This is a genomic window from Lacihabitans sp. LS3-19 (genome assembly GCF_024343575.1).
In the GTDB taxonomy this organism is placed as follows: Bacteria; Bacteroidota; Bacteroidia; order Cytophagales; family Spirosomataceae; genus Leadbetterella.
In genome coordinates this window covers 57672-104533 of sequence record NZ_RJUA01000012.1, presented here as the reverse complement: position 1 = coordinate 104533, position 46862 = coordinate 57672, and the positions used below count along the sequence as shown (strand labels likewise).

General features: G+C 34.3%; 42 protein-coding genes and 1 pseudogene (1 of these 43 only partly in view). 24 read left to right on the top strand and 19 right to left on the bottom strand.

All coding sequences use genetic code 11. From position 1 onward, the window contains the following. Positions 1–597: pseudogene (locus EGI22_RS10885) on the top strand (DDE transposase); the annotation flags it as partial. A 235-nt stretch (positions 598–832) separates the two neighbouring features. On the opposite strand, the gene EGI22_RS10880 reads toward EGI22_RS10885, so the two are convergent. After that, positions 833–2140: a hypothetical protein gene (locus EGI22_RS10880; RefSeq protein WP_255068381.1), complete on the bottom strand. Its 1308-nt coding sequence runs from the start codon at positions 2138–2140 to the stop codon at positions 833–835. Positions 2141–2580: 440 nt separating this feature from the next. On the opposite strand from EGI22_RS10880, the gene EGI22_RS10875 reads away from it, so the two are divergent. Both EGI22_RS10875 and EGI22_RS10870 read left to right on the top strand, forming a co-directional pair. Beyond that, entirely contained in the window at positions 2581–3186 is a 606-nt protein-coding gene (locus EGI22_RS10875; protein ID WP_255068380.1) for an RNA polymerase sigma factor, read from the top strand. Further along, a complete protein-coding gene (locus EGI22_RS10870) occupies positions 3155–3391 on the top strand; it encodes a hypothetical protein (RefSeq protein WP_255068379.1) in 237 nt (78 codons plus the stop codon). The genes EGI22_RS10875 and EGI22_RS10870 overlap by 32 nt, the downstream gene beginning before the upstream one ends. Positions 3392–3407: 16 nt before the next feature. Here EGI22_RS10870 and EGI22_RS10865 read toward each other — a convergent pair whose 3' ends face one another. Then, entirely contained in the window at positions 3408–5102 is a 1695-nt protein-coding gene (locus EGI22_RS10865; RefSeq protein WP_255068378.1) for a capsule assembly Wzi family protein, read from the bottom strand. Between the two features lie 127 nt (positions 5103–5229). Here EGI22_RS10865 and EGI22_RS10860 point away from each other — a divergent pair, with 127 nt between their 5' ends. Together EGI22_RS10860 and EGI22_RS10855 are read left to right on the top strand one after the other, a co-directional pair. Continuing rightward, a complete protein-coding gene (locus tag EGI22_RS10860; RefSeq protein WP_255068377.1) occupies positions 5230–6453 on the top strand; it encodes a 4-hydroxy-3-methylbut-2-enyl diphosphate reductase in 1224 nt (407 codons plus the stop codon). A gap of 102 nt (positions 6454–6555) precedes the next feature. After that, positions 6556–6750 carry a hypothetical protein gene (locus EGI22_RS10855; RefSeq protein ID WP_255068376.1) on the top strand — a complete coding sequence of 65 codons (195 nt, stop codon included), beginning with the start codon at positions 6556–6558 and terminating at the stop codon, positions 6748–6750. 46 nt (positions 6751–6796) lie between these two features. Here the strand turns inward: EGI22_RS10855 and EGI22_RS10850 are convergent, their stop codons facing one another. The 3 genes from EGI22_RS10850 to EGI22_RS10840 all read right to left on the bottom strand — a co-directional run bounded on the left by EGI22_RS10850 (position 6797) and on the right by EGI22_RS10840 (position 9970). Then, positions 6797–8134, bottom strand: a complete 1338-nt coding sequence (locus tag EGI22_RS10850) for a dihydroorotase (RefSeq protein WP_255068375.1) — start codon at positions 8132–8134, stop codon at positions 6797–6799. Between the two features lie 9 nt (positions 8135–8143). Further along, positions 8144–9265, bottom strand: a complete 1122-nt coding sequence (locus tag EGI22_RS10845; protein WP_255068374.1) for a tol-pal system YbgF family protein — start codon at positions 9263–9265, stop codon at positions 8144–8146. Positions 9266–9328: 63 nt separating this feature from the next. Continuing rightward, complete coding sequence (locus tag EGI22_RS10840) at positions 9329–9970, bottom strand: hypothetical protein (RefSeq protein WP_255068373.1); 642 nt, start codon at positions 9968–9970, stop codon at positions 9329–9331. Positions 9971–10105: 135 nt separating this feature from the next. On the opposite strand from EGI22_RS10840, the gene EGI22_RS10835 reads away from it, so the two are divergent. From EGI22_RS10835 to EGI22_RS10820, 4 genes are read left to right on the top strand one after another with little or no spacing between them, the layout of a single operon-like run. Then, positions 10106–10573 (top strand): nucleoside triphosphate pyrophosphohydrolase family protein, encoded by a 468-nt coding sequence (locus EGI22_RS10835; protein WP_255068372.1) that lies wholly within the window; start codon positions 10106–10108, stop codon positions 10571–10573. Continuing rightward, positions 10573–11820, top strand: a complete 1248-nt coding sequence (pepT, locus tag EGI22_RS10830) for a peptidase T (RefSeq protein WP_255068371.1) — start codon at positions 10573–10575, stop codon at positions 11818–11820. Before EGI22_RS10835 ends, pepT begins: the two co-directional genes overlap by 1 nt. Next, positions 11817–12482 (top strand): YggS family pyridoxal phosphate-dependent enzyme, encoded by a 666-nt coding sequence (locus EGI22_RS10825; RefSeq protein WP_255068370.1) that lies wholly within the window; start codon positions 11817–11819, stop codon positions 12480–12482. Before pepT ends, EGI22_RS10825 begins: the two co-directional genes overlap by 4 nt. 22 nt (positions 12483–12504) lie before the next feature. After that, positions 12505–12879, top strand: a complete 375-nt coding sequence (locus EGI22_RS10820) for a DUF423 domain-containing protein (RefSeq protein WP_255068368.1) — start codon at positions 12505–12507, stop codon at positions 12877–12879. Between the two features lies 1 nt (position 12880). On the opposite strand, the gene EGI22_RS10815 is transcribed toward EGI22_RS10820, so the two are convergent. Continuing rightward, on the bottom strand, positions 12881–14707 hold the full coding sequence (locus EGI22_RS10815; RefSeq protein ID WP_255068367.1) for an ABC transporter ATP-binding protein: 1827 nt from the start codon (positions 14705–14707) through the stop codon (positions 12881–12883). Between the two features lie 109 nt (positions 14708–14816). Here EGI22_RS10815 and EGI22_RS10810 point away from each other — a divergent pair, with 109 nt between their 5' ends. The 3 genes from EGI22_RS10810 to EGI22_RS10800 are packed head-to-tail and all read left to right on the top strand — an operon-like array spanning position 14817 to position 19035. Then, positions 14817–15827 (top strand): hypothetical protein, encoded by a 1011-nt coding sequence (locus tag EGI22_RS10810; protein WP_255068366.1) that lies wholly within the window; start codon positions 14817–14819, stop codon positions 15825–15827. Further along, entirely contained in the window at positions 15766–18135 is a 2370-nt protein-coding gene (locus EGI22_RS10805) for a hypothetical protein (RefSeq protein WP_255068365.1), read from the top strand. The genes EGI22_RS10810 and EGI22_RS10805 overlap by 62 nt, the downstream gene beginning before the upstream one ends. A 3-nt stretch (positions 18136–18138) precedes the next feature. Next, positions 18139–19035 carry a DMT family transporter gene (locus EGI22_RS10800; protein ID WP_255068363.1) on the top strand — a complete coding sequence of 299 codons (897 nt, stop codon included), beginning with the start codon at positions 18139–18141 and terminating at the stop codon, positions 19033–19035. 128 nt (positions 19036–19163) lie between these two features. On the opposite strand, the gene EGI22_RS10795 is transcribed toward EGI22_RS10800, so the two are convergent. Continuing rightward, on the bottom strand, positions 19164–19433 hold the full coding sequence (locus tag EGI22_RS10795; protein ID WP_255068362.1) for a hypothetical protein: 270 nt from the start codon (positions 19431–19433) through the stop codon (positions 19164–19166). An 87-nt stretch (positions 19434–19520) separates the two neighbouring features. Here EGI22_RS10795 and EGI22_RS10790 point away from each other — a divergent pair, with 87 nt between their 5' ends. The 4 genes from EGI22_RS10790 (at position 19521) to purU (ending at position 23235) form a co-directional block, all read left to right on the top strand. Further along, a complete protein-coding gene (locus tag EGI22_RS10790; RefSeq protein WP_255068361.1) occupies positions 19521–20270 on the top strand; it encodes a tetratricopeptide repeat protein in 750 nt (249 codons plus the stop codon). Positions 20271–20497: 227 nt separating this feature from the next. Beyond that, on the top strand, positions 20498–21814 hold the full coding sequence (der, locus tag EGI22_RS10785) for a ribosome biogenesis GTPase Der (protein WP_255068359.1): 1317 nt from the start codon (positions 20498–20500) through the stop codon (positions 21812–21814). Positions 21815–21890: 76 nt separating this feature from the next. Continuing rightward, complete coding sequence (locus EGI22_RS10780) at positions 21891–22256, top strand: four helix bundle protein (protein ID WP_255068358.1); 366 nt, start codon at positions 21891–21893, stop codon at positions 22254–22256. A gap of 139 nt (positions 22257–22395) precedes the next feature. Beyond that, entirely contained in the window at positions 22396–23235 is an 840-nt protein-coding gene (purU, locus tag EGI22_RS10775) for a formyltetrahydrofolate deformylase (protein ID WP_255068357.1), read from the top strand. Here purU and EGI22_RS10770 read toward each other — a convergent pair. Then, positions 23232–23849, bottom strand: coding sequence for a hypothetical protein (locus tag EGI22_RS10770; protein WP_255068356.1), 618 nt, complete (start codon positions 23847–23849; stop codon positions 23232–23234). The genes purU and EGI22_RS10770 overlap by 4 nt on opposite strands. Before the next feature lie 346 nt (positions 23850–24195). Here EGI22_RS10770 and EGI22_RS10765 point away from each other — a divergent pair, with 346 nt between their 5' ends. The 5 genes from EGI22_RS10765 (at position 24196) to EGI22_RS10745 (ending at position 28159) form a co-directional block, all read left to right on the top strand. Then, positions 24196–24756, top strand: a complete 561-nt coding sequence (locus EGI22_RS10765) for a fasciclin domain-containing protein (RefSeq protein WP_255068355.1) — start codon at positions 24196–24198, stop codon at positions 24754–24756. A 165-nt stretch (positions 24757–24921) separates the two neighbouring features. Next, positions 24922–25455, top strand: coding sequence for an RNA polymerase sigma factor (locus EGI22_RS10760; RefSeq protein WP_255068353.1), 534 nt, complete (start codon positions 24922–24924; stop codon positions 25453–25455). Beyond that, positions 25452–26240, top strand: coding sequence for an anti-sigma factor (locus tag EGI22_RS10755; RefSeq protein ID WP_255068352.1), 789 nt, complete (start codon positions 25452–25454; stop codon positions 26238–26240). Before EGI22_RS10760 ends, EGI22_RS10755 begins: the two co-directional genes overlap by 4 nt. 159 nt (positions 26241–26399) lie before the next feature. Further along, positions 26400–27098: a hypothetical protein gene (locus EGI22_RS10750; RefSeq protein WP_255068351.1), complete on the top strand. Its 699-nt coding sequence runs from the start codon at positions 26400–26402 to the stop codon at positions 27096–27098. An 80-nt stretch (positions 27099–27178) separates the two neighbouring features. After that, positions 27179–28159, top strand: coding sequence for a zinc-binding dehydrogenase (locus EGI22_RS10745; RefSeq protein WP_255068349.1), 981 nt, complete (start codon positions 27179–27181; stop codon positions 28157–28159). On the opposite strand, the gene EGI22_RS10740 is transcribed toward EGI22_RS10745, so the two are convergent. Together EGI22_RS10740 and EGI22_RS10735 are read right to left on the bottom strand one after the other, a co-directional pair. After that, positions 28151–29530, bottom strand: a complete 1380-nt coding sequence (locus tag EGI22_RS10740) for a prenyltransferase/squalene oxidase repeat-containing protein (RefSeq protein ID WP_255068348.1) — start codon at positions 29528–29530, stop codon at positions 28151–28153. The genes EGI22_RS10745 and EGI22_RS10740 overlap by 9 nt on opposite strands. Before the next feature lie 5 nt (positions 29531–29535). Next, on the bottom strand, positions 29536–31020 hold the full coding sequence (locus tag EGI22_RS10735; RefSeq protein WP_255068347.1) for a GH3 auxin-responsive promoter family protein: 1485 nt from the start codon (positions 31018–31020) through the stop codon (positions 29536–29538). A 296-nt stretch (positions 31021–31316) separates the two neighbouring features. Between EGI22_RS10735 and pckA the strand changes: the two genes are divergently transcribed. Beyond that, entirely contained in the window at positions 31317–32903 is a 1587-nt protein-coding gene (pckA, locus tag EGI22_RS10730; protein ID WP_255068346.1) for a phosphoenolpyruvate carboxykinase (ATP), read from the top strand. A gap of 46 nt (positions 32904–32949) precedes the next feature. On the opposite strand, the gene EGI22_RS10725 is transcribed toward pckA, so the two are convergent. The 4 genes from EGI22_RS10725 to EGI22_RS10710 form a co-directional block, all read right to left on the bottom strand. After that, positions 32950–34347 carry a S9 family peptidase gene (locus tag EGI22_RS10725; RefSeq protein WP_255068345.1) on the bottom strand — a complete coding sequence of 466 codons (1398 nt, stop codon included), beginning with the start codon at positions 34345–34347 and terminating at the stop codon, positions 32950–32952. Between the two features lie 81 nt (positions 34348–34428). Beyond that, positions 34429–35040, bottom strand: a complete 612-nt coding sequence (locus EGI22_RS10720; RefSeq protein WP_255068344.1) for a hypothetical protein — start codon at positions 35038–35040, stop codon at positions 34429–34431. A gap of 1 nt (position 35041) precedes the next feature. Beyond that, a complete protein-coding gene (locus EGI22_RS10715) occupies positions 35042–35311 on the bottom strand; it encodes a DUF2089 family protein (protein ID WP_255068343.1) in 270 nt (89 codons plus the stop codon). A gap of 419 nt (positions 35312–35730) precedes the next feature. Beyond that, positions 35731–37092 carry a M20/M25/M40 family metallo-hydrolase gene (locus EGI22_RS10710; protein ID WP_255068342.1) on the bottom strand — a complete coding sequence of 454 codons (1362 nt, stop codon included), beginning with the start codon at positions 37090–37092 and terminating at the stop codon, positions 35731–35733. A gap of 194 nt (positions 37093–37286) precedes the next feature. Between EGI22_RS10710 and EGI22_RS10705 the strand changes: the two genes are divergently transcribed. Beyond that, positions 37287–38738, top strand: a complete 1452-nt coding sequence (locus EGI22_RS10705; RefSeq protein WP_255068341.1) for a M17 family metallopeptidase — start codon at positions 37287–37289, stop codon at positions 38736–38738. 78 nt (positions 38739–38816) lie between these two features. Here the strand turns inward: EGI22_RS10705 and EGI22_RS10700 are convergent, their stop codons facing one another. The 4 genes from EGI22_RS10700 to EGI22_RS10685 all read right to left on the bottom strand — a co-directional run bounded on the left by EGI22_RS10700 (position 38817) and on the right by EGI22_RS10685 (position 45211). After that, complete coding sequence (locus EGI22_RS10700) at positions 38817–40511, bottom strand: RagB/SusD family nutrient uptake outer membrane protein (RefSeq protein WP_255068340.1); 1695 nt, start codon at positions 40509–40511, stop codon at positions 38817–38819. Positions 40512–40523: 12 nt separating this feature from the next. Next, on the bottom strand, positions 40524–43505 hold the full coding sequence (locus tag EGI22_RS10695; protein WP_255068339.1) for a TonB-dependent receptor: 2982 nt from the start codon (positions 43503–43505) through the stop codon (positions 40524–40526). Positions 43506–43855: 350 nt separating this feature from the next. Then, positions 43856–44425, bottom strand: a complete 570-nt coding sequence (locus EGI22_RS10690; RefSeq protein ID WP_255068338.1) for a DUF975 family protein — start codon at positions 44423–44425, stop codon at positions 43856–43858. Between the two features lie 30 nt (positions 44426–44455). Then, a complete protein-coding gene (locus tag EGI22_RS10685) occupies positions 44456–45211 on the bottom strand; it encodes a DUF1080 domain-containing protein (RefSeq protein WP_255068336.1) in 756 nt (251 codons plus the stop codon). 82 nt (positions 45212–45293) lie between these two features. Between EGI22_RS10685 and EGI22_RS10680 the strand changes: the two genes are divergently transcribed. Continuing rightward, positions 45294–46025, top strand: a complete 732-nt coding sequence (locus EGI22_RS10680; RefSeq protein WP_255068335.1) for a phosphatidylinositol-specific phospholipase C/glycerophosphodiester phosphodiesterase family protein — start codon at positions 45294–45296, stop codon at positions 46023–46025. Positions 46026–46033: 8 nt separating this feature from the next. Here EGI22_RS10680 and EGI22_RS10675 read toward each other — a convergent pair whose 3' ends face one another. Next, positions 46034–46862: the 3' portion of a site-2 protease family protein gene (locus tag EGI22_RS10675; RefSeq protein WP_255068334.1), read on the bottom strand. It continues 281 nt past the right edge of the window; only the last 829 of its 1110 coding nucleotides appear in the window; the start codon falls outside the window, past its right edge; its stop codon occupies positions 46034–46036.

Sequence of the window (46862 nt, the reverse complement as noted above, 5' to 3'; positions counted from 1 at the left end):
AAATTTAAAACCATCCGAAAAGTATATCTACAACAAAGCTATCTTGTTGAAAATAAAACTACTAGCGTGAAAGATAGAATAGTGAGTCTTTCACAACCACACATAAGGCCGATCGTAAGAGGAAAAGAAAACAAACCCGTTGAGTTCGGTATAAAAGCTCACATAATGCAAGTTGGAGGGCTAAACATCATTGAACACCACAGTTTCAATGCCTTCAACGAGACTACCAGACTAAAGCATGCTTACTATAAACATCGATTGATGATTGGAACTTGTACACATTTAGCAGCAGATGGGATTTATCCAACAAATAGCAATAGGCGGTTTTGTACCACTAAAAAACTGCAAACCAATTTTGTTGCAAAGGGTAAAAAAGTAACAGATAAAAATATCAAAAAAGTTAAAACCATCCTTTCTATAGAAAGAGGAACACGCCTAGAAGGCTCATTTGGCACGGAAAAAGAAAACTATGGCCTAAGGAAAATCAAAGCAAAAACACCAGAAACACAAATCGTGTGGATGTTCTTCGGAATCTTTACTGCAAATGTCGTCCGACTATCAAAACGGCAACAAAAACAAGTCAAAAAAGTAGCTTGAAAAACTTTTAAGAGAAATATCACGGGATAAGACTGCCCAAACTCATCTAAAAAACAAGAATTGCTAACAAAAAAATGAAAATGTAAATTTTTCAAGAATTCTCATAGCCAAAAATCAAAAAATCCAGACTCGTGAAAGACTGGATTCTTGAAAAACAGAATTTTTTTAGCAATTATCAAGGACGCCCAAATTCAATTAGGTATTTAAAACAAATGACTTTTTAGTGGTCAATTTATTATCTTAAATACATAGGAAATCTCGTAAATCTTAAGCCAATTGTAAAATCTAATCTATTTAGATTGATTGGTGTTGCCAAATTTACACTTTCAATACCATTGTTAAGTTTTGTTATTTGGCCATAATTGTAGCCACCTTCAAGACTCAAGATTATATCTCTGCCGAATATATCATTTCCTAAAAGAAAGTCTAGTCCAAGTGTGGCAGCAGCTCCATAAGCCTGTCCTGAGAAATTGTATTTTGCCAAATTAGTTAGACCTTTATCAGAATACAAATGCATGCCAGGGCTTAATGTAATTATAGCAAAAGTCTTATAGTCAATGTTTTTTCGATATAAAAACGTAGGGCCTACAAACTTGTGGGATACTTTGTTTGAGAGTTGACCACCAGTTATCATTTCTTGTGTAAATAGATTTGGGTAGTCTAAACTCGTGCTTGAATTTTGAGCTTGGTAATTTGTGTATGTAGCACCAATTCCAACATTATCCTTAAAGAAATAGGCTGCATCAACACCAAACATCCACCCTCGGAGCAATTTTTCTTTGTAAAGGCCATAAGGAGAAGTATCCGTATTAGATGAGATTATATTTCCCAAACCACCTTTTACACCTACTCTGTATTTTAAATAATTTTTAAATTCGGATACCGGTTCTGGGTCTGCTAAAGGAGAGACTTCTTCTTTTTTTGCTTCTTTTCTAGCAACTTCCACATTTTGTTTCTCCTCTTGCGGATCAATTTTTTGAGCTTCTTCCTCTACTTTTTCTGCATTTGTTGTGGTATTTAATGGTTTCTCAGGATTGGTCTTTTCTGATACTTCATTTTTTGTCTTTGAAGAAAGCTCAGTTTTTGAACTCTTTTCATCTGTGTTTTTACCAATTACTTGTGAATTGTCTTCCTCTTTCACTTGCTCTTTTACAGCAACAATATCTACTTTTTCAGTTTCTGTCTTCTTAGATTTTTTGGTGTCTTTTTTTGGAACATCATTTTCATTGGAAGGAGCTAAAGGTGTTGCTCTATTTGAAGGACTAGCTTTAGTTTTCTCAATTATTTTATCATTTTTCAAAATATCTGAGCTGTAATAGCCATACTTGAAAGAAGAAACGAGATTCTTGAAAATTTCATTTCTCAAAATCTTATTTTTTGGCCCTAAATAAGCATACTTAAATCTTGTTGGAGTCTCATCTAAGATTTTACATCTTATTTCTTCGCCAGCTTGTGTGATTATTAAATCCTTTTGTGAATAGGATTTGATTCCTATAAACACAAAAATCATCATAATAATAATCCTAAATAAAATTTTCTTCATCTTCTCATTAGGTAAAAATATCTAAACGTAAATTGTTTAGACATGCAAAATTAATCAAAATCAATCATCAAAAAGTATATGTTTAGTACCTTTTAATAATTATTAGATTATTTTAAATATGCAAAAACCATACCGATAATATTTTACTTTGTTAATATTTTAGGAATAACGATTCAAGTAAGACTATAGTTGATTTTTTTAATAAAAGATGCTGTTTTCTTTGTTTTGGAATAGTTTTTGTAGTTAAAACCTTCAAACGATTGGTTCGGTTTATTGTTGTAAATAGAAATATTAACTTACCGTTAACTAATATTTTTAGCAGAAAATTTGACTTTTAAAATTTAATTGTTTTATATTTCGGAAAAATAATTCTTCAATTTAAAAACTCTTGATGTACAATATGGTATAAAACTCTACGTTAACTAATCTGAAAATACATAATGGAAAAAATCCTAGTTAACGAAAGTGAGCTTATATCAGCGTACATACGTGGAGACGAAAAGGCATTCGCCACGCTTGTTAATAGATACAAGTCCAAAGTTTACACTACTATTTACCTTGTTGTGAAAGACAGTTACGTCGCGGAAGACTTAACACAGGACACTTTTATCAAAGCCATAAAAACTTTGAAAGAAGGCAGGTACAACGAAGAAGGCAAGTTTTTGCCATGGATACTTCGGATTGCCCACAACCTGGCCATTGATTATTTTCGAAGAGCGAAACGCTATCCAAGTGTAGTTTTTGAAGATGGTAGTAGTGTGTTCAACTCTCTCAATTTTGCAGAAGATTCCATTGAGTCCGCTCAAATCAAAAAGGAGTCTTACGAGCATCTGAGGAGTATGATCAAGAAGTTGCCGCAGCAACAACGCGAAGTATTGGTAATGAGGCACTATGAAGACCTCAGTTTCCAAGAGATAGCTGAAGCTACGGGTGTGAGTATCAATACTGCATTGGGACGTATGCGTTATGCTCTTATCAATCTAAGAAAATTGATGAGTAAAACAAAATATGCCTATGACACAAACCTGTACATCAACGCAGAATGAGATTATCCGTTATATCTATAACGAGACTTCAAGTTCTGAAAATGTTTTAATTGAGACCTCTTTAGTTTATGACAACGAACTTTTGGATTTCTATCTAGATTGCTTAGAGCTAAAAGAAGAAATGAACCAAATCCAGCTTAGTCCAAAGGAGTCAAGTATTCAAAACATTATGAATTTTTCAAAAAACTTTAGACCTGCGATTTAATCGCAGGTTTTTTTGTTTAAAACAATAATTGCTTTCTCGTTATATTCCATCTAATACCAGTAGAATAGATGTTTTCGGAAGCATTTGTTTGATAGGAGTCTTTGCGGTGTTGATATATAAACTCAATAAACAAATTGTGCTTTACCATAAATGAGGCAGAAAATTCTGAATTTTTGATATGATTCTTGAAACCTTGACCTATGTAGTTGTCATAGTCTGAAGGTCTATCAAATTTGTTATTTAGTTTAGTGTTTCCACCGTAATTTGTACTATCTATATCTTCACCTTTTATGGCATTCATAAAAGTATAATTTAGAAATACCTTAGCATGAGGTTGGTATTTAACCGAAACTAAATATTCTTTGAAATTAGCACCCAATGGATGAGCAATTGGTAAGTTATAGTTTACCATATTGGTAGAGGTCGTAAAGTGTGAATACATATATGGCCTTGCCCTATTAAACTCCACTTGAAGGTCAAGATTCTTGATTTTTAAGGCATCAAAATATTTCATTCCTAACTGCCAAGCATATTTTTTGGACCACCATCCATTTTTTTTGAATTCCTTAGAATTGTATTCGTCTAAATAATATTGACCATAAAGAGAGGCTGTTTTAAGAACATTGAGCTTAAAATCTGCTCCTACCATCGCATTGTCTGAACTTCCCAAATATCCTTCAATAAATCTGTAGAAAATGACTGGATTCAGATAATTCAATTCAAAACCAGTTTTCCTATTTCCATACATTACACTTTCATAAAGACCTATATTCAGCGTTTTTGTAATGTTAAAATTCAAATGATGAAATGCGAAATATTTAGGTGCATTTGTGATTTGACTAAATGGAGGGTTTATTATCTGAAGATCAGTCATCTGTGCTAATATGCTCATATATTGCATTCTGCCTAGGTGAAGGTCCGCTTTGAGCTGCATATAAGGTGCACTGAAATCGCTCAAAATCATAGATCTTATGCCATAGCCAACAAAGTTTTTATCATGGCCAAATGCTAGCGTAAGGTTTTTTATGGGTTTAAACGTAAAATATCCAATTGCCTGAAAATAATCAGCTTGTAATAGACTAAGGTCGTCATCTTTATATTTTACGAAAGACTGATATGGGTAACCCTCATATGTATCATAATAATTTACTAAAAAATTTGGACTTGAATTTTGGTTATCAGTTACCATTGTATAAAATCCCAACTTTTTATTTATTTGACCTCGAATCTCTACACCTCTAGTATTGATAAATGAAGATTTAGATGGTAATGAACCATAAGCACCATTTTTTCCAATCGAGACATTTAGAATTGGGGAAGCATGAATATCGAAGTCTTTATTTTTTGCAAAGTACATATCTGATTTGTTTTGATACAGGTACTTTAAAATTGGTTTTTGACTTAGATTACTGATGATTCTGTTAGAGTCAATATATTCCCAATTGTCAATGTGAATATATTCTAAATTTTGTTTGTCTATTTTCGAAAACTTCAAATAAGTTGATGTGTCAATTTGACTTATGTATTCTCCAATTTGTTGTCTGCTATAAGGTTTAAGATTGGTATGGTAGCTATTTGCGATATTGCCTGTTTTAACTTCTATGCGTTCTAGAAACGCATCAGATATTTGATTTATGGAGCTATTGGCACTTTGAGAAAAGCCGAAACTTACTTTTAAAAAAAATAATAAAAGTAATTGTTTGTGTTTCATAAATCTTATTAGGTGATGCATAAAGATGCGAAAATAATTAATATTTGGCACTTATAAGTAGATTAATTGATAATTTTGGAACAAAGGATAGTTACATTAAGTTTTCAAACTAAAGAACACGATTCGAATGAAGACATTTGATATACCTTTGATTTACAAAAGTTCTATAATTTCTGGGATCAAAGAAAAAAGAAGAGTAAAAGATAAGTTAAAGAAGGATTTTAGTCCAACAGTATTAGATTTTGACAATATAAAGGTGCTATTGTCAAGACATTTTGGGTTTTGTTATGGAGTAGAAAATGCAGTAGAGATAGCATATAGAGTTCTAAATGAAAACGAAGGAAAGAATATCTACTTGTTAAGCGAAATGATACATAACCCTGAAGTTAATGCAGATTTACTCTCAAGGGGAGTTAGCTTCTTAATGGATACCAAGGGAAATAATCTTATAGATTTTGAGAGATTATTGCCTGAGGATATTGTCATAGTTCCAGCTTTTGGAACAACTATCGAAATCCAAAATAAGTTGCTCGAGCGAGGAATTAATACCTATAAATACGATACCACTTGTCCATTTGTAGAGAAAGTTTGGAATCGTGCGGGTCAGATTGGAGAACGAGGATATTCTGTAATAGTACATGGAAAACCAGATCACGAGGAAACTCGAGCTACGTTTTCACATAGTCAAGAAAAAACACCAACCATTGTAATAAAAGATATGAAAGAAGCCATAAAGCTGGCTGCTTACCTTAGAATGGAAAAATCTTCTGAAGAGTTTTTTAATGAGTTTGCTGGTAGATATTCAGAGGGTTTTGATCCTGTAAAAGACTTGGTTCGATTTGGTGTAGTTAACCAGACAACCATGCTAGCTATAGAAACCCAGGATATTGCTAATTTTTTAAAAGAGGAAGTTATAAAGTATAGAAAGCTAACAGAGAATGAAGTGCCGGCATATTTTGCAAGTACCCGTGATACATTATGCTATGCTACTAATGACAATCAAGATGCGACTTATGCATTAATTAAAGAAAAGGCAGATTTGGCAATTGTAATTGGAGGTTATAATAGCTCGAATACTACACATTTGGTAGAACTATTAGAAACTGCAATGCCGACTTATTTTATTAAAAACGAAGAAGGCTTAATTTCCAAAAAAATGATAAAGCATTTTGATATTCATAATAAAAAAGAAATTTCATCTGAAAATTTTATGGGTAATAAAAATAAACCAACAATTGTACTTACCTGTGGAGCATCTTGTCCAGATGCTATTGTTGAAGGAGTATTGGTAAAACTTTTATCATTTTTTAAAGAACATGAGAAATTAGAGGGAGTTTTTAGCCATATTTAATGTTGATGTAGTTATTAAATTATCTTAAAAAATATTTGTAAAATTCAATATTTCCTACTATATTAACGTTGTTATAAGACCAAAAACATATTACCCATGAAGATGCTTGAGTATATAAAGATGATCTTAGATAAAGTTAGTTTTGATAAAAAATTATTTGAGAAAGAACTAAAAAAAGGATTAAAAGAATTATTGCCAATTGAGATTAAAGAATTGAAAAATTGGTGTTATGAAAAATTCGGAAAAATTTATCAGAGCATTTTAAATAAGGTTTTCAGAAGAGTAAGTTTTACTTAAATGTTTTAAAGAAAAATGTCGCTTATCATAAGCGACATTTTTTGTTTTATCTGTTAAACAAAAGCCTTTGACCTGATTTTTGTTTTGCAAAAATTCCATTGTCAAATAATAATTGTCCAGAAATGAAAGTTTTTTCTATTTTTGCACCAAAGGTTATACCTTCAAAAGGCGACCAGCCAGCTTTATAAAGTATATTTTCTTTTGAAACGGTATTTGGAGCGTTTAAATTTACCAAAACCAAGTCAGCCCAATAACCCTCTCTGATATATCCTCGTTTTTCTATTTTGAAACACTCAGCCGGAGCATGACACATTTTTTCAACGATTTTTTCTAAACTTATTTTACCTTTAGCATTGAAATCTAACATAACTTGTAAGCTGCTTTGAATAAGTGGTAAACCTGACGGTGCATTCCAGTAATCCTTTGATTTTTCTTCGATTGTATGAGGTGCATGATCTGTTGCAATTATGTCGAGTTTGTCATTTAGTAAGCCCTCCATTAAATTTTCTCTATGATTATGTTTTATTGCAGGATTACATTTGATTTTATTGCCAAATGTTTTGTAATCCTCGGCGTCAAAATAAAGATGATGAACACAAACCTCAGAAGTGATTTTTTTGTCTTTTAAAGGCATTGTATTGTCAAACAATTCTAATTCCTTACTGGTAGAGATATGCAATATATGAAGCCTAGTGTTATGTTTTTTGGCTAATCCAGTAGCCATACTTGATGACAAATAGCAAGCATCTTCATTTCTTATCAAAGCATGAATATCATAAGGTAGTTCTTCGTTTTGATATTTGTTTTTATAAAATTCTAGATTGTGTTTTACTGTAGCCTCATCTTCACAATGTGTAGCTATAAGTCCAGGGAAGTTTGAAAAAATATTTTCTAGGGTAGTTTCATTGTCTACAAGCATATTTCCAGTAGAACTTCCCATAAAGAGTTTCAAACCACATACTTTTTTGAGGTCAGTTTTCATCGTCTCTTCATAGTTGTCGTTTGAGCCACCCATAAAAAACGAATAGTTTGTCCAACTTGTATTAGCTGCTATTTGGTATTTGTCCTCTAACAATTCTTGTGTTAAGGCATTGGGAACGGTATTGGGCATTTCCATAAAACTTGTAGTGCCGCCCGCAAGTGCCGCTTTAGATTCGGTTTCGATATTAGCTTTATGTGTAAGTCCAGGTTCTCGGAAGTGTACTTGGTCATCTATTACCCCTGGCATAAGAAATAAGCCCTTAGCGTCTATTACTCTATCAGCAGGAACATAGCTTAAGTCAGAACTTATTTTTTCAATAATTCCATTTTTTATAAAAACATCTTTTTCTTCTATGATGCCTTCATTAATTACTTTCGCATTAAGTATTAAATAAGTATTCATTTAAGTATTTTATAATATTGATTTTAATTCACTTTTTGCTGCTTTTACTACCCAGCCATATTCTGCTATTTTTAGACACTCTTTATAAAGTGCCTTGGCTTTAACAAGGTCATTTTGAATTACAAATATTCTGGCCATTCCTAAATATGCCATGCCGTGATATTCTTTGGTATATCTGTCATCGTTTGGCATTTTCAAAGCCTTGGCATAGTTTATAAGTGCAGATTGGTAGTTTTTGGTTTGATGCTCATTGTAATATGCATCAAAAATCAAACCTGAAATAGTGCTAACTCTATCTTTTCTAGTTTTTAAAAGGTTGTCGTTTAGGGTTTTAGCATCTTCAAATTCATTGTTTAATAAAAGGCATTCAATATGTTTTATTTTAAAAATGAAATTGTTAGGATAGCGGCTATTAAGAATAGCGGAATAAGTTAATGATTTTTTGAAGTTAGTTTCGTATTTAATATTAATGTTTACCAAATACATAGCAGCTTCATTTCTGCTAAATATAGAATTTTTAAAGGAATTTTCCAATTCTGCAAGTCCTGTTGTCTTATTTCCATTGTCAAAAAACATAATTATCGGTTTTACCAATGGGTGAGATTCAGGATACTGCACTCTATAGAAATTGTAAAGGCCAGAGGCGAAAAGAAATTCAGGATTGGAATTTTTGTATTTTTTGCTTTCATTAAAGTATCCGTGAGCTTTTTTTGCTTCGTTTGCAGCAGCTAAAAAATCTTTTTGGTAATTATGTGAAAGTGCAATAAAACCATAAGCAGCCAATAGAAAGAAAGTAGCTTCTTTCTTATATTTTGGTTCTTTGTAGATGACTTTTGCTGAAGTAATACAGTCGTTAAGTTCTTTAATATACTTAGTAAGAGCTGCAGAGTTCTTATCAATTGGAATGTTTTCCCATTGAATTTGCAGGGCATTAATCAAATATTTGACAGGATGATTTGGATATTGGCTTTTTACTACTTCAAAAGTTTTGTCTGCCAATTCAAATTGCTGATTGTAGAGATAATCTAAGCCTTTTAAGGTTGTTTCTTTATTGGGTGCATCGTCTAGGAATTGTCCAAAGCTTTGGAGGCTTAATAAAAAGAAAAATAGAATCGATGTTTTAAAAATCATATTGAAAAAAAAGCCTTTCCCTCATACAAAGGAAAGGCTTAAAACTTAAAAATAATATTTTTATTATAAGCTAGTGCTTAAAAAGTTCATCACTTCTTTGTAGTTTTTCATGTCAACACCGCTTTTTTCAAGAGCTGCACCTACAGTTTTGGAAGTACAAACAATTTCAAAAGTAAGGTCTCCATTTGGCTTTAGAATTGTAGTTCCGTTTGCACCACCAAATAATTGTGATTGGTAACGATAGAACAATTCAACTTGTCCAGTTTTGTAACCGTAGTCTAAACGCTCTACTGAATTGTCAAGTTCTTTTGTATAAAGAATTGGAAGCGATTTTAAAGTTTCCCCGTTTTTAACAAAAACCATTACAAATTTTTCTGTTGTTACTAAAGCATTTTCGATAGCCACAGCTCCCCATTTGCTAGATACGCCATTGCCAATACCTGTTACTTCCATTTCTTTCCAATCGTCAGCTTTTACAGTTGCAAGGAAACTTTGTACATTAGCATTACCATCTTTTCCATTTGTACCATTTGTGCCATTTGTACCGTCTTTCCCATTTGTACCATTTGTACCATTGGTTCCAGCTGTTCCTTGAGGTCCAATTGGGCCTTGAAGACCTTGCTCTCCTTGATCACCTTTGCACGACCAGAATGAAACAGTTGTAGCTAGTGCAAAAATTGATAGTAGCTTAACTAATTTGTTCATAATTTTAAGAATTAAGATTTATTTGACTTCGAGATTTTTAGCAATATTATTTAAAATTGAACAACTTTGCAAGACAATTCGAATGAATATTTATTTTACGGTAATTTTTTTTACAAAAACTTAAACAATATCAAAATGAACAAGCTAGATTGCCTGAATCAGGTGGCTGATTTTCATAAAACGTTTCATCATCCAATCGAAAAGGATCCTATAATTCCATCCCAAAAGAGATGCGAGTTAAGGGTGGAATTAATATCAGAGGAGCTAAAGGAATTGGCGGAGGCAATTGAAAATAATGATTTGGTGGAAGTAGCAGATGCACTTTGTGATATTCAATATGTTTTGTCTGGTGCAGTTCTCGAATTTGGTTTAGGAAACAAATTTAAAGAACTTTTTGATGAGGTTCAGAGATCTAATATGAGTAAAGCTTGTGCAAACATAGAAGAAGCTGAAGCAACTGTGGAGCATTATACTAAAAAAGGATTTGAATGTTATCATAAAAAAGACGGAGAAAGGTATTTGGTTTTTAGGACAGCTGACAATAAAACTTTAAAAAATATTAACTATTCTCCTGCCGACTTGAAATCTATCTTGGAAAAATAATGGAGCAATTTAAAAAAGGTTTGATAGATAGATTTTGTAGATATGTAAAAATAGACACACAATCTGATGCCAGAAGTTTGACTTCTCCAAGTACTGAAAAACAAAAGGATTTGGGAAGAGTTTTGGTTAAAGAGCTATTAGAATTAGGTTTATTAGACGCTCATTTAGATGAATTTGGAGTGATTTATGCCACGCTACCTTCAAATTCAAGTAAAGGAGGAATTCCTAAAATCATGTTTTGTTCGCACATGGATACGTCTCCAGATTGCTCGGGTACTGATGTGAAGCCAATAATACATGAAAACTATCAAGGCGAAGATTTGATTTTACCTGACGATCCAAATCAAATTATTAAATATGCAGAACATCCTGATTTGAAAGACCAAATTGGCAATGATATAATTACAGCATCAGGCAGAACGCTTTTAGGTGCAGATAATAAGTCTGGATTAGCAGCAATAATGACTGCTTTGGAATATTTAAAACAACATCCTGAAATAAAATATGGCGATATAAAAATACTTTTTACGCCAGATGAGGAGATTGGTAGAGGAACTGAAAATGTAAATCTTGATAAACTTGGGGCGGATTTTGGATATACCATTGATGGAGAGACCCTTGGCTCCATTGAAAACGAGACTTTTTCGGCTGATGGTGTGCAAATAAAAATATTTGGCATAAGTGCTCACCCCGGTTTTGCAAAAGGTAAAATGCAAAACGCTATTAAAATAGGAGCTGAGATTTTGGAAAACTTACCAAAAGATCAAATTTCACCTGAAACAACCTCAAACAAAGAAGGATTTATTCATCCTACTGATATTCAGGGAAATGTTGAGGAATGCACTTTGAGTTTTATAATTAGAGATTTCGACAATAGTGGACTTATTGAAAAAGAAAGTTTATTAAAGAAAATAGCCGAAAAGATAATTAAAAAGTATCCAAGTTCCAGATTTGAATTTATTATTACGGAGCAATATCGAAACATGAAAACTGTTCTTGATAATTTTCCAGAAGTAACCGAAAATGCCATTGAAGCGATAAACAGAGCTGGTATAAAACCAAAACTACAAAGCATAAGAGGAGGTACTGACGGTTCTAGACTTTCATTTATGGGTTTACCTTGTCCAAATATCTTTGCGGGCGAACATGCCTTTCATTCAAAACTAGAATGGGTTTCAGTACAAGACATGCTCAAAGCGGCAGAAGTTATAGTAAATTTGGCAAAAATCTATGAAGAAAAAGCATGACGGAGATTCAAGAAAATATTAAAAAACTAAATAGCCTTTTACCTGAAAATGTAAAATTGGTTGCGGTGTCTAAGTTTAAACCCAAAGAGATGCTTTTGGAAGCATATGACATTGGTTTTAGGACTTTCGGAGAAAATTATGTGCAGGAATTGGTAGATAAATGGGAGGCTTTACCCAAGGATATCGAATGGCATTTTATAGGTCATTTACAAACCAACAAAGTAAAATATATAGCTCCTTTTGTAAGTTTAATTCATTCCGTTGATAGTTTTAAGCTTTTGCAAGAAATAAATAAGCAAGCTGCAAAAAATGGAAGGGTTATTAGCTGTTTGGTCCAAATTTTCATAGCCAAAGAAGACACAAAAACTGGAATGGAAATTGAAGAATTTGAGAAAATGTTGACGTCGGAAGAATTCAGTGCACTTAAAAACATTAAAGTAATTGGATTAATGGGGATGAGTACTTTTACAGAGAATTTGGATTTGGTAAGAGAAGAATTCAAAAGCTTAAAAGACTTGTTTGAAAAGATAAAATCTCATACAGCTGATAACTTTGATTTGAAGGAAATTTCGATGGGGATGAGTGGAGATTGGCCTTTAGCTATTGAGGAAGGAAGTACTATGGTTAGGGTTGGAAGTGCAATATTTGGTGCTAGGAATTAAATTAATAAAAAATTCAAAAAATATGAATAAGTTCTTTTTGCTTACGGGGTCATTTTTGGGGTTTTTGGGTGTTGGAATTGGAGCTTTCGGAGCACATGCTTTGCATCCTATGTTGGAAACTGCTGGTAGAGTGGATACTTTCGAAACAGGAGTGAAATACATGTTTTATCATGCTATTGCATTGGTTTTGGTAGGTATATTGAGTAAAGAGTTTCCAGTAAAATTAATAAAGTTAAGTGGAAATTTCTTCCTTTTTGGGGTTCTCATTTTCTCAGGAAGTTTGTTTTTGATATGTTTTACGGGCATTAATGTTTTCGGTGCTGTGGCACCAATTGGTGGCACATTAATGATTGCAGGCTGGGCCATGTTGTTTTGGAGTGTTTTAAAAGGTCGTTAAATTACAGTTCCTGCATTGTTACCAGTTTTTTATAATACCCGTTTTCTTTTTCGAATAAAGATTGGTGTGTGCCTTCTTCAACCACTTCACCATTCTGAATAACAAAGATTTGATCTGCATTCTGAATGGTGCTTAGTCTGTGGGCGATGACAAGTGAAGTTCGGTTTTTCATCAGATTAGCTAAGGCATCTTGAACGAGTTTTTCGGATTCAGTATCAAGGGCTGAAGTGGCTTCGTCCAAAATCAATATAGGTGGGTTTTGCAAAATTGCTCTGGCTATAGAAAGCCTCTGTTTTTGTCCGCCCGAAAGTTTTGAACCTCTATCACCGATGTTTGTTTCATACCCTTCGGTTTGGGCTAATATAAAATCATGAGCGTTGGCTATTTTGGCAGCATTTTCTACTTCTTCTTTGGTAACATTTCTTCCGAACGCGATATTGTTAAAAATGCTATCATTATACAGCATAGGTTCTTGGGTTACCATGCCCATGTGCTCTCTGAGGCTTTTTTGTGAGATAGTTTTTATGTCTTTTTCATCTATCAAAATAGTTCCTTTCTGCACATCATAAAATCTTATCAAAAGATCCGCAATAGTCGATTTTCCACCACCAGAAGCCCCAACTAAAGCAACAGTTTGCCCTTTTTTGATTGTTAGATTTACATTTTTCAGTATTTCTTTTCCTTCTGCATAAGAAAATCCAACGTTCTTAAATTCAATTTGAGCTTCAAATTTGTCTAATTCTGCAGCATTTTTTTCATCGATTATATCAGCTTTTTGTCCCAATAAATCCATAACTCTTTGTCCAGAAGCCAAGCCTCTTTGAGCAGTACTGATGGCTTGGGAAATCTCTTTGGCTGGCCTGATAACTTGCGAAAAGATTGCGATGTAAGATATGAAAGTTGATGCAGAAAGTGAGCCTGTTCCTTCCAAAATTAAACTTCCTCCAAAATAAAGTAAAGAAGCCACCATACTTATACCGATAAATTCCGAAAATGGATTGGCCATTTCTCTTTTCGAGGCATAGGCAAACATGGATTTCCGGTAGCCAGTGTTTTGCTCGTAAAAGCGTTTGGAAATAAAACCTTCAGCTAAAAAAGCTTTAACGACCCGCATACTTCCAAATGCCTCATCCATTAGACTGATTAGATTACTCAATCTTTGCTGACTGTCGCCGGCGTTATGTCGCATTCTTTTCAAAACTATACCTAAAAACGCACCAGTGATCGGAATAACTATCAGTGAAAATAATGTGAGTTTCCACGATATATAAAATAGGGCCACAAGATAGGCTGAGAGCAAAATCAGTTCCTTAATGGCTGCCGAAAACGAATTAGCTATAGAATTCTCTACTTCCTGCACATCAGTGGTTATTCTTGAGATAAGTTCGCCTTTTTTTTCATTCGAATAAAACCCAAGATGCAAATGTAAAGTATGCTCAAAAACCGCCTGACGCAAGTTAGCGACCATATTGGTTTTGAATCTTTCCAATAATCGTAAACTGAAGTATCTCGAAACGTTGGCGACAAAACTGACTCCTAAAATGGTGAAACATACAAACTTTAGGCCACCCAATTTGCCACCATTTAGGACAGATTGAGCAAAATATTTTTGGTAAAAATCTAAAAACTGAAAAGTGCTTGGTTGCTTGTTGGCCATTTCAACAATCACGCTGTCAGATACTTGTCCAAAAAGCACATCGAGCAGTGGTTTTAAAAGCACCAAATTTAAAACGCCGAAAACGCCAGCTATTAATGAGGTAAAAAAGAAGGGAATTACGAAATTTCGTAGACTTCCTGCGAATTTGAGTATTTTGAAATATATCTTCATCTATGGCAAAATTAGAAAGGTATTTTGGTTTAATACTTATTTTTTTAATTTACGTTTGTGATACTTGTGTTTTAGGAATACTTAATGCATGTTATTGAACACGGATTTTATGGATTTGACGCGGATTTATTTATTTTTAATACTTATATTTTTAGGTAGTTGCAAACCTGAAAAACAGCCTAAAACAATAAATCGTGCAGTATATTTTTGGAAAACCACTTTTGATTTACGCCAAAAAGAGAGAGCGTTTTTGGATGAAAATAAAGTAGAGAAAATCTATTTACGTTTTTTCGATGTTGATATTTTAGGGAATGAAGCCGTGCCAAAAGGAATTCTTAGGTTGAAATCAAAAGTAAGTCAGGAAATTATTCCCACAGTTTTTATCACAAATAGAGTGTTTGAAAAAACAAAAATTAATGAAATCGAAAACTTAGCAGAAAGAATTGTTTCACAAATCCAGATGATTTCAAATTCATATAGAGAGATTCAAATAGATTGTGATTGGACCTTGGGTACAAAAGAAAAGTATTTTTATTTTTTGAAAACACTCCGAGAAAAAACGGAAAATAAAATTAAACTTTCGGCTACTATTCGTTTGCACCAAATCAAATTTTACGAAAAAACAGGCATTCCGCCTGTAGATGAAGGTATTTTAATGTTGTATAATACTGGAGAATGGAGGAAACTTGCCATTGAAAATTCTATTTTTGATCCTCGTACAGTTTTGAAATATCTTGACAATCTTTCAAAATACCCAATGGAATTGAATTTCGCCTTTCCGATTTTTCAGCAGGTTTTGGTATATAGAAATGGGATTTTCTATACATTTATAAAAAATTGCTCCTCACAAGAAATTTTAGGTGAAACGGCTTTTGAAAAAGCAAAAATTGAAGGCCAATTTTTATGTAAAAACGACGTTCAATTCAAAAATATTTCCTTTAGAAAAAACGATATTTTAAAGTTTGAAAATGTAAATTTGAATGAAATTGAAACGATAAAAATAGATATTCTCAAAAATATAAAAGCCAATAAAACTACCCTAATTCTGTATCATTTAGATGAAAAAAATATTTCTAATTTCGATTCAAAAAAAATATCGAAACTTTTCTCCGAAAACTAAGACGCTTTTCAAATTTTGTACTGTTTTGGCTATTCTGGCATGTGGACCCAATCCTTTAGACTACGCCGAATATTTTTCTCTTTTTTATCCCGAAAATGCCAATACGCCCATTGACACAAAGCCTTATTATTACTCAACCATGGTGTTGAATGAGGATCCTTATTATTTTGAGGAAAACCCTGTAGAATCTGTTGAGCAAAAAGAAAATATTGCGGCATGGGAGAAATATTTTGCTGGTAAAATCGATAGAAATTTTATTAAAGAGTGTCTTTATGGTGATAAAAAGATAAATGTTCTGGCAAGTAAAGTTGGTGCATTTGATATGGCCGCAAAAGAATATCTCATTTTTACTCAAAATGTTGAAAATTCTACGCCGCATCACGAAAACTATTGGGATGATGCTCTTGTAATTGATACCACAAAAATTGAAATTTTGATAGAAAAGGGTAAAAATGGTTTCGAAAATGCACCAAATGACTTTTTGAAGGAGCGGTATTTGTTTCATAACCTAAAGCTTCAAGCTGAGATAGGGAAATATAAAGAGATAATCGAAGATTACAGTAAGTTTGCTCCAAAGATTAAATCAAAAACATTAATTAATGATTGGTCGAAAAGTAGGGTGGCAGGTGCAATTATGGCTACTGGAGACACAGCCAAGTCGGTTTTTATGTTTTCTGAAATATTCAATAGCTCAGAATCAAGAAGAAGACAATCAGACTTGAGTGTTAGGCGGATAAATCCGGCATTTTTTAAAGATGCTCTGAAATTAGCTAAAATGAGCGACGAAAAAGCCAATGTTTTGGTATTGCAAGGCGTGCAGCCGTTTCAAGACGGCTTAGAGATTGTGAAAGAAATCTATGATTTAAACCCCAAACACCCGCTTTTAGAATTGGTGTTTGCAAGAGAAATCAACAAAAACGAAATGTCTTTTTTTGCTGAAAAGAATGCCACGGTGTACGGGAATAATTTTAATTTTTATGACGAAAACTACAAAGTTGATATTAAAAAAGTTAATGAATCTCAAAAGCAAGGCGAGACTTATTTGAGCAAATTAGCAGATTTTGCAGCCAAAGTTGCTTCTGAGAATAAGGTTACGAATCCACTATTTTGGAATCTGAGCAATGCTTATTTTTTCTATCTTAAAAATCAACCAGAGAAGGGACTTGAGATTTTAAAAAACATAAAACTACAGGCCAATACCTTCCAACAAAAGCAAATAGATTTTCTTACTTTTGAAATGATTGAAAAACCCATTTCACTTGAAACTGAAGCTAGCTTGTTGAAAATTATTGAGGGTTTTACGGATGTTAAAACCTTTAGAGATAATAATTTGTTGATTAAAACTACCCAAACTTTGGCGAATTATTATGCTCAAAATAAAGAGCCTAAAAAAAGTGGATGGTTTTGGTCTTGCTCAAATGATAAAAAAGCCGAAGGCGGAAATGCTGTGAAATCGTTTTTGGCTAATAACATTTCAGCCTATTCCGATTATGGTAATGGCTACGAATTAAGTACAAATCAGAACGCATTAGTAGACACTTGTTCGGTAGATTTTCTGAAGAAAGTAATTGCATTTGCCAATTCCCCAGAACTAAATATTAACGACAAGAAACTGGTGCAACTTTCAAACCTGAAAGCGGATTATTTGAATCTTGCTTTGGCAAGAAGGCAGGTGTTGGAGTCGAAGTTTGCCGATGCGGCTGCAACTTTAAATTTAGTTTCTGCTAATACCTTAGAGGAAAATGGGTTCACGGAAAATTTTGAAAGCGAACCTAGAGATTTTTATTTTGGTAAAAAAGTCACTTCTGTTAAGCCTTCAAACTTTGTTCTTCATTTGGCAAATTTAGAAGCTAAAACAAAAGAAAAAAGTGCAAATGCAGATGACTGGTATCAATATGGAAAGGCTTTGTACAATTTGAGTTATTATGGGAAAGCTTGGATTTTAACGCATAGAGATAAAAGTTCGATGGAATTAGAATACGATACCGATATCAAAAACGATTATTATTTGACTGAAAATGCTAAGAAAGCATTCGAAAAGGCCTTGGCATTAAATCCTGATAAAGAACTGGCAGCAAAAATATGCTACGGTGGAGCTTTGTGTGAGCGAAATCAATATTTGGTTAAATTTTATTCTGAGAGACCAGATGAATATGATGCTCAAGATGCATATAATGAAAAAATGAAAAAAGAGGTACTACCTAAATTTCGCACGTTTTTTTCTAAATTGCTAAAAGATTATAAAGACACGCAATATCAAAAAATGATTTTAAAAGAATGCGAAACCTATGCCGCTTATAATCAATAAATTATGTTTTATTTAGCTTTAAGTATTTTATTTTCAGTGCTTTTGCTGGTCAATTTTAGGATTTTTCCGAAGTTTGAAATTAGCACTTTTCAGGCTATAGCTTTCAATTATCCAGTTTGCTTTATTACCGGAATTTTACTAATGCCAGATGGCCAACATTTTGCACTAGATTTTACGCAAAACTGGACTTACTATTGCTTGGCACTGGGTGTTGGCTTTATTATTACATTCGTTTTGAGCGGTTTGGCTACCCAAAAAATCGGCATGACCTTGACCTCAATGGCCAATAATGTTTCTTTGGTTATTCCTGTTTTGTTCAGTCTTTTGGTTTTTGGTAGTGCCGGAAAAGTTTTCGATTGGATAAATTATCTTGGATTGGTATTGGCTATTTTGGCGGTGGCTATCGCTACTTTTAAGGCTGACTCAGGTAAAAAAGCTAATTTTTGGCTACAAGGCGGTTTGGCTTTGGCGGTTTTTTTGATGTATGGAATTACGAACACTACCATAAATTACCTAAATATCGAGGTTATAAGAGACGCAGAGCGTGTCGTTCCAGTTACTTTGGTGATGGTTTTGGGAGCAGTTTTAGCTGGATTTTTGATGTTGGTTTATCGACTAATAAAAGGAACTGAAAAGATAGAAATGAAAAATGTCTTAGCCGGAATCACTTTGGGAGTGCCTAATTTCCTTTCGTTTTATCTTATTATTCTGACTTTGGGTTATTTTGGAAACAGTGGAGCTTTTGTTTATCCCATTTACAATATGGGTGTTATCCTTGTTTCGGCTCTGGTTTCTGTATTATTTTTCAAAGAAAAAATATCAAACTTAAATAGAATTGGCCTTTTACTAGCTCTTGTAGCTATTTTGATGATTTCTTGGCAAGAGGTTTTTGGGTTATGAAATTTTTTTTTCTTAATCATTTAAAGCTATTTAATTCAGAATTAAACTTTACAAATTTATTTTTCTTAAAATATGCAATTTATTTTTTGGATTTTACTGCTATTTATATTTATTATTTTTACATCGTTTTATATTTTTTCTTTTTTGCACCAAATTGGTTTTGTTATACCATTGTTTTTTCTTTCAAAGTCAGGTGCTACAATACTGATAGGCACTAACATAATATCTAAAGATAATATTAAGTTTAAACTTAAAGATTTTGATATTTTTATAAGAAGAAATCTTAAAAATTGGAATATTGGATTTACAGTTTCAAAGGAAAATAATTTGCCAAATTTTGTAGAGAAGTTTTGTGTTATTTTTTCCGCTTTTTTCCCATTAATTATCATAGTAGCCATTTTTAGTATTGTTCTTTCTAGTGAAGTTCATGGATATATAAGTTCCTTTCATTTATTTTTTTAATTTTTGGATTTTATGATTTCATTTTGCTTTTTGGGAATAAATTTATTTTTCTTAATGATGATGTTAGTTTTCAGGCTAGTAGGTTTAACTTTTTACGTAATTATCAGTTAAGTAAACTTGGATACACTTCTTCATTACTGGATTTTCATCTATTCATTGATGCTTTTAATATTGCTGATAGAATTAAAATTAAAGGCCTAAATATTAAAGACTTAAAAGAAAAAATAATAACAAAAGCATTTGAGTTTTCTTATTTTGAAGAAACAATTACTTTGATTAATTTGATGTCAAAGTCAAATCCTCTATCAAATATTCAATATGCTTTTCTCGGTGTATCACATTTTTATTTGAAAAATAAATTAGAAAAAGAGGATTGCTTTAAAAAAGCTTTAGAGTTAAGCCCTGAAAATCCAACGGTTTTAATTTATTTAGGATTTTGCTTATCTGAAGAAGGGGATTTTAGTTTAGCCTTAGATTATCTACAAAAAGTAAACGATACTGAAATGATATCAGCTTTTTATTTTAGTTTATTGGGTTTATGCAAACTAGAATTAGGTAAAGCATCGGAAGCTTTGAATGATTTAAATAAGGCAATCTCTATCGACAAGAATGAACCCTATGCTTATAGGAACTTAGGTATATATGAATTGAAATTAGGTAATTTGTATGAAGCAAAAAATTATTTTATGCAATCTAAAAAAATGAATAAGGTAGTTGATAGAATTGATAGTTTAATTTTAGAAGTGGATAAGAAAATTGCCGAGATTTTATAATAACAATACCAATTAATCTTGATTATTTTAAATAATAAGTTGAATTCGAACTTTGCAATCGATGCATTTTGTGGAAATTAAGTTTTTGTCCTTTTAGATGATATTAATACAACTCCATTTTCATATTTTTCTTTCCTAATCCGTCATTTTTTCCTATCTTTGCATCCTTTTTGATTTTTCGAAAAGCTTGATAATAAAATATTTATATAAAAAATAGGATTAGTAATATGTCTAATATAGTTGCGATAGTAGGTAGGCCCAATGTTGGAAAATCTACTTTATTTAATAGATTGATAGAAGAGCGTGTGGCAATTACAGACAATCAATCAGGTGTAACACGTGACAGACACTATGGAAATGCGTTTTGGCTTAATAAAAATTTTACGGTTATAGATACAGGCGGATACGTTGTTGGCTCTGATGATACTTTTGAGGAGGCCATTCGTTCGCAAGTAGAGTTGGCTCTAGAAGAAGCCACAGTGATACTATTTGTGGTAGATACCAAGCAAGGTTTAACAGAGCTTGACGAGGAGTTTGCAAATGTATTGCGTAGATCTAAGAAGCCTATTTTCGTTGTGGCCAACAAGGCGGAGACTTTTGAAAGGGCGAATTTAGTAGCCGCAGAGTTTTATGGCATGGGTCTGGCAAGTGAAGTTTATCCTATTTCGGCAGCTGATGGTTCTGGCACAGGAGAATTATTAGACGAGATGGTAAAACATTTAGAGCATGACCAAGAAGAAAATCCGAATGAAGGTATACCAAGGATTTCGATTTTAGGAAGACCAAATGTTGGAAAATCTTCTTTTTTGAATGCACTTTTGGGAAAAGAAAGGAGTATCGTAACAGATGTGGCAGGCACAACTCGTGACGCCATCGATACGCATTACAAGATGTTCGGTAAGGATTTTATTCTTACTGACACTGCGGGAATTCGTAAAAAAGCCAAAGTAAACGAAGATATTGAGTTTTATTCGGTTTTAAGGTCTATAAAAGCATTGGATAATTCAGATGTTTGTATAATATTATTAGATGCTACTTTAGGACTTGAAGCTCAAGACGTCAGCATAATAGCCCAAGCACACAATGCTAAAAAAGGTATTGTAATTATGGTGAACAAATGGGACGCTATTGTAGATAAAGATTCGAAAACGGCGGAGGTGATGAAAAAGGAGTTTTTGGAAAGATTGGCTCCTATGAATTATATGCCTGTTATTTTTGCTTCTGCATTAGAAAAACAACGAATTTTTCAGGTTATAGAGAAGGCGATGGAAGTCTATGAAGTAAGAAATTCTCAAGTGACAACTTCAAAATTAAACGACATATTATTGCCAATTATAGAGAACTATCCACCGCCATCAATGAAAGGTAAAATGGTTAGAATTAAATACATAGTGCAGATTCCAACCCCATCGCCTACGTTTGTTTTTTTCTGTAATTTGCCTCAATATGTGCAAGAGTCTTATCAGAGATTTCTTAAAAATAAAATAAGAGAACATTTCGGTTTTGAAGGCGTTACGATTACGACTTTTTTTAGAAAGAAGTAAAATAATTTATTTTAGATTGATTCGATTTGGGATTTTAGATTTGTTATGAAATAATTATCAAATAATTTTTTAATAAATGAATGCTGCGATTTTTAAGAATAGAACTAAAAAATTAGCACTTGAATGTGGGAAATTTGTGGATGATTTACCTCAAAAAACCAGTATTAGAATATACGGAGGCCAGGTTATCAGATCTTCAGCTTCAGTTGGGGCTAATTATAGGGCAGCTTGTAGGGCTAAATCTCTTGCTGATATGATTAATAAATTGAAAATTGTAGAAGAGGAGGCGGACGAAACATTATATTGGCTCGAATTAATTGAAGAATCATTAAATCTTAAAACTGAAATATTACTTTGGTTGAAAAAAGAATCTGATGAAATACTTTCTATGGTAGTAGCTTCTATTAATACTTTGAAGAAAAAACAAAAACCAAAAGAATGATTTAATTTTTATAGGAATAATAGATTTACTAATAGTTATTCGAATCAATCGTAAATCGAATCAATCGTAAATCAAATCAATCTTACATCGAATCACTTGTAAATCGAATTAATCGTAAATCGAATCAATCGTAAATCAAATGGCAAAACATACCTTATTAATGGAAGGCCCTGATGCTAAAGGGTTAATATTTCATGTAACAAGTGTTCTTTTTAACAACGAATGCAATATTCTTAGGCAAGACGAGTACGTAAGTCCGAATGGGTGGTTTTTTATGCGTACAGAGTTTGTGAGTGCCGATGACTTTGACACACAAAAAGTATTGGTAGATTTAAGAATCAAAGTACCTTCTGAAGAAATAAAATTCAGGCTAAATCCGCAGAAAAAGAAAGATATCGTGCTATTATGTACTAAAGAACATCATTGTCTTTCTGAGATATTGATTCGTTATGCGTTTGCAGAGCTCAAAGCAAATGTCTTAGCCGTAGTTAGTAATTACAATACTTTACAACCATTTGTTAGCAAGTTTGGAATTCCTTTCCATTATGTCGCCGCTGAAAACAAAACGCGAGAAGAGCACGAAGCCGCAGTTTTAAAAACCTTAGATATCTACAACCCTGAGCTTTTGATTCTTGCCAAGTATATGAGGATTCTTTCTCCAGCTTTTGTATCTAAATACTCCAATAAAATCGTCAATATTCATCACTCGTTTTTGCCTGCATTTATTGGTGCCAATCCTTATAAACAAGCTTACGAAAGAGGTGTTAAGATAATTGGAGCCACGGCACACTTTGTAAATGACAACCTTGACGAGGGGCCAATTATTGCCCAAGATACCAAAGATGTGGACCACAGATATTCTGCAGCAGACATGGCTCGTGATGGCCGTGATGTAGAGAAAATGGTATTGATAAAAGCTCTAAAGCTAGTTTTGGATGATAGAGTTTTTATTTTTGGAAATCGAACGGTGATTCTTTAAAAGAAATAGCCAATCCGAATCACAAATGGAGAGCCATTGCCGCCAATTGATTGCAAACTTCTATAGCCAAATGAAGGTGCACCCAGATTGTACATTACTGAAATAAAACTTCCACTTTGTTGTGAATTACGGCCTTGGTAAAATCCTAAACCAATTAGTGGAGAAGCACCCCATTTTCTTGCTGGCCCATCAACATCGAAATTATAAAAATTAATTTGGTTGTTTGGAGCATTCATAAATTCATATTCTCCTTGGGCAAATAATGATTTCCATATAGCTTGTCTTACAAAAACTCTTCCTCCTGCAGCTACATTTCCGCCTTGTTGATATCCACCTTGGTATATAAATGAAGCTCCGACACCTACTATTGTTCCTTTTTCGGTTACATCATAGCCTACCATTGGCGAGGCATCAAAATATAAAGCTCCCCAAAACTGAGCCCAAATATTACCGCCATAATGCAAACGTTGTTTCCAAGCTGGTTTTGGCTCTTCAAATAGTACAGGTTTCTCTTCTTGTTCTTCTTGAGGTTCCTCTTCTATAGGTTCTGCTTGTGGGATAATTTGGGCTTTTAGGGAAAAAGAAAGAAGAAAAATAAAAATGAATTTTTGCATCGATAAGTATTTTAAAAAAACAAAGGTCGAAAGATAGGGTCTATATATCAAATCTTTCACCTAATTAAAACAATAAACGAAACAATTTGCTTCGCATTGTAATTCGAAATAGCATTTGGAGATTTTTTTTTGAAACAAGTTTTACTCTTGAGTTTTTATTTTTCTTTATTTTAAAATAATCCAAAAAAGGGTAGGAGAGCGGTTAAATTTGGAATAAAAAGGCTAAAAAGAATTCTTTAATATGCCTTTCTTAAAAGATGATTAAAGTTTTCTCTTGTTTTTTTTGAAATAAATAATCCAAAAGTAAATCTATGGCGTAAGTGATTCAAATTAAATAATAAAACAAATGAAAAAATCACTTAAAACATTAGGAATCGCAATCGGGTTTGCATTATTAGGAACTGCAACATTTGCTCAAAAAGGAACAGTAACAGTAGGCGGCGAAGCCATGTATCCAAAGAAAAACATTGTAGAAAATGCTGTAAATTCTAAAGATCATACCACATTGGTAGCGGCAGTAAAAGCAGCAGGATTGGTAGATGCACTGATGGGAGCTGGACCTTTCACGGTTTTTGCACCTGTAAATTCAGCTTTTGACAAGCTTCCAGCAGGTACTGTGGAAACCTTGCTTAAACCTGAAAACAAAAGCACATTGACTAAGATTCTTACTTATCACGTAGTGGCAGGTAAGTTAGATGCCAAAGAGTTGATGAAACTGATAGAGAAAGGAAAAGGTCAAGCCAAACTAAAAACACTTTCAGGTGGAATGTTAACGTCTAAAATGAACGGGGATATGAATATTTCTATCACAGATGAAAAAGGAGACGTGGCAAATATTAGTATCTACAATGTGTATCAATCAAACGGTGTTATACATTCTTTGGATACGGTATTGTTGCCAATGTAAGTTTTTCGAAGCACAAATTATGAAAACAAAACCCTTTATAAGTCCTTCTCTGATTGAGAAGGACTTTGGGTAAAGAAAAAAAGAAGGTATCAAAATATTCCTCAAATATGTATTTTGGTATTGAATGATTAAGTATTTTTAAAAAACCTCTAAACAAATTTTATTTTGACAACTCAAATCTCAGAAGAAGAATTGGTTAGGACGCTAAAACAAAACAGCCAGAGTTCATTTGAATATCTTTACGACCATTATTCGGGGAGTTTGCTCGGTGTGGTTACCAAGATAGTCAAAGACACCGAAAAGTCGGAAGACATTCTTCAGGATGTTTTCGTGAAAATCTGGAAAAAAATAGGCGACTATGACCCTTCTAAAGGCAGATTGTTTACCTGGATGGTAAACATCGCCCGCAACACAGCCATTGATCAAGTCCGCAAGGACAAAAACATTTGGCTTGAAGACATCGACGAATTGCATGGACAGGTGGACAAAAAGGCGAGTTTTCAGCCTGAAATGTCACTGTTTGACCTGAAAGGACTAACGGATAAACTCAAAACTGACCGAAAGGTATTGATTGACATGGTTTATTTTCAAGGATATACTCAAGAAGAGGCGGCTGATATTTTAAAAATTCCTTTGGGAACAGCCAAATCACGCATTAGGACGGCTCTTCAAGATCTAAAAACTATTTTTAAGATATGAATATTAGTGAATATATAGCATCTGGTATACTAGAAGCTTACGTATTGGGCTCGACAACACCACAAGAAAAACAAGAAGTGGAGTGTATGTCGAAGATTTACCCAGAAATAAAGGAAGAACTAACGACGCTGGAAGGAACTATGGAAACTTATGCAAAAATGCATGAGGTAAAACCATCTGAAGGATTGAAATCAAAGATTTTTGCACAAATGACTTTCGATGAACCAGTTGAAAATAGTACTGATGAAGCCTTGCCGGTTGTAGAGGAATCTCAAACAAAGGTAATTTCACTTTGGCCAAAACTGGCAGTTGCTGCTGCTTTAATATTTGGGGTATTGTTTGTCTGGTCATACAAAAAAAATGGAGAAAGCGAGGCACAATTGGCCGCCTTAAAGTCTGAAATACAGCAAGAGCAGGTAAAGATATCCTCTACAGAGAGTATGTTGGCCTTGTTTAAAGACAGCCAAAATGTAAAAATGGAGTTAAATGGCGTAGAAAAATCGCCAAATAGCAAAGTATTGGCTTTTTGGAACAAAGAAACGGAAGAAATGAAGCTAGTGGTGGATAAACTACCAGTTGCACCAAAAGGCAAACAATACCAAGTATGGGGAATTGTAGACGGTGTGCCTGTTGATATGGGTATGGTTGACTTAGATTTTCAAAATAAAATATTGGCAATGAAAGTGCCGAAGGGCAACATAGCAGCGTTTGCAATTACGCTTGAAAAACAAGGGGGAAATCCTACACCTACATTAGAGGAAATGTATGTGATTGGGAACGTTTAGAGGTAAATTTTTGAACCCTGACACCATTGTCGCAAGGCAGTGGTGTTTTTTTATGCTTAAAAATTGCCAATTAACATTGCTTTAACATGCTTTAAATAATATTTTTTGGTTGCTTAATAAAAAAGCAATTGCTTTGTTGGAAATTTAAAACTGTATAAAATGAAAAAAACACTTTTAGCTCTTTTTCTTATAGGATCTGTAGCCGTAAATGCTCAAGAAACTACTCCTAAAATGGTAATTGAAAACTACATAAAAGCAATTGGTGGTCAAGATGCTATAAATTCTATAAAAGACTTCTCAATGGAGCTGACGGCAGAAATGCAGGGACAGTCAATGAGTATGGTTGTAAAGAAAAAAATGCCCAACAAGTTTTTAACTGTTGTTACTGTAGACGGTATGGGAGAAGTAAACAATACAGTTTTTGATGGTGAAAAAGGAAAAGTTTCAGGTATGGGACAAGAGCAAATGGTAGAAGGAGAGGATGCTAAAAAACTCGCAGCACAAGGAAATATTATAGGAGAAATTCAATATTTGGATGATTTAGGTAAACTTAGCTATTTAGGCAAAGAAAATATAGATGGTGTAGAATGTCATGCTCTGAAGATTTTAAATGCTGCTGGCGAAGCAAAAGAATATTACGAAGTTGAATCGGGCCTAAAAAAGCGTCAAATAAATGATATCGAATCTCCAATGGGCAAAATGACCGTTACAATAGATTATGCTGATTATAAAGCAGTTGGTGGAATCAAATTTCCACATGTATTAAAACAAGACATGGGTATGATGGCTTTCGATTTCAAAACAAAAGAGATTTTAGTGAACTCTAATTTGGATGATTCACTTTTTGAGGTGAAATAAGAATTATTGAATTAATAGATATTAAAGCAGTCATAATTGGCTGCTTTTTTTGTTTATATTGCAAAAAAATCAGCGTATTTATGAAAGTTATCCTCTTAAAAGGCCCAAATGAATTTGAGTTGTCCGAAATCCCAAAACCAGTACCTGCAAAAGGGCAAGTTTTGGTAAAGATGGCTTTTTCTCCTATAAATCCATCTGATTTGGCATTTTTGACTGGCAATTACGGACTGAAAAAAGCATTTCCAGTTGTGCCAGGATTAGAAGGAAGCGGAGTTGTTGTTGCGTCTGGTGGAGGTTTTTTAGCCAATCGTCTTTTAAATAAAAATGTGGCATGTACAGCTCCAAATACGGGCAACGGCACTTGGGCTGAATATATGCTTACCGATGCAAATAAATGCATGGACTTGCAAAAAAATGTTAGTTTGAAGCAAGGGTCAATGTTGTTTGTTAATCCACTTACGGCCCTTTCTTTCATAAAAAAAGCCAAGAAAATGCATGCGGATTTAATAGTATTTTCTGCTGCTGGAAGTGCCTTGGGACAAATGGTTACACATTTTGCAAAAGAAGCCAAGATTCCAGTTTTTGGTTTGATTAGAAAAGAAGAATTGAAAGAAGAAGTTTTATCTAAAGGCTTTTCTGAAGTCTTTTGTACTGAAAAAACAGAATATCTAGAGACTTTAAAAACAGCAACAAAATCTTTCAAAAAAGTTTTGTTTTTAGATGCAATAGGAGGAGGACGCATGCCTTACGAAACTTTAAATGTACTGCCAGATAACTCCAAAATGATAATATATGGAAGATTAGATCAAAAGCCAAGTGATTTTTCTCCTCAGAATATACTTTTCAAACAAAATACAGTAGAAGGCTATTGGCTAAGTAAAGAAGCCCAAAAGAAATCCATCGTCGAGGTGGTTTTGGATGTTAGGAAAATTCAGAAAATGTTGAGTGCTGGATTTGAAACTACGATTCAAAAAACTATAAAAATGGAAGAGTTAAAGGACGGTTTAGAAACGTATATCAATCAAATGTCTTCTGGAAAAGTGCTTTTGGATTTAAATTGAAGTGTAAAGCTTTTTCCATTTATTCAAAGCCAGCACCATCAACGAAGTAGTATAGGCTTCAGATTGGAAATGCAGGACATTTCTTACCACTGTGCCGCCTGAGAAAAACACCCCGCCTTGCCAGGAACCATCTTCATTTTGATGTTCTAAAAGGTATTTTATGCTTAGGTCGATTCTTTCTTTAGGAACATCGTAGCCAGCTTCTTTGAGGTTGAGCAAGCTTGTCAAGCCATAAACTGTCGATTGTAAAATGTCCTTTTTGTTTACTTTTCTTCGGCTTTCAAAATGTCCATCGGGCAATTGGGTATCCAATAAGTGCGATAAAATACTTTGCCCTTCTGATTTTAGCTCATGATTTCCTGCCAAAATATTTTTAGAAACTGCATAATGAAAATGGTATTTATTGGGATAATACATTCCGGCTCTGCTCCAGCGACCTCTATTTATTTGATAACTTATCAGTTTATTAGCTCCATTTTTTCCAACAGATTGATCTAATTGATTTGTTGTGGCCAAATAGGTCAGAATGTTGGCATTGACCACCGCATCTATATCATTGGCTCCCCAAGGTATATATGGTACAAAAGGATGCGGATAAGCACCGCTAGAAGGTAAAAAGAAGATTAGATTATGCCCTGCTGCTTTTAGAAAACTCCAATGTTTAAAGTCTCGCTCTTGGCCTTGCCAGGTCAAAAATGCATTTGAATGTCTTGGTATTCTAACCAAATAATTATGCCAATGATAAGCTTTTCGGTTGCTGTCAAGATATTTATCAAATGCTGCTTGACTTATTGTTTTAATAGCTTTATCCCCAAATATTTTTGAATAATAAAACAAAGAAAGATTCCCTGTGGAAGTGTCGTCATTGTCAAAAGCAACGTTTGCTGCATTATTGATAAATCTGCTTTTTAATTTATAATGCGTTGGTCTTCTCACCAAAGCATCCGCAGGATTGTCCATTTTTCTGGATAAATCTCTATTAGGTGGCAATAGTTTCCAGAAATTAAATAAAGAATCTTTTTTATATCTTAGCAGCTCAGGATAGGCTTTCTCAAGCATAGGTTTGATAGAAGCTTGTGTAGTATCCAACAAATATGCTTCAGAGAGTGCATTGAAAATTCCCGTCATATTGAAACAGTTGGAGTCGCGGTATTTTTCAGATTTACCTAAAAGCACAAAAGCATTGGTCATGTGCATGTAAGCGGGCCATTCTCCTTCAAAAACCTTGTTATCTATTGTAGTTTTTACCTGCTCTTTTTCTAAAAAAATTAAGGCTTTTTGTCTGGCCAAATTTATTTCTTCCGTCGAAACGGTTTGTCCCATTAAGACAGAAAATGAAAAACAATAAAATACCCCAAAGGCTATTTTCATAGATATTAGGCTAGTTGATCTGCAATTTTACGGTCATTGGCTAAGCGAGGCACTTTGTTTTGTCCACCCAATTTGCCTATCGATCGCATATATTCTATAAAGGAATTGGTTTTCAGCGGTTTTATAACCAGTGGTCGCAATATGTTTCCATCTATTAAGTCCTGATAATATACATTGAGTTCCACCATTTTTTGGTCTAAATCTCGCTGAAATTGGTCAATATTATGCGGTGGTTTGGCAAATTCAACCAACCATTCATGATAGGGGAGGCCTTCGGTCGGAGCAACCATGGGTGCTACTGTAAATTCCACAAGTTCTACTTCTGGATGGAGGGAACAAGCATGTTTCATCGCTTTTTCTACTTCTTCGCCTATTACATGCTCACCAAATGCAGATATAAAATGTTTGATTCTGCCTGAAACCTCAATTCTATGTGGATTTAATGAAACGAATTTTACAGTATCTCCGATTGAGTATCCCCAAAGGCCAGCGTTAGAGTTGATAATCAGTGCATAGTTTTTGTTTAATTCTACCTCACCAATGTGTAATCTACTTGGATTTTCATCAAAATACTCTTCTGCTGGTATAAATTCGAAGAATATCCCTGTATTTAGCAAAAGCAACATGCCGGGTTCTTTTTGGGAATCTTGGTAAGCTATAAATCCTTCAGAGGCCGGATAAAGTTCAATGGCATCTATTGATTTTCCGATAGATTCAAACAGTTTCGCTTTATAGGGTTCAAAATTTACGCCTCCATAAATAAATAGGCCAAAATCAGGAAAAACGTCTTTTATTTTCTTTCCCGTTCGTTCGGTTATTCTGTCAAAATACATCTGTACCCATGGTGGTATACCCGAGATCAAACCCATTGGTTGGTCAATGGTTTCGTCTATTATTTTATCTAGCTTCGTTTCCCAATCTTCTATGCAGTTGGTTTCATAGCTTGGCATTTGGTTAGTTCGTAAATACGCAGGAACATGGTGGTTTGATATGCCTGAAAGTCTACCCGTAAAAATCCCCGCTTTTTTGTCCATTTCTGGACTACCAGAAAGGAATATCAGTTTTTTGTCTAAATAGGAAGCGTTTCCTGTTTCGTGAATATAAGCCAAAATGGCGTTTTTGGCAGAATTGATATGGTTATGAATGGATTCTTTAGATATCGGAATGTATTTTACGCCAGAAGTAGTTCCTGAAGTTTTTGCCAAATACAGCGGTTTGTTTTTCCATAAAACATCCGATTCTCCTTTTAAAATTCGTTCAATATAAGGCTTCAATTCTTCGTAATCCCTTACTGGAACTTGCTTTTTAAAATCTTCATAGGTTTTAATTTGACTAAAATTGTGGTCTTTGCCAAATGCTGTTTGCTGTGCTTCTGCAACCAGTTTTTGCATCCATTGGGTTTGAGTTCCAATAGGATTTTTTAACCATTTTTTGGTTTGATAATCAACAAATGCCGCTAGAGGTTTACTAAAAAAAGACCTTATTCCCATATTTTATTCTTTGTCACAAAACTAACAATTTAAGCCCAAATCCGCTTTTTTTTGAGTGTAATATTTAGGATTTTAAGCTATAAATATTTTTGAAATTCAATTTTCTTTCTAAATTCTGATTTTTATCATATTCTTTAATTTTCAATTCTTTTTTCTAGATTAAAATAGCAATTTTTTTTATTAAATTATTCAAAATCAACTATTTAATTATCAAAATAACATTTTTATTAAATCTTGTTTTATATCATAGTAAATTGGGGTTTTTATAGATAATTTGCAAAAAAATAATCTTTTTTATGTCTGAAAAATTTAATCTAAAAGGCTACGGGATAAATCCGAAAGAAGTAATAAGAAATGTTTCACCTGCACAATTGTACAAATTGGCTATTCAGTATGAACCTGACGCCGAAATTACGAGTTCGGGTGCTTTGGCATTAAAGTCTGGCACAAAAACTGGCCGAAGTCCAAAAGATAAACGAATAATTGAGCGTCCTGAAAGCGTCAATGATATTTGGTGGGGCAATGTAAACATCAAAATGGATGAACATACTTTTGATATAAACAAACAAAGAGCCCTAGACTACTTCAATACCAGAACCAGAATTTATGTCGTAGACGGTTATGCAGGTTGGGACCCAAAATATCAAATCAAAGTTCGTGTGATTTGCACAAGACCTTACCATGCCCTTTTTATGCATAATATGCTTATCAGGCCCACACAGGAGCAATTAGCCACTTTTGGCGAACCTGATTATGTTATTTTTAACGGAGGCGAATTTCCTGCGAATTCTTTTACTTCGCACATGAATTCTCGAACAAGCGTTGACCTTTGTTTTGAGCGTAAAGAATTCGTAATTCTAGGTACAGAATATGCGGGTGAAATGAAAAAAGGGGTGTTTACAGTGATGAACTACATAATGCCAAAAATAGGCGTTATGAGTATGCACTGCTCCGCCAATATGGGCGATGAGGGCGATGTCTCGCTTTTCTTTGGTCTTAGTGGAACAGGAAAAACCACCCTTTCTGCCGACCCAGATAGAAAATTGATAGGTGATGACGAGCATTGTTGGTCAGATAATGGAATTTTTAATATCGAAGGCGGATGTTATGCTAAGGCCATAGACCTTTCGGCAGAAAAAGAACCTGAGATATTTAATGCTATAAAATTCGGGACGGTATTAGAAAATGTTGTACTAGATCCTGCTACCAGTGAAGTTGATTATACGAATAAAAGCATAACAGAAAATACGCGTGCCGCATATCCAATAGAATATATTCCGAATGCACAAATACCTTGTCTAGGTGGACATCCAAACAATGTGATTTTCCTTACGGCAGATGCTTATGGGGTTTTGCCACCAGTTTCAAAACTGAGTCCGGAACAAAGCATGTATCATTTTATTAGTGGTTACACCGCGAAAGTGGCTGGAACCGAAATGGGAGTTGATGAACCTCAGGCTACATTTTCGGCATGCTTTGGTGCGGCGTTTATGGTTTGGCACCCTAGCAAATATGCGGAGTTATTGGCGGAAAAAATCAAAAAGCATAATACCAAAGTCTGGTTGGTAAATACTGGCTGGATTAGTGGAGGCTATGGAGTAGGTAGTCGTATAAAATTGAAATACACTAGGGCTATTATTCATGCCATTCACAACGGAACACTTGATAAAGTTCCGACCATAAAAGACGAATTGTTTGGTTTCGAAATACCAACTTCATGCCCTGAAGTGCCCTCTGAGCTTTTGATTCCATCTAACACTTGGGCAGATAAAGCTGCGTATGAAAAACAAGCCAAGCATTTAGCCGAACAGTTTGTAAAGAATTTCACGAAGTTTGAAGCAGGTAGTTCGGCTGAGATTATTGGAGCAGGGCCGAAAGTATAAAAAAATCATGTCACAATTTTTAAATATTTGTGACATGAATTTCTTGTTATTTTACTCTTTTTAATACCCATGTGGATATACTTTCAAGAGCTACAGGTGCAAAAGTTTGCTCTATTTTAGCATATTCTTTTGGAGAACCTGTGGTGCTTTCTTGGAATAAGTGATTTAGATTTGGGAATTCTAAAATTGTAACATCGCTGTTTCCACCTTTTTTAAGAGACTTTTCTATTGCATTCAAATTTTCTTTTGGCGGTACTTGCAAGTCTTTTTCACCATTTATTGCCAATACTGGGCATTTTACATTTTCTAAAGTTGCTCTAGGGTCATGTTTTAAAAAATTCAAGAACCAAGGGTCTAAAATAGTGGTCAATTGCGTTTTTAAGAACTCGTCTTCAGTACCAGCTTTTTTACGCTCATTCGGGCTAGATTTGGCATAGATGGTTTTTAGTTTGGTAGTTAGATCTGCTTCTAACTTAGTATTATCGTTAGATTTTGCCACGATCTCAAAAATTTCACTACTTAGTTTTTTTGATTTTTTAACTTCTGCCTTTGAAGCACCATTTGCTTTTTCTATCAATGATGTTTGAATAGGAAGCAATTCCGCTCCCGAGATTCCAGGTCCAGCCAATAGCACTATGAAAGCAACATCTTTGTTTCTGGAAGCGACCATCGGGGCTATTAAACCGCCTTCACTATGGCCAATTAAGCCTATTTTGCTTTTTTCAATATCATCTCTAGTTAATAAATAACTTAAAGCGGCTTCCACATCTTTAGCAAAATCTTCGCTTGTAGCTCCTTTAAACTTTCCTGTAGATTCAAAAGTACCTCTGTCGTCATATCTTAATACGCCTATGCCGTTTTTGGTTAGATGGTCTGCAATAACTAAGAAAGGTCGGTGTCCAAGTAACTCTTCATCACGGTTTTGGGGCCCGCTGCCCGAAATCAAAATAACTACTGGGTATTTTCCTGCTTTTTTGGGTAGAGTAAGCGTACCTGCTAAAGTAATATTATCTGATTTGTTTTCAAATTTTACTTCTTCAGAATAATATCCATATGGCTCAATAGGGTCTTGAGGTTTTAATACTCTTTTTACAGCCACTTTTTCTCTTCCAAGTTCCATGGCTGTTTTAAAATTTCCTTGCGAAAACGTACCCGTAATTTTCGACTCCCCGTCTAATTCCCCCTCGTATTTGATTCCTGCATTTGTAACTTCAAGGTTTATCTTTTTACCATCAAAAACAGTACTGGTTACTGGAATGTCTTTGGCACCTTGGTCTGGGCTATCCATTGTGGAAACGTAAGTTTCGCCAGTTTTTTTAATATGAAATACCAAACGCAATTGCGTGCCTTGAACCGAAAGGACGCCGTTCCATTGTCCCTCTATAGCTTGTCCGAAAACAGTTTGAAAACTGAAAAATAATAATAAGAAAGTTAATTTTTTCATGATGATTTTATTTAAAATTTAGACATAAATATGACAGTCAGTATTTACAAAATACTGATATTTAACAATTTAGATTAAAAATTAAGGAATAAGCCGAACTATCATAATCTCATAAAAATAGGAAAAGATTGAAGATAGTATGATAGCTACAATAAACAAGATAGCTGATTTTTCACCTTTTATATTTGAGGATATTCGAAATGCATTGTACATAAGAGCAATTACCCAGACAGCTATAGCTAGGGTTAATAAAGCAAAAACTATCAAAATAGATATTTCTGATAGAGGAACGTCAGAGAGCAAATTTGGGTCAGCGGGATTGGTCTTTACAGCAGCCGAAATTTTTTGAGTAATTCCATCAATAGGTAAAAAACCAAGAAAAGAAAATAATATAAAAGGTATTCGAGAAACTGCTATGGTACCAAATATATCGATAGCTCTAATGTGAGATTTTGATGCGAAAACTCCGAAAAGGTAAATAATAGTTGAAAAAATAATCCAATGACCTAAGTTTTGTACCAACAATCTAGGTATTGACATAGCATTGGTTCCAGTTTGAGCTGAAATAATACTCGGGAAAGTAACACCACTAAAATGTGCTATAATTGAAATTATAATAATTGCAGTAAGGCCAATACCCAGTGCTTGCACCCCAGCAATTTTATTAAATGGATTGTAAATGTTCTTGTTCATTTTATTTGTTTTTTAGGGTATCAATTTTTCCAATTAGGTCGTCCAACATATTTCTAACAGTAGGATAACTCAAGTTTAATTGTTGGGCCATTACTTTCAAACTTCCGCTGGTTTGAACAAAATCCATTATAAAGTTTTGCTCCTTTAGATCTAGTTTTAGAAATACGGGTAAGTCAAAAGAACCATTAATATTTGTTTGGCATTTGTCACAGAGCAAACTCTGAACCTTTAGCTCAGCTTCACAACTCGGACAGGTTATTGGTAGTTTCATTAATTTCATATTTATGATACAAAAGTAATAATGAAATTCATATTTGCAAGTATTTTTTTAATAAAGTTAAATTTGTATTTAATTTTATTTATATTTTTATGATTTAAATTGATTCTGAATTGGAAGTTTTTGGGTTTTATTTAGAAATAAGAGAACTAGTATTTTTATGAATTTCTTCGGTTCTACCAGCTAGTTTTATATGCAGTACTAAAGTTTGGAGGAAAATAGCATGAGAATGTTGGATTATTTATTTAAAAATTAGAAGCGAATTTAAAGTATTTATTAATCTCCACACATTATTTGTTACTTAGAAATTCTCTAGAAAAGAAATAGAAGTATTTTTTTTCAAAAATTGGTTTTGAAAAAGCGTTATTAAAAAACGATATTGTAGTTTTTGATTAATATTCGGACTTCAAATCTCATTTTGACTTCATGCTCACCCTTGGCAAAATAGGCAAGCTCTCATGACCACCAATGCCAACGGCTTGCACTGCAAATATGTAATTGTCTTTAGAGTAAGGAAGTTTTAGTTCTAAGTTTTCGGTGTAAAATTTCTTTTGCCAAAACGACTGATGGGTTTCTCGCATTAGCACATAATAGGCTGCTGTTTTTCCAAATTTTGGTGCAGACCAATGCAGATTTGTCGAATTTCCCAGTCCTTGTACATCTATCAAAACGTCCTCCGGCACTGCTGGAGCTTGAGCCAATGTAGCCAAAGAAGCTAAATTGACAGCCACATTTTTCCTTAAATATTCAAAATCCATAAATTTTTCAAGGTCTCCGTACTCTATACCTTTTTCAGTTCTGAGGTCTTGGTGCTGATGTAAATAGTTCTCGTTCATTTCTGATATTCTAACTGCTGCAAATCCTTCCGTTACGAATGGCGTGTGATCACCACCCCGCAGAAATCGGTCGTTTCTATATATCATCACCACTTCTAAATTGTCAACATAACGCTCTCCAAGTTCTTTGACATAGCGAGCCACTTGCCTCGCACCTCCATCTGCTTCATAACCAAACTGTCTTATGGCTCCCACTTTTTTGTCGGTTTCAAAGGCCGGAATTCCTTCACTAAAAACCCTCACTCTGGTATTATCTATTATATTGGTTTCGTTGGCATTGTTTGAGCCCATAATGTCGTTGTTGAGCAATGCCACCAAATTCCAGTTTTCAGCCTTAGCTTTTTCAGCCAGATATTTGGCTCCCAAAAGCCCTTGTTCTTCACCGCTAAAAACAGTAAAAATAACCGTAGCTGGGAATTTTGAAGAAGACAAAACTCTGGCAAGTTCCATTACGGCCACTGTTCCACTACCATCGTCATTAGCCCCTGGTGCATCAGATGTCTTATCCATCACGTCTGTTACGCGACTGTCTATGTGCCCACTGACCATAAAAATACGCGTGTCTGTTGGGTCAGTTCCTTTTAATACGGCCATCACATTTTCCATCTTTATTTGCCTATCTACCCGTCTGCCGTCAGGTTCTAGTGTCCATTTGTCCAAATATGCGGTCATTCTTCCGTTGGAGTTTTTGGCATAAGACTCAAACTTACTTAAAACCCATTTTCTGGCAGCACCTATTCCTTTGTTAGGTATTTCGTCGGTGCTTAATGTACTTCTTGTGCCAAAATCAACCAGAGTGTGTACGTATTTCTGAAGAGAATCTGCTGAGATTTCTTGGATATATTTACTGATTATAGGATCTCTTTTTACAATTTCTTGTGCTTCAGATTTTTGACTAAATATCAATAATGCGGCAAATAAAACAATTAGATTTTTCATAAAGGTTTGGTGATGATAGAAAATTAATTTTAAATATAAAACCAGAAGTTTCTATTTTACTACCAAAGTATATTTATTGTTTTAGAAAGTGGACAAAGCCCTTGTTTTTGTAGGTATGTATTTAGAAAAGCTTTAAATATTCTAAGCATCAAAATAAACCCTAACTTTGTACTTCAAACGAAAAGCATCAAATAATGATAAAATTAACGGTAAACGCTGCTGAAACTTTCCCAATTTTAATTCTACCTTTTTTTGAGAGTGAAAACCTTCAAGTGCTATTGAATAGCATAAGTGAACAAATAGGTTTTGAGCAAAAAGAGCTTTATGCTGACTTCAAAGCAAAGGCAAAAGAGACAGCGATTGGCATGACCAGAACGCAACAAAAAGTATATTTCTTAGGCTTAGGAAATGGTAAAAACCCATCCGAAGTGAGTAAGGTTTTCAGAAGTTTTTTTAATGCCAATAAGGATAAATTTAAGAACGATATTAGTGTTTTCTTGCATAATAGTCAATTAGGAAAGGTAGCAGCTGATATAGCTCAAGGTATATTTTTAGGTGAATATCAAATAGCAAAACTCAAAACGGCCCAAAAAGATTTAATCTCAATTTACGAATCCAGAAGTACTATTAATTTCCAATCTGATAGAGATTTACAAAAATTGCTCGAAAGAGGACGTGCTCTTGCCGAAACCCAAATGAAAATTATGACTTGGGTAGATGCCCCAGCCAACTACAAAACTCCGCAGATGGTGGCCGCTTGGATTCAAGAATCTGGAAAAGAAAATGGATTTGAAGTAGAAGTATTTGACGAAAAAGCTTGCGATGAAATGGGTTTAAAGGCTTTGTTGGCGGTAGGAAGAGGAAGTATAGATAATCCTGCATCATTTGTGGTTATGAAATATACACATCCAGAAGCTCAAAAAACAGTTGGTTTGATTGGCAAAGGCGTTACTTTCGACACGGGTGGCGTTTCCTTAAAACCAGGAGATAACATGAATTATATGAAGTCTGACATGGGAGGAGCGGCAGCTGTAAGCGGAACCATTGAAATGGCGGCTAAATTAAAGCTCAAGGTAAATATTGTAGTAGCAGTGCCTTTAACAGAAAACTGCATTGATGGTAAAGCCGTAAAGCCAGGAGATGTAATTGGTTCCTATTCTGGAAAAACCATTGAGGTAATCAATACGGATGCAGAAGGCAGACTAATATTGGCGGATGCTTTGGCTTATGTAAAGAAAAATCATCAACCGGATGTTATGATAGATTTAGCTACGTTAACGGGAAATTGCATTCAAGCTTTGGGATATGCAGCAGCGGCTTTGTTGTCCAATAATGATGATTTGGCAGATTCTATCAGTAAAGCAGGCCTAGAAACTGGAGAAAAAGTATGGCGTATGCCACTTTGGGACGACTACAAAGACATGATGAAATCTGATGTTGCCGATATCAAAAACCTATCAACAGCACCTTTGGCTGGAGCTATTACAGCTGCCAAGTTTTTGGAAGAATTCATAGACGGACACACAAATTGGGCTCATCTAGACATTGCAGGTGTAGCCTTTGGCGATTCAGAGTACGGCTCAATGAAATCTTCAACTGGGTTTGGTGTGAAGCTTTTGGTGGAGTGGTTGGAGACGAATTTGTAGAAATATTGGCTATAAATATAGACAAAAAAAAGCCGCAGCAGAATCATTTCTACTGCGGCTTTTTCAATTATTAAAAAATCAATAACCAGGATTTTGAACTAAATAACCTACTAGGTTAGATGCACCGTCAATAGCAGTTTGTGGTATCGGAAAAATACGTTTGTTTTTGTCTGAGTCGGTTTTCTCAGTCCATTGTCCTTCATATTTACCAAATCTCACCATGTCAGAACGACGTAGCATTTCCCAATAGAACTCAAAACCACGCTCACGGAATAATAAATCCAAAGTGATAGTATCTAATGGTTTTGGTGGAGTGGTTAATGTACGAGCAGCTCTAACAGTGTTTACATCAGCCAAAGCCGCTGCTGTATTATTGCTTTTACGTAATTGAGCCTCAGCTCTCATTAAATATACATCGGCTAATCTTACGATAACAATATTAGCATCTCCTCTGTTTCTACCAGAGTTTGAAGTTGCAGCAAACTCGTATTTTTCAACTCTATATCCTGATGGATAGTCACTTCCTTCTGGTGTAAAATCAATTTTTTCGGTAAATATCACTTTTTTGTCAGGACGATTTCTAGTCAGGTTGGTCAATTCACCAACTTTAAATTTCCCATCGGCACATTTCAAAAACACTCCATTTACTCTAATTAAGCCATATTGCTGTCCTCTTAATATTCCTCTATTTATCTTGAAATCACTTCCTGCCACACAAGTATCTACACCTGTTGAGTAGATTTTAAGGTTTTCTTGATAAAATCTTGGGTCAACAGTTGGGTCGTTTGGAGCATTTGCATCTACCCAAGTTCTATAAAAATCTGAGGTAATTCCCGGGCCGTCTGTTCCGTTTGCAGAAGGATAATCTGGAAGCGGGAATTGGTCTCCAGAGAGCGAGAAATAAGCCATTCTGTTGTGTCCGTTCAATTCTGGCCTTTGGTCTACCGCAAAAATAATCTCAGAATTATCCTGGTTTTTATCTCCAAAAATTGAGAAATAATCATTTGAAAGTTTGTATTCGTTAGAGTTGATTATCTTATCGCAATAAGAGATAACATTATCCATGTCAGAGGCTTTGAAATCAAAGTTTGCACCATAGCGGTCTCTATAAACCCCTGCATTTAAATACAATCTAGCTAATAAACCCCAAACACCTGCTTTTGTTAATCTTCCATGTCCAACAGCCGCTCTATTTTGAAGGTTTGGTTCAGCTCTTAGTAATTCAGAGATTAAATAATCAACAGCCTCTGTACCTCGCAATATTTCTGAAACTTGACTAGCATCCTCTTTTTTGAATACAATTCCGTACAAATCAAATATCAATAAATTGTAAAAGGCTTTCATTCCGATTGCCTCTGCTAGATAAGTTTTAGCATTTGCGTCTTTCATGTCAGGCAGTGCATTTATAGCAGATACACAACGAGACAATGCTTGTACCAAAGGATTCCATGTATTTCTTACATTGGCGGTATTGCTATTGTAAGTATGTTTATGTAGCTCTAAATATATACCGTTATCGCCCCAATCGGTACCACCTCTATACGGCAAAATAGCTTCGTCACTCGTTATCTCTTGAAGAGAGAAATAAGTAGTATGCAAGTATATATTTGGCAAAAGTGCATATACTGGAGCTATTACGCCATTGGCTGCATCTTTTTCAGAAACCGTGGTATTAAACGATTCGTCTAGTACTTGTTCTTCGAGGTCTGTACAGGCGTTGGTTAAGAAAAACAAACCAACGAAAGTGAGAATATAATTTAATTTTTTGTTCATTTTTTCAATATTTTAAAGTCCAATATTTAATCCAAATATCACAGATTTCGCCTTAGGATAAGTCAAATAATCAATTCCATAGGATGAAATTCCATTTACCGATCTATCAGTATTTACATCTGGGTCAAAACCATCATATTTAGTAATCACAAAAAGATTTTGTCCAGTTACACTTAGTTTCAATGTTGGAATATATTTTTTAATTCCTAGTTTGGAAGTGTTGATATTATAACCTAAAACGGCATTATTTAGTCTAAAGAAAGATCCGTCTTTTAAGAATCTAGTGCTTACTGGGGCAGAGTTGTTTATAGATTCTTCAGGATATTTTATCGCTTCGTTGGTAGTGTTTACTCCTTTCGAAAGCCTTAATTTATAAAAATTAGCATTGGCAGTATTGTCATAGACTTTGTTGCCTGACACGCCATTGAAATTTAATCCCAAGTCAAATCCACCATAACTTAAACTTCCGTTTATATTATACATTTTATTTGGAAGTGCTGTTCCTGCTGCAATTCTATCTTTGTCGGTTACAATTCCGTCGCCGTCAATATCTTTATATTTGCTTAATCCATTTTCATCAAATCCTATAAATTCTTTCAAGAAGAATGTGCCTATAGGTTGGTCGTTGATATAGCCATTTATGGTAGCAGACGTAAGTCCAGAACCCGAAGCAGAACCTGAAGGAATCACTGAATATGGTGAGTTTTTAACGATGTTATTGATAAATGTAATGTTACCACCAATTTCATATCTCATTTTATTGCCAAGGTTTTTTCTTAACAATAATTCAAACTCAAGACCTTGATTGATGATTTTCATGTCTTGCACATTGGTCCACAAAGTACCCGCTGGTTGTACTGGGTCTGACGGAATAACTTCCAAAAGGATGTCTTTCGATATTTTATTAAAATAATCCACGGTTCCAGTCAAAGCACCGTTAAATAATCCAAAGTCGATACCTAAGTCTACTTGTGATGATACTTCCCACTGGATATTCGGATTGGCCAATCTCGAATAGGTAGTGCCAGCAGGATAAGTGCTACCAGCGTCTAAAGGATAACTTGTTGAACTTGAAATAGATGAAGTAAACAAGGCTTGTGTAATTTTAGAAGGAATCTCTTGATTTCCTGTTAAACCCCAGCCTGCTCTTATTTTCAAATCATCAAATTTCGTATTTTTCAAGAACTCCTCCTCTGACAACCTCCAACCTAATGAGAACGAAGGGAAAACACCATATTTGTTATTTGCACCAAATTTTGAAGAACCATCGACTCTTACCGTTGCAGTTGCTAAATATTTAGAATTAAAGTCGTAGTTTACTCTTGAGAAAAACGATTGCAATTCATTCAAAGTAGCAAATCCCGATGGTTTATTGTTTGCCAAAGTCAAATCTTGTCCAAGGCCTGGGTTATATCTTGGCTCGATATCATTCAAAGGAAATTTATTAATACTGTAAGACCTTCCTTGAAGAAATATTTTTTGATAAGAATGCCCTGCTAAAGCTGTTACAGAATGCATATTTTTACTTAAAGTATATGTCAAGTAATTCTCTATCAGTCTGTTAGTGTTGTTGTAATTGATAGTATTCAAACCTCCTAATACCAACGGCTCTAGATTCGGCAGAGATTGCAAATCACGTGTTGAAGAAGAATTATCGATGCCAAAATTAAGTTTGTAAACCAATCCTTTTGTGATTGTAAAAGAAGGACTGATATTGCCTAAAACCCTATTAGTTGTAGTATTGTCAGAATCCAATGCTAGCGTAAGCATCGGATTAGTGCCATCAGCATATTTTTTTAAATTCCCATCTGAATCATAAGGTACGTAAGTAGGATTGGCGGAAAGAGCACCACCTATTAATCCTTGGTAGTTTGGTCTTTCATTTTTAGTAGTCGAGGCACTTAAGTTTACATCTATGCTCAGTCTATTATCCCAAAAGTTCTGATTGAGATTTACCCTTCCGCTATATCTGTCAAGATTACTATTTTTTAAAACACCTTCTTGTTTTTGTACACCAAAAGAACCAAAATATTTCAATTTGTCAGTACCACCACTAAGAGCCAAATTGTGATTTTGGGTCATGGCCGTTTGGGAAATCTCCTTTTGCCAATCTGTGTTTCCACCATCGTCAATAAAACTTGCCCCGATTTTTTTGATTTCAGACCTAAATTGATCCGCAGAAAAAACATCAATTGGTCTTGCCATTTTCGAAAATCCGATACTTCCTGAATAGTTTAAACTAGAAGCTCCAGTTTTGCCTTTTTTAGTTGTTATTAAAACCACGCCGTTTGCTCCTCTTGAACCGTATATGGCAGTAGCAGAGGCATCTTTTAATACATCAATAGACTCAATATCAGCAGGATTAAGAAAAGTAAGAGGGTTTGTAGCTCCACCAACACTTGAGTTGTCAAGTGCAAATCCATCGATTACAAATAGTGGTGTACTTCCTGTTCTTACTCCACCTGGACCTCTCACGCTGATATTTAATGCCGCACCAGGCTCACCACTACTTGCAGTAACGTTAACACCTGCAACTTTTCCTTGTAGCAATTGCTCTGGAGAGTTAATTATACCTTTATTAAAAGATTCACTTTTAATCGATTTAACAGAACCTGTTACATCTTTCGAGCGAGTGTTTCCATAACCAATTACTACTATTTCATTTAGAAGTTCGGTATTTGAGGCCAAACTAACATTGATTTCGGTTCTGCTTCCTACCACAATTTCTTGGGGATCATAACCTATAAATGCAAATACTAAAACAGCGTTGTCGTCAGGAACAGGAATGCTATAATTGCCATTTACATCAGTGATAACTCCTTTGGTGGAGCCTTTCAGGGTAACTGTGCTTCCAATCAAAGCTTCGCTTGTAGTTTGATCTTTAACAGTGCCTTTTACGATTTTTTCCAAGGTCCGATTTTCGGCTTGAGAGTAAGGAATACTAAATGCCAGCCAGCACAGCAGTGTTCCGAATAGTAGAAGTTTTCGTTTCATAGAGATATTATTAAATTTAAAAAATTCACACAAAGTAAATCCCCGAATAGATATAGAAATGAAGTGATTCCATTCTTATTCATTTCTTAAAATTGGCAGCAAAAAAATAATATTACTTTATTAGAAAAGTAAAATTGAATTAATAAAAATTGATTATTAGTCGATTTTTGCTCAAAATTGATTCTATTGGTAATTGTTTTAAAAAACTTTTAAATATATGAATTTTTTAATAAAAAATATTTTTATACCACTTATAATGAAAATATTTTTGTTCAAATATGCCCTATAAAGCAAAACCCAATTACAAAATGAATGTAATTGGGTTTTCACGAGAACTTTCCTGATTAGGATTATTTCTTTATTCTTTCATAAAATATAGCAGAAGCGGCATATATAATTGGTAAAACATAGAATATTCCGACAATTAATGCTAAAAAGCCCAAAATCCCGATTCCAATTGCCAATAAGATATATACAAAATAATCAGCTTTATGTCCTTTCATCATTCCCCAACTTGCCTTGAGCACATCTACAGCCGATATAGTTGGGTTGTCTGCTAAAATAAACATCGACATCGATAAACCTATTCCGGCAATAATCCCAGGAATAATTAGTAAAATTAAGCCAAAAACTACAGCTACTGCAATAAGGAAAGTTACAATCAAAGCCGGAATAAAGTTTTTAAAGCCATCAAAAATTTGTTCGATTCTTACTTCTTTTCCTCTTATTATATTTAAGAAAAAAGTGGCCATCCCTAAACTCATAGGTGCAGAAAGAAGTATTGACAAACTTGCAAACTTAGGGTCGATGCTAGAAGGGATACCAGAAATAAAAGACATAATCAAAACTGCTGCAATAGCTAATAAATGCTTTCCTGTCAGCTTTTGATTTGCTTCTTTAAATAGGTCAATAATGCTCATTTTATTAATGTTTAGGATTATGTAAAGTTTTTAAAAATCTGTATTTGCCTTTTTAATTTTCAATGGCACAATCCAGATGTTTCGGTAAAGTACATTGTGGCCTTCGGCTTGGAGTTTTAGTCCACCCGGTCTGTCAGTTATGCCTTTTCCGCCATCATTTCCTCCATCTTGGCCTGAGTTTGGACCTCCCCAAACCTGGCTGATTTTTTGGTTGGTATGAGCTTTTTTGCCGTTAAAGTACATCGTAACCATTGGGTCTTCTACTCTTTTGCCGTCTTCAAACCTCGCCGCTCTGAACACGATGTCGTAAGAATTCCATTTACCGATGCCATTATATGCAAAATACGGCGATTTACTTTCGTTTATTACCGCCCCCAAACCATGGCTTGTAGAGTCTCCATCCAAAACTTGGATTTCATAGCGATTTTGTAAATAAACGCCACTATTGCCCCCTTTTTCTTTGATAAAAAACTCTACATGAAGTCTGAAATCTCCAAACTCTTCTTTCGTTACAATGTCAGCTGCTCCGTATAAACCGCCAGCTGCGGCAGGATCGTTGGTATTTACTACGGTTCCAGCATCTACTGGGTCATTTTGTATTTCCCATTTTATTGGCATACTTGCTTTTAAGCGTGGGCCATTCCAATACTGCCATTTTTCATGTAGCATTTCATAAGAACCATCAAAAAGGATTTTTGCTTTTTTGGGAGCTTTTGCTCCTACACCTATTTGTCCGTTTGAAAGGAAAGAAACAAAAAGTAGAAAAAAGGTAAATATTTTATTCATGTTAAGGTTTGATTATAATAAATATCTAAAGTAAACAAAATCAAGCTTTATTGCTAAATTGGCACAATTAATTCTTTAAAAAATGAATAGAATCAGTTTTTGGTTTTTGATGTTGTTGGCAACAAATTTATGTATTGCCCAAAAAATCCATTCTCATAACGATTATGTAAGAGACAAACCTTTTTATGAAGCCTTCGAAGCTGGGGCGTCTTCTATTGAAGCTGATGTGTATTTAATAAATAATAAACTCTTTGTAGCTCACGAAAAAACAGAAATTGACTCTTACCGAAATCTCGAAAACCTATATTTAAAACCTTTAAATGCAGTTTACAAAAAAAGAAAGAACAAACATATTGAGCTGCAAATATTAATAGACTGTAAAACATCTGGAGAAGCAACTTTAAGTGCCATCGTTGGACTTTTAAACAAATACCCAGCACTGGTTAATTCTAAAAACCTACGTTTTGTGATATCTGGGAATAGGCCATCTCCTGAAAAATATGCAGATTATCCAGCTTTTATTTTTTTCGATCATCAATCTCTAAATGATTTAGCAAAAGCCGATCCTAAGAAAATCGCCTTGGTGAGTTTTTCTTTTGCAAGATTCTCAAGATGGGACGGGAAGTCAACTTTCGAAGATGCCGAAAAGTTAAAAGCTACCATTGAACAGGTTCATGCTTCGGGTTTCCCAATTCGATTTTGGGCCACGCCTGATACACCATTAGCTTGGGAAACTATGCATCGATTGGGTGTAGATTTTATAAATACGGATTCACCTAAAGCTTGTAAAGATAGTTTTAAGGTAAATAAATAAAGGCCTTTTTAAAATTCTGAAATCCTATTTTTCATATCTGCTAATCTGTCATTATAAGCTTCTGCCAAACCTTGGTCTATCATATTTTTTAACTCTTTTTCGGCTAAGGCAACTTTATCTAAGGCATTTACTTTTTGTTTTTCTAAAATCGAAATCATCGCTTCGGTAATTAGAATTTGAGCTTTTGGAATAAAATTATTGGGTTTAAACAAAGCAAAATAGTCTTTTGCTTTTTCTAAATCATTTAAGGCATAACCATAAAAAAAGCTCGCATCTAACCAAACTGAGCCTTGCAAAGCAACTGGAACTTGTACGATTTTTTCGAGGTAAATATCTAGCGTTTCTTTTGCTTCAGATATCAATCCTTTGTCAAATTGTGCTTGAAATAAATAGCCTATTAAATATACTTCATAAGTGTCTTTGTGTTTGGCAGCCAGAGTCATTGCTGTTTTTACTTCTTCAATTTCAAGATCTCGAGGGCGTAGATTTGAACTCGTTTTGGCGATAATACTTAAAGTCATGACTTCTAAATCAGCTATTTCTCCTTTTGTTTGCAAACGCAAAATCCTAGCTCCATCAGTGTGAAAACCACCCGACTTTATAGGAATCATGGTTGCAACAAATATTAAACCCGAAAAAAAGGCGGTCATCTTACATAGCAAAATCAGAAAAATGAAATCTGAAGGGATAGCATAGATTATTGCAATAGCTAATAAAACCAGCAAAAGGCTAAACAATGGTCCTCCCGCTGCGTACCAACTAAATCTATTTTTTAGATTTTCACTATTTGTGGGTAAGCTAATGACTAAACCGCCAAAAAGGTTGAAATTTTTATTG

Bases quoted from the DNA above. Each gene is read 5' to 3' on its own strand.
- EGI22_RS10880 (WP_255068381.1), bottom strand. From the start codon at position 2,140: ATGAAGAAAATTTTATTTAGGATTATTATTATGATGATTTTTGTGTTT.
- EGI22_RS10875 (WP_255068380.1), top strand. From the start codon at position 2,581: ATGGAAAAAATCCTAGTTAACGAAAGTGAGCTTATATCAGCGTACATA.
- EGI22_RS10870 (WP_255068379.1), top strand. From the start codon at position 3,155: ATGACACAAACCTGTACATCAACGCAGAATGAGATTATCCGTTATATC.
- EGI22_RS10865 (WP_255068378.1), bottom strand. From the start codon at position 5,102: ATGAAACACAAACAATTACTTTTATTATTTTTTTTAAAAGTAAGTTTC.
- EGI22_RS10860 (WP_255068377.1), top strand. From the start codon at position 5,230: ATGAAGACATTTGATATACCTTTGATTTACAAAAGTTCTATAATTTCT.
- EGI22_RS10855 (WP_255068376.1), top strand. From the start codon at position 6,556: ATGCTTGAGTATATAAAGATGATCTTAGATAAAGTTAGTTTTGATAAA.
- EGI22_RS10850 (WP_255068375.1), bottom strand. From the start codon at position 8,134: ATGAATACTTATTTAATACTTAATGCGAAAGTAATTAATGAAGGCATC.
- EGI22_RS10845 (WP_255068374.1), bottom strand. From the start codon at position 9,265: ATGATTTTTAAAACATCGATTCTATTTTTCTTTTTATTAAGCCTCCAA.
- EGI22_RS10840 (WP_255068373.1), bottom strand. From the start codon at position 9,970: ATGAACAAATTAGTTAAGCTACTATCAATTTTTGCACTAGCTACAACT.
- EGI22_RS10835 (WP_255068372.1), top strand. From the start codon at position 10,106: ATGAACAAGCTAGATTGCCTGAATCAGGTGGCTGATTTTCATAAAACG.
- pepT (WP_255068371.1), top strand. From the start codon at position 10,573: ATGGAGCAATTTAAAAAAGGTTTGATAGATAGATTTTGTAGATATGTA.
- EGI22_RS10825 (WP_255068370.1), top strand. From the start codon at position 11,817: ATGACGGAGATTCAAGAAAATATTAAAAAACTAAATAGCCTTTTACCT.
- EGI22_RS10820 (WP_255068368.1), top strand. From the start codon at position 12,505: ATGAATAAGTTCTTTTTGCTTACGGGGTCATTTTTGGGGTTTTTGGGT.
- EGI22_RS10815 (WP_255068367.1), bottom strand. From the start codon at position 14,707: ATGAAGATATATTTCAAAATACTCAAATTCGCAGGAAGTCTACGAAAT.
- EGI22_RS10810 (WP_255068366.1), top strand. From the start codon at position 14,817: ATGGATTTGACGCGGATTTATTTATTTTTAATACTTATATTTTTAGGT.
- EGI22_RS10805 (WP_255068365.1), top strand. From the start codon at position 15,766: ATGAAAAAAATATTTCTAATTTCGATTCAAAAAAAATATCGAAACTTT.
- EGI22_RS10800 (WP_255068363.1), top strand. From the start codon at position 18,139: ATGTTTTATTTAGCTTTAAGTATTTTATTTTCAGTGCTTTTGCTGGTC.
- EGI22_RS10795 (WP_255068362.1), bottom strand. From the start codon at position 19,433: ATGGCTACTATGATAATTAATGGGAAAAAAGCGGAAAAAATAACACAA.
- der (WP_255068359.1), top strand. From the start codon at position 20,498: ATGTCTAATATAGTTGCGATAGTAGGTAGGCCCAATGTTGGAAAATCT.
- EGI22_RS10780 (WP_255068358.1), top strand. From the start codon at position 21,891: ATGAATGCTGCGATTTTTAAGAATAGAACTAAAAAATTAGCACTTGAA.
- purU (WP_255068357.1), top strand. From the start codon at position 22,396: ATGGCAAAACATACCTTATTAATGGAAGGCCCTGATGCTAAAGGGTTA.
- EGI22_RS10770 (WP_255068356.1), bottom strand. From the start codon at position 23,849: ATGCAAAAATTCATTTTTATTTTTCTTCTTTCTTTTTCCCTAAAAGCC.
- EGI22_RS10765 (WP_255068355.1), top strand. From the start codon at position 24,196: ATGAAAAAATCACTTAAAACATTAGGAATCGCAATCGGGTTTGCATTA.
- EGI22_RS10755 (WP_255068352.1), top strand. From the start codon at position 25,452: ATGAATATTAGTGAATATATAGCATCTGGTATACTAGAAGCTTACGTA.
- EGI22_RS10750 (WP_255068351.1), top strand. From the start codon at position 26,400: ATGAAAAAAACACTTTTAGCTCTTTTTCTTATAGGATCTGTAGCCGTA.
- EGI22_RS10745 (WP_255068349.1), top strand. From the start codon at position 27,179: ATGAAAGTTATCCTCTTAAAAGGCCCAAATGAATTTGAGTTGTCCGAA.
- EGI22_RS10740 (WP_255068348.1), bottom strand. From the start codon at position 29,530: ATGAAAATAGCCTTTGGGGTATTTTATTGTTTTTCATTTTCTGTCTTA.
- EGI22_RS10735 (WP_255068347.1), bottom strand. From the start codon at position 31,020: ATGGGAATAAGGTCTTTTTTTAGTAAACCTCTAGCGGCATTTGTTGAT.
- pckA (WP_255068346.1), top strand. From the start codon at position 31,317: ATGTCTGAAAAATTTAATCTAAAAGGCTACGGGATAAATCCGAAAGAA.
- EGI22_RS10725 (WP_255068345.1), bottom strand. From the start codon at position 34,347: ATGAAAAAATTAACTTTCTTATTATTATTTTTCAGTTTTCAAACTGTT.
- EGI22_RS10720 (WP_255068344.1), bottom strand. From the start codon at position 35,040: ATGAACAAGAACATTTACAATCCATTTAATAAAATTGCTGGGGTGCAA.
- EGI22_RS10715 (WP_255068343.1), bottom strand. From the start codon at position 35,311: ATGAAACTACCAATAACCTGTCCGAGTTGTGAAGCTGAGCTAAAGGTT.
- EGI22_RS10710 (WP_255068342.1), bottom strand. From the start codon at position 37,092: ATGAAAAATCTAATTGTTTTATTTGCCGCATTATTGATATTTAGTCAA.
- EGI22_RS10705 (WP_255068341.1), top strand. From the start codon at position 37,287: ATGATAAAATTAACGGTAAACGCTGCTGAAACTTTCCCAATTTTAATT.
- EGI22_RS10700 (WP_255068340.1), bottom strand. From the start codon at position 40,511: ATGAACAAAAAATTAAATTATATTCTCACTTTCGTTGGTTTGTTTTTC.
- EGI22_RS10695 (WP_255068339.1), bottom strand. From the start codon at position 43,505: ATGAAACGAAAACTTCTACTATTCGGAACACTGCTGTGCTGGCTGGCA.
- EGI22_RS10690 (WP_255068338.1), bottom strand. From the start codon at position 44,425: ATGAGCATTATTGACCTATTTAAAGAAGCAAATCAAAAGCTGACAGGA.
- EGI22_RS10685 (WP_255068336.1), bottom strand. From the start codon at position 45,211: ATGAATAAAATATTTACCTTTTTTCTACTTTTTGTTTCTTTCCTTTCA.
- EGI22_RS10680 (WP_255068335.1), top strand. From the start codon at position 45,294: ATGAATAGAATCAGTTTTTGGTTTTTGATGTTGTTGGCAACAAATTTA.